Source organism: Sphingomonas sp. CARO-RG-8B-R24-01 (assembly GCF_022662295.1).
In the GTDB taxonomy this organism is placed as follows: domain Bacteria; phylum Pseudomonadota; class Alphaproteobacteria; order Sphingomonadales; family Sphingomonadaceae; genus Sphingomonas.
The window spans coordinates 230,687-286,196 of the sequence record NZ_JAKNQI010000001.1; the positions used below are offsets into that span (position 1 = coordinate 230,687).

At 66.8% G+C, this 55,510-nt stretch carries 58 protein-coding genes and 2 tRNA genes (2 of these 60 cut by a window edge); 36 read left to right on the top strand and 24 right to left on the bottom strand.

Going from position 1 to position 55,510, the window contains the following annotated elements:
* Positions 1–91: the beginning of an SDR family oxidoreductase gene (locus L8G49_RS00950; RefSeq protein ID WP_242181868.1), read on the bottom strand. 713 nt of this gene lie to the left of the window's left edge; the window shows 91 of its 804 coding nt (coding positions 1–91); the start codon lies at positions 89–91; its stop codon lies off the left edge, out of view.
* 110 nt (positions 92–201) lie between these two features.
* Between L8G49_RS00950 and L8G49_RS00955 the strand changes: the two genes are divergently transcribed.
* Positions 202–1,104 (top strand): alpha/beta hydrolase, encoded by a 903-nt coding sequence (locus L8G49_RS00955; protein WP_242137109.1) that lies wholly within the window; start codon positions 202–204, stop codon positions 1,102–1,104.
* Positions 1,105–1,107: 3 nt separating this feature from the next.
* Here the strand turns inward: L8G49_RS00955 and L8G49_RS00960 are convergent, their stop codons facing one another.
* On the bottom strand, positions 1,108–2,235 hold the full coding sequence (locus L8G49_RS00960; protein ID WP_242181870.1) for a Gfo/Idh/MocA family oxidoreductase: 1,128 nt from the start codon (positions 2,233–2,235) through the stop codon (positions 1,108–1,110).
* 128 nt (positions 2,236–2,363) lie between these two features.
* On the opposite strand from L8G49_RS00960, the gene L8G49_RS00965 reads away from it, so the two are divergent.
* Positions 2,364–4,172, top strand: a complete 1,809-nt coding sequence (locus L8G49_RS00965) for a glycoside hydrolase family 15 protein (RefSeq protein WP_242181872.1) — start codon at positions 2,364–2,366, stop codon at positions 4,170–4,172.
* A gap of 41 nt (positions 4,173–4,213) precedes the next feature.
* Here L8G49_RS00965 and L8G49_RS00970 read toward each other — a convergent pair whose 3' ends face one another.
* From L8G49_RS00970 to L8G49_RS00990, 5 genes are read right to left on the bottom strand one after another with little or no spacing between them, the layout of a single operon-like run.
* Positions 4,214–5,263 (bottom strand): glycosyltransferase family 4 protein, encoded by a 1,050-nt coding sequence (locus tag L8G49_RS00970; RefSeq protein WP_242181874.1) that lies wholly within the window; start codon positions 5,261–5,263, stop codon positions 4,214–4,216.
* Complete coding sequence (locus L8G49_RS00975) at positions 5,250–5,837, bottom strand: class I SAM-dependent methyltransferase (protein WP_242181876.1); 588 nt, start codon at positions 5,835–5,837, stop codon at positions 5,250–5,252. Before L8G49_RS00975 ends, L8G49_RS00970 begins: the two co-directional genes overlap by 14 nt.
* Positions 5,834–6,490: a PIG-L family deacetylase gene (locus L8G49_RS00980; RefSeq protein ID WP_242181878.1), complete on the bottom strand. Its 657-nt coding sequence runs from the start codon at positions 6,488–6,490 to the stop codon at positions 5,834–5,836. Before L8G49_RS00980 ends, L8G49_RS00975 begins: the two co-directional genes overlap by 4 nt.
* The gene (locus L8G49_RS00985; RefSeq protein WP_242181880.1) at positions 6,487–7,509 is read right to left on the bottom strand and encodes an acyl-CoA dehydrogenase; all 1,023 of its coding nucleotides are present in this window, start codon (positions 7,507–7,509) and stop codon (positions 6,487–6,489) included. The genes L8G49_RS00980 and L8G49_RS00985 overlap by 4 nt, the downstream gene beginning before the upstream one ends.
* Positions 7,506–8,552, bottom strand: coding sequence for a glycosyltransferase (locus L8G49_RS00990; RefSeq protein WP_347272040.1), 1,047 nt, complete (start codon positions 8,550–8,552; stop codon positions 7,506–7,508). Before L8G49_RS00990 ends, L8G49_RS00985 begins: the two co-directional genes overlap by 4 nt.
* 268 nt (positions 8,553–8,820) lie before the next feature.
* Between L8G49_RS00990 and L8G49_RS00995 the strand changes: the two genes are divergently transcribed.
* From L8G49_RS00995 to L8G49_RS01020, 6 genes are read left to right on the top strand one after another with little or no spacing between them, the layout of a single operon-like run.
* A complete protein-coding gene (locus L8G49_RS00995) occupies positions 8,821–9,273 on the top strand; it encodes a MarR family transcriptional regulator (RefSeq protein ID WP_242181884.1) in 453 nt (150 codons plus the stop codon).
* Complete coding sequence (locus L8G49_RS01000; protein ID WP_242181885.1) at positions 9,270–11,324, top strand: FUSC family protein; 2,055 nt, start codon at positions 9,270–9,272, stop codon at positions 11,322–11,324. Before L8G49_RS00995 ends, L8G49_RS01000 begins: the two co-directional genes overlap by 4 nt.
* On the top strand, positions 11,321–11,527 hold the full coding sequence (locus L8G49_RS01005) for a DUF1656 domain-containing protein (RefSeq protein ID WP_242181887.1): 207 nt from the start codon (positions 11,321–11,323) through the stop codon (positions 11,525–11,527). Before L8G49_RS01000 ends, L8G49_RS01005 begins: the two co-directional genes overlap by 4 nt.
* Entirely contained in the window at positions 11,524–12,429 is a 906-nt protein-coding gene (locus L8G49_RS01010) for an efflux RND transporter periplasmic adaptor subunit (protein WP_242181889.1), read from the top strand. The genes L8G49_RS01005 and L8G49_RS01010 overlap by 4 nt, the downstream gene beginning before the upstream one ends.
* Positions 12,426–13,847: an efflux transporter outer membrane subunit gene (locus tag L8G49_RS01015; protein WP_242181891.1), complete on the top strand. Its 1,422-nt coding sequence runs from the start codon at positions 12,426–12,428 to the stop codon at positions 13,845–13,847. Before L8G49_RS01010 ends, L8G49_RS01015 begins: the two co-directional genes overlap by 4 nt.
* On the top strand, positions 13,844–15,346 hold the full coding sequence (locus L8G49_RS01020) for an MFS transporter (RefSeq protein ID WP_242181893.1): 1,503 nt from the start codon (positions 13,844–13,846) through the stop codon (positions 15,344–15,346). The genes L8G49_RS01015 and L8G49_RS01020 overlap by 4 nt, the downstream gene beginning before the upstream one ends.
* A 16-nt stretch (positions 15,347–15,362) precedes the next feature.
* Here L8G49_RS01020 and fghA read toward each other — a convergent pair whose 3' ends face one another.
* Positions 15,363–16,211 (bottom strand): S-formylglutathione hydrolase, encoded by an 849-nt coding sequence (gene fghA / locus L8G49_RS01025; RefSeq protein WP_242181895.1) that lies wholly within the window; start codon positions 16,209–16,211, stop codon positions 15,363–15,365.
* Positions 16,211–17,320 carry an S-(hydroxymethyl)glutathione dehydrogenase/class III alcohol dehydrogenase gene (locus L8G49_RS01030; protein ID WP_242181897.1) on the bottom strand — a complete coding sequence of 370 codons (1,110 nt, stop codon included), beginning with the start codon at positions 17,318–17,320 and terminating at the stop codon, positions 16,211–16,213. Before L8G49_RS01030 ends, fghA begins: the two co-directional genes overlap by 1 nt.
* 483 nt (positions 17,321–17,803) lie before the next feature.
* Between L8G49_RS01030 and L8G49_RS01035 the strand changes: the two genes are divergently transcribed.
* The 3 genes from L8G49_RS01035 to L8G49_RS01045 all read left to right on the top strand — a co-directional run bounded on the left by L8G49_RS01035 (position 17,804) and on the right by L8G49_RS01045 (position 22,934).
* A complete protein-coding gene (locus tag L8G49_RS01035) occupies positions 17,804–19,558 on the top strand; it encodes an ABC transporter permease subunit (protein ID WP_242181899.1) in 1,755 nt (584 codons plus the stop codon).
* A gap of 34 nt (positions 19,559–19,592) precedes the next feature.
* Entirely contained in the window at positions 19,593–20,912 is a 1,320-nt protein-coding gene (locus tag L8G49_RS01040) for a nitrate/sulfonate/bicarbonate ABC transporter ATP-binding protein (RefSeq protein ID WP_242181901.1), read from the top strand.
* Between the two features lie 369 nt (positions 20,913–21,281).
* Entirely contained in the window at positions 21,282–22,934 is a 1,653-nt protein-coding gene (locus L8G49_RS01045) for a hypothetical protein (RefSeq protein WP_242181903.1), read from the top strand.
* 254 nt (positions 22,935–23,188) lie between these two features.
* On the opposite strand, the gene L8G49_RS01050 is transcribed toward L8G49_RS01045, so the two are convergent.
* Both L8G49_RS01050 and L8G49_RS01055 read right to left on the bottom strand, forming a co-directional pair.
* A tRNA-Ala gene (locus L8G49_RS01050) sits at positions 23,189–23,264 on the bottom strand.
* A 159-nt stretch (positions 23,265–23,423) separates the two neighbouring features.
* Positions 23,424–23,741, bottom strand: coding sequence for an FYDLN acid domain-containing protein (locus L8G49_RS01055; RefSeq protein ID WP_242137867.1), 318 nt, complete (start codon positions 23,739–23,741; stop codon positions 23,424–23,426).
* 108 nt (positions 23,742–23,849) lie between these two features.
* Here L8G49_RS01055 and aroA point away from each other — a divergent pair, with 108 nt between their 5' ends.
* From aroA to L8G49_RS01100, 9 genes are all read left to right on the top strand, one after another.
* On the top strand, positions 23,850–25,187 hold the full coding sequence (gene aroA / locus L8G49_RS01060; RefSeq protein ID WP_242181905.1) for a 3-phosphoshikimate 1-carboxyvinyltransferase: 1,338 nt from the start codon (positions 23,850–23,852) through the stop codon (positions 25,185–25,187).
* Positions 25,184–25,441, top strand: a complete 258-nt coding sequence (locus L8G49_RS01065; RefSeq protein WP_242137128.1) for a hypothetical protein — start codon at positions 25,184–25,186, stop codon at positions 25,439–25,441. The genes aroA and L8G49_RS01065 overlap by 4 nt, the downstream gene beginning before the upstream one ends.
* Entirely contained in the window at positions 25,438–26,061 is a 624-nt protein-coding gene (cmk, locus tag L8G49_RS01070) for a (d)CMP kinase (RefSeq protein ID WP_242181907.1), read from the top strand. Before L8G49_RS01065 ends, cmk begins: the two co-directional genes overlap by 4 nt.
* A gap of 463 nt (positions 26,062–26,524) precedes the next feature.
* Entirely contained in the window at positions 26,525–28,252 is a 1,728-nt protein-coding gene (rpsA, locus tag L8G49_RS01075; RefSeq protein WP_242137130.1) for a 30S ribosomal protein S1, read from the top strand.
* A 155-nt stretch (positions 28,253–28,407) separates the two neighbouring features.
* Positions 28,408–28,689, top strand: a complete 282-nt coding sequence (gene ihfB, locus L8G49_RS01080) for an integration host factor subunit beta (RefSeq protein ID WP_242137131.1) — start codon at positions 28,408–28,410, stop codon at positions 28,687–28,689.
* An 81-nt stretch (positions 28,690–28,770) separates the two neighbouring features.
* Positions 28,771–28,853: transfer RNA gene (locus tag L8G49_RS01085), tRNA-Leu, on the top strand.
* Between the two features lie 23 nt (positions 28,854–28,876).
* A complete protein-coding gene (locus tag L8G49_RS01090) occupies positions 28,877–29,323 on the top strand; it encodes a hypothetical protein (RefSeq protein WP_242181909.1) in 447 nt (148 codons plus the stop codon).
* 27 nt (positions 29,324–29,350) lie between these two features.
* On the top strand, positions 29,351–29,620 hold the full coding sequence (locus L8G49_RS01095; RefSeq protein WP_242181910.1) for a hypothetical protein: 270 nt from the start codon (positions 29,351–29,353) through the stop codon (positions 29,618–29,620).
* Positions 29,621–29,944: 324 nt separating this feature from the next.
* Complete coding sequence (locus tag L8G49_RS01100) at positions 29,945–30,595, top strand: PEPxxWA-CTERM sorting domain-containing protein (protein ID WP_242181912.1); 651 nt, start codon at positions 29,945–29,947, stop codon at positions 30,593–30,595.
* Positions 30,596–30,695: 100 nt separating this feature from the next.
* Here the strand turns inward: L8G49_RS01100 and L8G49_RS01105 are convergent, their stop codons facing one another.
* A complete protein-coding gene (locus tag L8G49_RS01105) occupies positions 30,696–30,980 on the bottom strand; it encodes a hypothetical protein (RefSeq protein WP_242181914.1) in 285 nt (94 codons plus the stop codon).
* Between the two features lie 239 nt (positions 30,981–31,219).
* Between L8G49_RS01105 and L8G49_RS01110 the strand changes: the two genes are divergently transcribed.
* Together L8G49_RS01110 and L8G49_RS01115 are read left to right on the top strand one after the other, a co-directional pair.
* Positions 31,220–32,698 carry an ABC transporter substrate-binding protein gene (locus tag L8G49_RS01110; protein ID WP_242181916.1) on the top strand — a complete coding sequence of 493 codons (1,479 nt, stop codon included), beginning with the start codon at positions 31,220–31,222 and terminating at the stop codon, positions 32,696–32,698.
* Positions 32,699–32,724: 26 nt separating this feature from the next.
* Complete coding sequence (locus L8G49_RS01115; protein WP_242137137.1) at positions 32,725–33,138, top strand: DUF4112 domain-containing protein; 414 nt, start codon at positions 32,725–32,727, stop codon at positions 33,136–33,138.
* A gap of 23 nt (positions 33,139–33,161) precedes the next feature.
* Here L8G49_RS01115 and L8G49_RS01120 read toward each other — a convergent pair whose 3' ends face one another.
* From L8G49_RS01120 to nadC, 3 genes are all read right to left on the bottom strand, one after another.
* On the bottom strand, positions 33,162–33,869 hold the full coding sequence (locus tag L8G49_RS01120; RefSeq protein ID WP_242181918.1) for a ribonuclease T: 708 nt from the start codon (positions 33,867–33,869) through the stop codon (positions 33,162–33,164).
* On the bottom strand, positions 33,866–34,291 hold the full coding sequence (locus tag L8G49_RS01125) for a hypothetical protein (RefSeq protein ID WP_242137139.1): 426 nt from the start codon (positions 34,289–34,291) through the stop codon (positions 33,866–33,868). Before L8G49_RS01125 ends, L8G49_RS01120 begins: the two co-directional genes overlap by 4 nt.
* A gap of 76 nt (positions 34,292–34,367) precedes the next feature.
* Positions 34,368–35,231 carry a carboxylating nicotinate-nucleotide diphosphorylase gene (nadC, locus tag L8G49_RS01130; protein WP_242181920.1) on the bottom strand — a complete coding sequence of 288 codons (864 nt, stop codon included), beginning with the start codon at positions 35,229–35,231 and terminating at the stop codon, positions 34,368–34,370.
* 520 nt (positions 35,232–35,751) lie between these two features.
* Between nadC and L8G49_RS01135 the strand changes: the two genes are divergently transcribed.
* Positions 35,752–36,480 carry a Crp/Fnr family transcriptional regulator gene (locus L8G49_RS01135; protein ID WP_242181922.1) on the top strand — a complete coding sequence of 243 codons (729 nt, stop codon included), beginning with the start codon at positions 35,752–35,754 and terminating at the stop codon, positions 36,478–36,480.
* 13 nt (positions 36,481–36,493) lie between these two features.
* Here L8G49_RS01135 and L8G49_RS01140 read toward each other — a convergent pair whose 3' ends face one another.
* The 7 genes from L8G49_RS01140 to L8G49_RS01170 all read right to left on the bottom strand — a co-directional run bounded on the left by L8G49_RS01140 (position 36,494) and on the right by L8G49_RS01170 (position 42,649).
* On the bottom strand, positions 36,494–36,730 hold the full coding sequence (locus L8G49_RS01140; protein ID WP_242181924.1) for a hypothetical protein: 237 nt from the start codon (positions 36,728–36,730) through the stop codon (positions 36,494–36,496).
* Positions 36,731–36,774: 44 nt separating this feature from the next.
* Positions 36,775–37,785, bottom strand: coding sequence for a quinolinate synthase NadA (gene nadA, locus L8G49_RS01145; RefSeq protein ID WP_242181926.1), 1,011 nt, complete (start codon positions 37,783–37,785; stop codon positions 36,775–36,777).
* Between the two features lie 52 nt (positions 37,786–37,837).
* A complete protein-coding gene (locus L8G49_RS01150; protein WP_242181928.1) occupies positions 37,838–38,563 on the bottom strand; it encodes a hypothetical protein in 726 nt (241 codons plus the stop codon).
* Between the two features lie 345 nt (positions 38,564–38,908).
* On the bottom strand, positions 38,909–39,592 hold the full coding sequence (locus tag L8G49_RS01155) for a DUF4230 domain-containing protein (RefSeq protein ID WP_242181930.1): 684 nt from the start codon (positions 39,590–39,592) through the stop codon (positions 38,909–38,911).
* Positions 39,589–40,446: an MBL fold metallo-hydrolase gene (locus L8G49_RS01160; protein WP_242181932.1), complete on the bottom strand. Its 858-nt coding sequence runs from the start codon at positions 40,444–40,446 to the stop codon at positions 39,589–39,591. The genes L8G49_RS01155 and L8G49_RS01160 overlap by 4 nt, the downstream gene beginning before the upstream one ends.
* 95 nt (positions 40,447–40,541) lie before the next feature.
* The gene (locus L8G49_RS01165; RefSeq protein ID WP_242181933.1) at positions 40,542–42,284 is read right to left on the bottom strand and encodes a M56 family metallopeptidase; all 1,743 of its coding nucleotides are present in this window, start codon (positions 42,282–42,284) and stop codon (positions 40,542–40,544) included.
* Positions 42,281–42,649 carry a BlaI/MecI/CopY family transcriptional regulator gene (locus L8G49_RS01170; RefSeq protein WP_242181935.1) on the bottom strand — a complete coding sequence of 123 codons (369 nt, stop codon included), beginning with the start codon at positions 42,647–42,649 and terminating at the stop codon, positions 42,281–42,283. The genes L8G49_RS01165 and L8G49_RS01170 overlap by 4 nt, the downstream gene beginning before the upstream one ends.
* Before the next feature lie 118 nt (positions 42,650–42,767).
* Here L8G49_RS01170 and L8G49_RS01175 point away from each other — a divergent pair, with 118 nt between their 5' ends.
* The 9 genes from L8G49_RS01175 (at position 42,768) to L8G49_RS01215 (ending at position 50,874) form a co-directional block, all read left to right on the top strand.
* Positions 42,768–43,679, top strand: a complete 912-nt coding sequence (locus tag L8G49_RS01175) for an SMP-30/gluconolactonase/LRE family protein (protein ID WP_242181937.1) — start codon at positions 42,768–42,770, stop codon at positions 43,677–43,679.
* A gap of 24 nt (positions 43,680–43,703) precedes the next feature.
* Entirely contained in the window at positions 43,704–44,396 is a 693-nt protein-coding gene (locus L8G49_RS01180) for a VIT family protein (protein ID WP_242137150.1), read from the top strand.
* A gap of 71 nt (positions 44,397–44,467) precedes the next feature.
* Positions 44,468–45,169 (top strand): CoA transferase subunit A, encoded by a 702-nt coding sequence (locus L8G49_RS01185; RefSeq protein ID WP_242181939.1) that lies wholly within the window; start codon positions 44,468–44,470, stop codon positions 45,167–45,169.
* Positions 45,170–45,384: 215 nt separating this feature from the next.
* Positions 45,385–46,083, top strand: a complete 699-nt coding sequence (locus tag L8G49_RS01190) for an HAD family acid phosphatase (protein WP_242181941.1) — start codon at positions 45,385–45,387, stop codon at positions 46,081–46,083.
* The gene (locus tag L8G49_RS01195; protein ID WP_242137153.1) at positions 46,083–46,718 is read left to right on the top strand and encodes a CoA transferase subunit B; all 636 of its coding nucleotides are present in this window, start codon (positions 46,083–46,085) and stop codon (positions 46,716–46,718) included. The genes L8G49_RS01190 and L8G49_RS01195 overlap by 1 nt, the downstream gene beginning before the upstream one ends.
* Positions 46,715–47,614 carry an alpha/beta hydrolase gene (locus L8G49_RS01200; protein ID WP_242181943.1) on the top strand — a complete coding sequence of 300 codons (900 nt, stop codon included), beginning with the start codon at positions 46,715–46,717 and terminating at the stop codon, positions 47,612–47,614. The genes L8G49_RS01195 and L8G49_RS01200 overlap by 4 nt, the downstream gene beginning before the upstream one ends.
* A gap of 48 nt (positions 47,615–47,662) precedes the next feature.
* Complete coding sequence (gene leuC / locus L8G49_RS01205) at positions 47,663–49,114, top strand: 3-isopropylmalate dehydratase large subunit (protein WP_242181945.1); 1,452 nt, start codon at positions 47,663–47,665, stop codon at positions 49,112–49,114.
* Positions 49,115–49,277: 163 nt separating this feature from the next.
* A complete protein-coding gene (gene leuD / locus L8G49_RS01210; protein WP_242181947.1) occupies positions 49,278–49,907 on the top strand; it encodes a 3-isopropylmalate dehydratase small subunit in 630 nt (209 codons plus the stop codon).
* A complete protein-coding gene (locus L8G49_RS01215) occupies positions 49,870–50,874 on the top strand; it encodes an NADPH:quinone oxidoreductase family protein (protein WP_242181949.1) in 1,005 nt (334 codons plus the stop codon). The genes leuD and L8G49_RS01215 overlap by 38 nt, the downstream gene beginning before the upstream one ends.
* A gap of 120 nt (positions 50,875–50,994) precedes the next feature.
* Here the strand turns inward: L8G49_RS01215 and L8G49_RS01220 are convergent, their stop codons facing one another.
* Entirely contained in the window at positions 50,995–52,440 is a 1,446-nt protein-coding gene (locus tag L8G49_RS01220) for an Nramp family divalent metal transporter (RefSeq protein ID WP_242181952.1), read from the bottom strand.
* A gap of 145 nt (positions 52,441–52,585) precedes the next feature.
* Between L8G49_RS01220 and L8G49_RS01225 the strand changes: the two genes are divergently transcribed.
* The 4 genes from L8G49_RS01225 to L8G49_RS01240 all read left to right on the top strand — a co-directional run bounded on the left by L8G49_RS01225 (position 52,586) and on the right by L8G49_RS01240 (position 55,364).
* Positions 52,586–52,909, top strand: a complete 324-nt coding sequence (locus tag L8G49_RS01225) for a DUF1476 domain-containing protein (protein WP_242137159.1) — start codon at positions 52,586–52,588, stop codon at positions 52,907–52,909.
* Positions 52,909–53,148, top strand: a complete 240-nt coding sequence (locus L8G49_RS01230) for a BolA/IbaG family iron-sulfur metabolism protein (RefSeq protein WP_242137160.1) — start codon at positions 52,909–52,911, stop codon at positions 53,146–53,148. Before L8G49_RS01225 ends, L8G49_RS01230 begins: the two co-directional genes overlap by 1 nt.
* Before the next feature lie 5 nt (positions 53,149–53,153).
* Positions 53,154–53,486, top strand: a complete 333-nt coding sequence (gene grxD, locus L8G49_RS01235; protein WP_242137161.1) for a Grx4 family monothiol glutaredoxin — start codon at positions 53,154–53,156, stop codon at positions 53,484–53,486.
* A gap of 240 nt (positions 53,487–53,726) precedes the next feature.
* Positions 53,727–55,364 carry a thiamine pyrophosphate-binding protein gene (locus tag L8G49_RS01240; RefSeq protein ID WP_242137162.1) on the top strand — a complete coding sequence of 546 codons (1,638 nt, stop codon included), beginning with the start codon at positions 53,727–53,729 and terminating at the stop codon, positions 55,362–55,364.
* 55 nt (positions 55,365–55,419) lie between these two features.
* Here L8G49_RS01240 and L8G49_RS01245 read toward each other — a convergent pair whose 3' ends face one another.
* Positions 55,420–55,510, bottom strand: partial view of a CsbD family protein gene (locus L8G49_RS01245; RefSeq protein ID WP_242137163.1) — the 3' portion only. The gene runs 80 nt beyond the window's last position; the window shows 91 of its 171 coding nt (coding positions 81–171); its start codon lies off the right edge, out of view; its stop codon occupies positions 55,420–55,422.

Genomic DNA, 55,510 nt, shown 5'->3' on the forward strand with positions numbered 1-55,510 from the left:
CTTCGGCCAGCAGCAGTCGTGCCGTTTCCTTGCCCATGCCCGAATCCGCCCCGCTGATCAGCGCAATCCGTCCCTTGATACCCAAATCCATGTCGTCGATCCTCGTCAGATGGTCCGACGCAAGAAGCGGTGGCACCCCGCGCGGGTTCCGCATCCCTCGACGAGTCCGTGCGTTGCCCGACGGAAAGCAGGAGAAAGACGATGGACGACCAGGCCAGGCAGGTGCTCGACCGGCTCGCCGCATTGGCACCGGATGGCGACCCGGCGGCGGACGACGCGGCGTGGCTCGCCGCGTTTCGTTACCAGACCGCGTTGCTGCGGGACTTTGGCGGCGTTTCCGAGCCGCTGCTCTCGGTAGGCCTGCGCAGTCTCGGTGGCGTGGGGGCGCGCATCTTCCGGCCGAGCGACGACGATGACGCAATCCTGTTCCACCTGCATGGCGGCGGAGGCATCGCAGGCACGCTCGATGGACACGACCCCGCGTTGCGCCTGCTGGCCGCCCGCACAGGCTGGACCGTCGTCGCGCCCGACTATCGGCTTGCACCCGAACATCGCTTCCCGGCGCAACTGGAGGACAGTTATTCCGCCCTGATCGCGCTGCACGCCGAACGACCGGCACGTCGCATCGTCCTGTCGGGTGACAGTATCGGCGCGACGCTCGCGACTGCGCTGGCGATGCTGGTGCGCGACCGTGGCGGTCCGGCGCTGGCGGGGCAGCTGCTGCTCTATCCCAACACCGATCTGCGGCGCGGCGCCGACTATCCCTCGCGCCGCAGCGAGGACGGCAATATCATCGGGCTCGAGGATCTCGAGCGGCAAATCGACCTGTACGTGGCGGACGACGCCGCCCGGTCAGATGCCCGAGCGTCGCCGCTCCTCTCGGATCAGCTGGACACCCTTCCCCCCACGCTGATCCTTACCTGCGAGCGGGACCCGTTGCGCGACGAAGGCGAAGCCTATGCCCGTCGCCTGCGCGCAGCGGGGGTGACGGTCGAGCATCACCGGGTTCCCGGGATGATCCATGCGTTCCTGCAAATGGCCGGCATGGTGTCCGCGACCACACAGTGGCTTGCGGTCGCCAAGCGTTGGCTTGGCGACCGCTGAGCCTTACTGGGTCGGGCTGGACGCGTTCACGTCCTTGGGGGGCGTAACAGCGCCGAGCGTCTGGACCTGTGCCTTGGTATCGATCCGGCGTAGCCGCTCGAACGGAGCAAGTTCCTCACGCTGACCACTCTTCAGGGCGCGGACGATACCCTCGATCACGCGCAGGTCGGCCACGCCTTCCTCGGCATCCGGCTCGGGCTCGCGATCGTTGAGGATGCAATCCGAGAAATAGCGCATCTCGCCGCCGAACTGGTCGGTGGTCTTGAACGTCTCCTCCGTCGTCTCGTCGCCGATCCGTCGGGTCTGCGCGATCCCCATGCCAAAGCCGTAAGCCGGGCTCATATGGATGCTACCCTTGGTGCCAGCGATGATCAGGCTGTCGATGTTGTTGGTGTAATAGGACACCGTGAACTGCGCGAGCCGATCCCCTGGCATCCGCAGCGTGACGGCGACGGTATCGTCGAAATCGGCACAGCCCGACTGGGCATGGCGCGTCCCGATGGCGGCTTCGACGGCGACCGGCTCGGCCCCGAACAGGTAGCGGATCGCGTTGATGGGATAGGGTGCCATGTCGAACAGCGGACCGGCCTCGATCCCGCTGGAGGCGCGGTGGTTGGCGGGGTCGACCATCTGCCCGAAGAAGGAGGTGAAGGCGACCAGGTCTCCCAATTCGCCCGCGCGGATGCGATCGATCGCATCCAGCGTCCCCGGCTCGAAATGCAGGCGATACGCCACCATCAGCTTGGCCGACGATGCCGCCGCCGCGGCGCGGATCTTTTCCGACAGCGCGACCGAAATCTCGAGCGGCTTTTCGCTCAGGACATGGATGCCGGCCTCCAGCGCCGGGATCGCGAACTCGGCGTGGCGCCAGTTGGGCGTGCCGAGATAGACCGCATCGATCGTGCCCGAAGCGAGCACCGTGTCGAACTGTTCGTAGGAATAGGTGTCGGCCACCCCGTATATCTCGCCCAGCTTGCGCGCCTTCTCCGGGTCGCCGGTGACGATCGCCACCAGCTCCGAATTGCCGGTATGCTTGATGCCTGGCATCATCGCAGACTGGGTGATGTCGCCCGCGCCGACGACGGCGTAGCGGACCTTCTTGGTGAGCCCGAGGGCCGATGCGATGCTCATGGTATCTCCGGATCGTGAGGTGCGGATGCGCAACGCGCGGGGTTCGCGTGGTTTCCACGGAGATTTGCCCGCATCTGCGAGTTGAGCGATCCGAAGCGCGGCCGGCATGGGTGCGCAGGAGCCGTATCGTGACCGCACTCAACGCCCTTACCGCCGCCCGCGACGACGGCGGCTTCCTTCCGTTGCACGCTTATGGTGCGCTCGGTGATGGCCGCGCGGTCGTGCTCAGCGGCAGCGACGGGTCGATCGACTGGTGGTGCGTGCCCAACATGGATTCGCCCCCGCTGTTCGACCGTCTGCTCGATGCGGACACCGGCGGGCGGTTCGTCCTCGCCCCCGTCGATCCATTCACGGTGGAACGGCGGTATCTTCCCGACAGCAATGTGCTCGAGACGATCTTCGCGACCGAAACCGGCCGCGTTCGGATGGTGGAATCGCTCAACAGCGGATCGGCGGGGCGCCTGCCGTGGGCGGAGCTGGCGCGGCGGCTGGAAGGGATCGCGGGCAGCATGCGCTTCGCGATCGACCTGGGGTTCGGCCGGCGCGCGGATACGGTCAGCCCGTATTTCGCCCGCGCCGGGCAGCATCACGTCTTCCACGTCGGCAGCGTGCTCGGCCTGTTCCTAAAGAGCGACAGCGTGACGATCGACCAGCAGGACGATGGCGGGATCCATGCCAGCGTCACGCTCGACGCGACGGACCGCGCGACGATCGCGATCGTCGCCGGCGCCGACGAGCCGCTGGTCGTTCCCGACATCGCCGAGATCGATGCACGAATCGACCTGTCCGACGCGGAATGGCGCAGCTGGTGCGACCGCATTTCCTATACCGGCGCGCGGCGCGAGCTGGTGCTACGCCATGCCCTCGCGCTCAAGCTGCTGCTATATTCGCCCACCGGGGCGATCGTGGCGGCGGCGACGACATCGCTGCCCGAACGCATCGGCGGAGACAAGAATTGGGACTATCGCTACGCCTGGATCCGCGACGCCGGCTATACGATCAAGGCGTTCCTGCGAATCGGCGCGCAGGCCGAGGCGAAGGCCGGCTTCACCTGGCTGCTCAAGCGCCTCGGCGACGGATTGCCGCGAGTCTGCTACACGCTTGACGGCGATCCGGTCGACGCACCGCGCTCCATCCCGATCGACGGCTACCAGGGGTCGCAGCCGGTACAGGTCGGCAACGCCGCGGGCGCGCAGCATCAGCACGGCATCTACGGCGACATTTTCGAAACGGCCGAGCGCTTTATCGCGTGCGGCAACATCCTGGACAGCCGCAGCGCCGAAACCCTGTCGCACTTGGCCGACCAGTGCGCCGACCGCTGGCGCGAGCCGGACGCCGGCATCTGGGAACTGCCCGACCTGCGCCACTACACCATGTCGAAGATCAGCTGCTGGCAGGCGCTGGCGCGCGCGGTGGAGCTGGCGGATGGTGGTCACCTGCCGACCACCTGTCGCGACCGCTGGGCCCGCGAGCGCGACCGCATCGAAGCCTGGATCGGCGAACACTGCTGGTCGGAAAGCCGTGGCACTTATCTGTTCTATCCCGGCAGCGACCGGCTCGATGCGTCGCTGGCGCTCGCGGTGCGGTTCCGCTTCGACGGGCGCGACCGGCTGAGGCGCACGCTCGACGCGATCGACTCCGAGCTGGCGGCGGGTGCCTTCCATTATCGCTATTCCGGGGCGGACGCAGAGGAAGGCTGCTTCCTCGCCTGCACGTTCTGGATGGTCGAGGCCCGTGCCATGCTCGGCGAGCGAGCGCGCGCCGCCGTCCAGTTCGACGCCGCGCTTGCCGGTCTGGAAAGCGGCGTCGGGATCGCACCCGAGATGGTCGACGCGACGAACGGACAGTGGCTCGGCAACATGCCGCAGGGGCTGACCCATCTCGCGATCCTGCAGACCGCAGCGACGCTGGATCTGGGGGCCGATACCCACGCCTGAGGACCGCGGCGTGAGGTTGCCCGCCGCGGCCCCGACCGACATCAGCGTCGGGCCAGGACGCGTGCGTACAGCCGGTGATAGTCCGCCGCCATGCGATCCGCCGAGAAGCGCGTCTGGACATCGGCGCGGCAGACGGCCCGGTCGATCTGTCCGATCCGGTCGATCGCGCTGCACGCCTGCTCCGCGGTATCGACGACGAAGCCGGTTTCGCCATCCCTGACGATGTCCGCCATCGACCCGCGCCGGAAGGCAATGACCGGCGTTCCGCACGCCAGCGCCTCGACCACCGACAGACCGAATGGCTCCTCGAAATCGATCAGATGCAACAGCGCCATCGCGGAGCCGAGCGCCGCCAGCCGCGCCTGCCCGCCGAGTGGCCCGAGGTAACGCACCGTCACCCCGTCGATGTGCGGGCGCACCTGTTCCTCGAAATAGCGCTGATCCTGGACGATCCCCGCGATGTTCAGCGGAATGTTCGCGGCGCGCGCGACCGCGATGGCGACCGCCGTGCCCTTGTCGGGGTGGATGCGCCCGAAGAACAGCAGTTCGCGCACCGGCGCCGTCCCGAACGGGAAAGCGCCGATGTCGATCCCGTGGGGAATCGTCGCGGCATAGCGCAACTGCGGGCTGCGATCGGTCGCGCTGATCGCGACATAGTCCACGTCGTGCTGATATTCGCGCAACATCGGCAGGATCCGCTCCGACGGCATCCCGTGGACGGTGGTGACGATCGGCGTGCGGATCAGCCGGCTGAACGCCAGCGGCACGAAATCGGCCTGGTTGTGGATGATGTCGAACGCGGCGGCCCGTTCCATGACGTGGGCGACGTGCCGCATCTCCCATACCTTGGCGTCGACCGCGGGATCGTCATTATACGGCCGCGGTACGACCCCGGCGAGCGTGCCCGACGTCGCGCTGTCGCAGGTGGCGAACAACGTCACGTCGATCCCGCGCGCGACCAGCGCCTCGGTCAGGACGCTCGTCGCCAATTCCCAGGGGCCATAATGATGCGGCGGGGTGCGCCACGCGATCGGCGCCAGCATCGCGACCCGGATCGGCCGATGCGGGTCCGGACGTTCAGCGCCGGACATAGGATTGCACCCGCCAGCGGCCCGTACGGCCGTCGCCCGCCGTGCGCCAGGCAGCACCGGATGCGGCGAGAAAGCGGCCGTGGATCCGCGCCGCATACTGGACGAAATCGGGATAGTCCACGCGATGATGCGCAAGGACCAGCCGCCCTCCGGGCCGCAGCCTCGCCACCACGTCGCGCGCGACCCGCGCCATGTCGCGCGGCGACAGGTAATATAGCACTTCGGCAATCACCACGGCATCATATTGCCCGCCCGGGAAACCGCCGGGCAGAACGAGCCGCCGCACCCGCACGTGCCGCCGCCCCGGCACGGCCGCACGGAGGGCGCGATCCACCAGGTCGACCCCGCTCTGCGTCCCCTCGGTCGCATCGAGCCGCAACGCACGACGTGCCAGCGCGACGCTGTTCGATCCGTTGCCCGCCGCGAGTTCGAGCACGCGACCGATCGGCCCCGGCCCGAGCCCGTGCAGGATCGCGCCGCGCTTGTGCGCCTCGTCACGATCGGTGAAGGTGCTCCAGGGGTCCGCGTGATCGGCAAATTTTCGTTCAAACCCGGCAAGATCGATCGGCTTCAACGGGGTACCTCCCGGTAGCGTTCGAGCGGATGGGCGAACGCCGCCAGTTCCGCTCGCGAAATCGTGAAGCCGCCCGGATCGTCGTCGATCATTCCGAACTGGCTGGCATAGCGCAGGATCGCGCCGCGCTTTGCCGCCGCGACGGGGCCAAGGCGCAGGTAATGCGTCGCCGAACGCGCCCGCGCCTGGCGGTTGGGCCAGACGAGATAGTCGAGCCGTCGCGCCACCGGGCACGCCGCCGCGCCGGTCGCGACCACGCGGTGATCGGGATGATCGTCATCCTGCGCCGGCATCACGAGCAGGTCATAGCGGCGCGCCTGCGCCAGTGCCCGGGCGATCGCCCGGTGCGCATGGTCGGCAGCCGTGGCCAGTCCCCCATCGGGCAGGCCGAGGAACCGCACGTCGCCCGCCGCAATCCCGATTCCCGCGAGCACCGCCCGCGTTTCGCGCCGACGCCGCGCCACCAGCCGGTCGCGCGGCCAAGTGGCGCTGTTGGGGTGCGATCCGGCGCCGTCGGTGACGACCACGACCCGCACCCGCGCGCCGCACCGCTTGAGCAGCCGCATCAGGCCGAAGGCGCCGATGGCCTCGTCATCGGGATGGGGCGCAACGATCAGCGCGCTGCGAACCTTGTCGATCACGAGCGGTTTCACAGGTCGGGCATCAGCACGGCGCTGGCGGCGGCCTTGCCGACGCGCATCCGTTGCGCATCGGGGGCTGGCTGACGCAGATAGACCATCAGGTCGGTCATCGCCGCCGCAAGCGGATGATCGACGAACATGCCCGACACTCCGACCGCCTGCTGCGCGAGCGTGATCGCGCGCTCGGCGGCGGCGGCCACCGCCAGCCGCGCGGCCGCGACGCGCTCGGAATAGCCCGCATCGGGCCAGGACAGCGCGACGGTCCGTACCGCATCGGCCGCCGCCGACGCCGCGCCATAAAGGTCCGCGAGCCGCCCGAGCTGATGCGGATCCTCGCTCCGCGCGGTCGCCTGGAGATGATCGCGCACATGATCGAACAGCGCCGCGACGCCGCCGGCATGACACGCGACGAAGCGGAGCGCCCCGCCGCTGAAATAGGGTTCGCGCGCATAATCGCCCGGTGCGCCGATCGTGCGGAACGTGTCGGATCCGGCGTCATCCCAGCGCACCATATGCGTCTGCGATCGCTCCATCCCGATGACATTCCACCAGGCGCGATCGATCGATGGCGCCGAAGCGGCAAGATCGATCAGCAGAAGCCGGTTCCCCTCCGGCGTGTCCGCCCCGGCCAGGGCATAGTCGACGATCCCGGCCCCCGAGGCGAAGCTCTTGCCACCGTGGAGCCGTCCATCCACCACGCGCAACGGATCGTCTGGGATGGCGGCGTTCCACACGCCGAACACGCGTCCCTGCCCCGCCAGCGCCATCACGGCATCCACGCCGGCGCGATCGTCGTAGCGCTGGAGGATCTGCAGCGCATCGACATGCCCTTCGAACAGCCGGGCAAGCGGCAAGTCGCGACGCGCGATGCGGTACAACTGGCGCAACAGGGCGAGCATCTCGGCCGCGTCGCGCGGATCGCCCGGTACCGGCAACAGCCGATACACCGCGCCCAGCCGTTCCGCCATCTGCGCACCCGTCGGGCGCGGTTCCGCGAGCAGCCGGTCGAGCGGGTCGGGAACCGCGTTCATGCCGCCATACGCGCAGGACGGGACAGCAACGCCGCCAGCGCCAGCTCGGCCGTGTCGAGATCGACCAGTCGCTCGCCCCCCGGGACATCGGGGACGACCCGGATCGCGAAGGCCTCGGCATTGGCAGCCTCGGCGGCGATGGCGCGGATGTCCGCCTCGGGTCGCTGCAGGACGACAGCCAACGAGGGTGCAGCGGTGTCTAGCGTCCCCCAGACGGCGCGCGCACGCGCATGTCGGGCGTAGCGCCAGGCGACATCCTCGGGATGCGCCATGCGCGCCGCCTGTCCCCCGGTGCGGTCGAGATCGCGGAGATGGTCGGCCAGCCCCCCGAGCGCACGGCCGGTGCGGCGCGTCGATGTTTCCACCCGGACCCGGTCGTCGCGGCGGACGCGTAGCCCATGCCGATAAGCCAGATCGATTAGCCGCGCATCCTCGCCCGCCGCCACCGCCGCGAACCCGCCGAGCGCAGCATAGGTCCGTACCGTACATCCGAGGCTCGCGGCGCTGGTGTAATGATGCGGCGCACCCTCCCATGGCACCGGGTCGAGCAACCGGCGGAGCCGGGCAAGCCCGTCATAATAGGCCTCGATCCGGTCCTGCACCGGGCTGGCCGCCCCACCGCTGCGGACGATCCTACCCGTGACGATGTCGGACAGATCCAGCGCCGCCAGGTTCGTCGCCAGCCAATCCGCCGCCGGCACGGAATCCGCATCGGTCGACAGCAGTACCCCGGCCTCGCCGACCAGTTCCACCCCGAGCGCCATCGCCGCCGCCCGCGCCCGACCGGCATTGGGCGTTCCGGCATGCGCCGCGGAGCGAGTCACGATCTCGAACGGTACCGTATCGCGATACCCTGCGATCACCGTCTCACTGTCGTCGGTACAGGCGTCGAGCAGCAGGCAGAGGACAAACGGCGGCGCATTCGTCTGCCGGGCCAGTGCATCGAGCAACGCGGGCAGCAATGCGGCTTCGTTGCGCGCCGGAATGCATACGGCAATCGCCGCTGACCGCCTTGTCCCCGTCGATCGGTCGAGCGGCGGCACTGGTGCATGATGGTTTTGGATTACGCGGCTCACTTCCCGAGGTGTCATCGTGGCTACCATCTCGCTTTCATGAACGAAACGCCGATCGACCTTAAAAGGATCAATCGCTCCGTCTGGAAGAGAACGGCGAACCGTACGATCGGCAGATCGGACTGTCCGCGCCCGAAAAACCCCCGGCGCACGGCAAAACCATCCCCAGGCCGGTTTTTTTGGACGCGACGCAGATTCCGCATTGCAGCATTGATCGCGGACATTACTTAGCACGCTAATGATATCGCCACGCCCTTCGCTCGAGGCGTCCTACGCCCGGACCCTTCTCCCGCTTGCCCGCATGTGGCGGCAAGCGGCGGATCGCGCGCTGAGTGGCATGGGACTATCCGCGTCGATCGGCTGGGCGCTGATCCAGGTCGGTCGTCTTGGCGACGACGTCCGGCAGACCGACCTGGCAAACGAACTCGACGTCACGCAGGCGTCGCTGGTCCGGTCGATCGACCAGATGGTCGCTGCCGATTTGGTCGAGCGGCACCGCGATCCGGTCGATGCGAGGGTCAGCCGGATCCGCCTGACCGACCATGGACGCGCGCTCGCCACCACCATCGAGACGAAACTGGAAACCCTGCGTCATGCGATGCTCGACGGCGTGAGCGACGCCGACCTCGCAACGGCGCTGCGCGTCGCCGAGCGAGTCGGCGCGCGCTTTCTGAAGGATCGGGAGCGATGATCCTCGACCGGTTCGGCAGCCGGAACGCGTTGTTCGCGGTAAAATGCTTCGTCGCGGCGATGCTGGCGTATTACATCGCGCTCAAGATCGGACTGACCCGCCCCTATTGGGCCGTCACCACCTCGTACATCGTCGCGCAACCGCTGGCGGGCGCGGTGCTGTCCAAGGCGGTGTTCCGCGTTGCCGGAACCGTGCTCGGGGCGATCGCCGCGGTCGTGCTCGTCCCCAATCTCGTCAATGCGCCCGAACTTCTGTCGCTCGGGTTGGCCTTGTGGCTGGGGCTGTGCCTCTACATCTCGTTGCTCGACCGGACACCGCGCGCCTATCTCTTCCTGCTGGCGGGTTACACCGCGAGCATCATCGGCTTCCCATCGGTCAATGCGCCGGACGCGATCTTCACGACCGCCGCGCTGCGCGTCCAGGAAATCACGATCGGCATCCTGTGCGGCAGCTTGGTGCATGGCCTCATCTTCCCGCAGACGGTGACGGCGACGTTGCTGGCGCGGATCGACGCGATCCTCGCCGATGCGGAGCGCTGGTCGCGCGATTCGCTTGCCGGTGCGTCCGATGCCGCGCTCGACCGCGATCGGCGTCGCCTTGCGCTCGACATCAACGACCTGCATCAGCTGTCGATCCATCTGCCGTTCGATACCGCGCGGCTGTTGCCGCGCGTCCGCACGCTGCGTGCACTGCAAGCGGAACTATCGATGCTGCTGCCGCTCGCCAGTGCGGTCGACGATCGGATCGTCGAGCTCAAGCGCGGTGCCGACGCCCCCCGCCCCGAGGCGCTCGCGCTGATCGAGGACGTGCGCCTGTGGCTGGGTGATCCGCTGCCGGTGGCGGAACGGGGCGCCACCGCGGACCGGCTGATCGCGCGCGCAAGCGCGCTCGAACCGCCCGCCGACGCCACCGTGATCTGGCGCGACGCGCTCCGGCTCAGCCTGCTCGCGCGGCTGGCCGAGCTGATCGACGCGCATCGCAATGCGCGTGACCTGCGCGACCAGATGCGCTCGCCCTCGCGCGCGCCCGTGACCCCTGCGGTCGCCCGCCTGCTCGCGCGTTCCGCCAGGCGACCGCTGCACCGCGACCGGGGGATCGCCCTGCGCGCCGCTGCCGGAACGACCGCCACGATCCTGCTCGGTTGCATCTTCTGGATCGGCACCGGCTGGGCCGATGGGGCGGGCGCGGTGCTGATCGCGGGCGTCTGCTGCGCGCTGTTCGGCAACAGCGACGATCCGGCACCCGCGATCATGGCGTTTTTCTACGGAACGGTCATCGGGCTGGTCCTTGCGGCGGTCTATGCCTTCGCGATCCTGCCGCGCGTGACCGACTTCGTGACGCTCGCCGCGGTGCTCGCGCCCCCGATGCTGATCGGCGGGATGTTCCTCGCGCGCCCCTCGACCCTGCTGATCACGCTCGGGGCCTTGCTGGGCGGGCTCAACACGGTGGGATTGAACGACCGGTTCGGGGGAAGTTTCGATGCGTTCCTCAACGGCGGCATTGCGCAGCTGGTCGGCACGCTGTTCGCGGTGGTGACGGTCGGTCTGTTCCAGACGATCGGCGCGGATACCAGCGCACGCCGGCTGATCCGCGCCGGATGGCGCGAACTGGCGCTGCGCAGCGATGCGCCGGGCCGGCCGGACGCCGCCGGATGGGTCGCGCGTATGCTCGACCGGATCGGCCTGCTCGCGCCGCGCCTCGCGCTGCAGGGCGAAGACCCGGGCAAGCCGTTGCTCGACGCACTGACCGACCTGCGGGTCGGCGTCTCGATCGGCGAGCTGCGCCAGTTGCGCATCGACGGGTCGACCACGGAAGCCGGGCTGATCACTCCGGTGCTGCAAGGAGTCGGGGCGCATTACCGGGCGCTGCGGCCGGATCAGCCCGCGCCGCCCCAGCCCGATCTGCTGGCAGGGATCGATCGCGCGATGCGCGGGTTCCGCACCAGTACGCCCGGGCGTCACCGCTCCGGTATTCTCGCGCTGACGTCGCTCCGGCGCAACCTGTTCCCCGGGGCGCCGGCCTATCAACCGGAGGCGGGAGCGGCGGCATGATCGGCGAAATCTCCATCGGGGGGGTCTACCTCCCCTCCATTCTCCTGCTCGCGATCGCGGCGGTGCTGCTGACCGGCCTCGCGTCGCGGTTGCTCTCCTTCGCCGGAGCCTACCGCGTGGTGACGTACCGCCCGCTCGTCGACCTCGCCCTGTTCGTCCTCATCCTCGGGCTGCTCGCCCTGCTCACCGGACCTTCCGCATGACATCCGCCCGTTTCAAATCATTGCTCGCCCCGCTTGGTCGATCCGCCGCCACCCTGATCATCGTCGCGCTCGCGGTGCTGGTCGCCTTCTGGCTGTGGCGCCGCTACGAAACCGATCCCTGGACGCGCGACGGTCGCATTCGCGCGGATATCGTCCGCGTCACGCCCGATGTCGCGGGCCTGGTGACGCAGGTCGCGGTCCACGACAATCAGGCGGTGAAGCCGGGCGACATCCTGTTCGTGGTCGATCGCCCGCGCTTCCAGCTGACGCTCGCGCAATCCGATGCGTCGATCGCGAGCGCGCGCGCCACCCTGCTCCAGGCGCGGCGCGAGGCGCAACGCGACCTTGCGCTGGGCGATCTGGTCGCCAAGGAAACGCACGAGCAGAACGTCGCGCGGGTCGCCACCGCGTCCGCTTCGCTCGCGCAGGCGCAGAGCGCGCGGTCGACCGCGGCGCTCAACCTGGCGCGGACGACCGTGCGCGCGACGGTGCACGGGATCGTGACAAACCTCGATCTCCACCCCGGCGACTATATTGCGGCGGGCGCACAGGCGATGGCGCTGGTGGACACCGATTCCCTCCGCGTCGAAGGGTATTTCGAGGAGACCAAGCTCGGCGGTATCCATTTGGGCGATCCTGTCATCGTGCATCTGATGGGCGAACCACAGGCGCTGCACGGCCGCGTCGACAGTATCGCGGCCGGGATCAACGACAGCGAACGCACCAACACCAGCAACCTGCTGCCCAACGTCAATCCGACCTTCAGCTGGGTCCGGCTGGCGCAACGGATCCCGGTACGGGTCAAGCTGGGTCAGGTCCCCGCCGGCGTTTCGCTGATCGTGGGGCGCACCGCGACGGTGACGGTGGAACACAAGGCTGGCCATCCGGTGGTGGCGGCATGACGCGCTTCCGGACCGCGCCACGCAGGACGCTGCCCGCGCTGGTCGCGCTGGCGCTCGCCGGATGCACCACCGCCGGACCGAATTACGCGCTTCCGGAGGCCGCCGTGGTCAATCGCCCGTCGGCGCAGAACCGCTTCGACAGCGGGCATGAAAAGGTCTTCGCCGAGGTGCCGCTGCCCGATCACTGGTGGCAGCTTTACGGCGACACCCGGCTCGACGCATTCGTCACCGAAGCGCTCGCCGCCAATACCGACCTGCGCGCGGCCGACGCGAACCTGCGCCGCGCGGATGCGGTGGTCGCGGAGGTCGCTGCGGGGCGCACCCTGTCGACGCTGCTCGGGGGCGGCACCTCGCTCGATCGGCCCTATACGACCGGCGGCACGCTGCCCGGGACGCTCGACTACAACCTCGGGATCTCGCTCGCCTATCCGCTCGATCTGTCGGGGCGGATCCGGCGCGGGATCGAGGCAGCACAGGGCGATGCCGAAGCGGTCGCCGCCGCGCGCGACAACGTCCGCGTGACCGTCGCCGCCGAGACCGCGCGCAGCTACGCCGCCGCCTGCACCGCCAACATGGTGCTCGCCGCCAACAACCGGATCCTCGCACTGCAACGCCAGACGCTCGACGTGACGCTGCGGCTGCAACGCGGCGGTCGCGGCACCGCGTTCGACGTCACCCGCGCGCGCTCGGCGGTCGAGCAGAGCGCGGCGCTGATCCCGACGCAGATCGCCACCCGCACCGCGGCGCTCTACCGGCTCGCGACGTTGATGGGGCGCACGCCCGCGGATTACCCGCGCGACGTCGCGACCTGCGCGCGCCCGCCCGCACTCACCCGTCCGCTGCCGATCGGCGACGGTGCGGCGCTGATCCGCCGCCGCCCCGATATCCGCGCCGCCGAACGCACGCTCGCCGCCGCCACCGCGCGGATCGGCGTGGCGACCGCCAACCTGTATCCGCAGGTGAGCCTGAGCGGCTCGGCGGGCTTCACCGGGCCGGTGTCGGCTTTGGGGTCGGGCAATGCCTTCCACCTCGGGCTGGGGCCGCTGATCAGCTGGAGCTTCCCCAATCGCCCGGTCGTCCGTGCGCAGATTGCGCAGGCGGGCGCGTCCGCCGACCAGGCGCTGGCGCAGTTCGATTCGACGACTCTGGAGGCGCTGCGCCAGACCGAGACGGCGCTGTCGGCCTACGCGCGCGAGGCCGATCGCAACGCGGCACTGTCGCGCGCGCAGGCGAGTGCGGCGACCGCGGCGGACCAGGCGGGGCGGCTCTACCGCTTCGGGCGGACCGATTTCCTGTCGCTGCTGACCGCACAGGCCGCGCTGACCACCGCGCAAGCCAATCTCGCCGCCTCCGACGCGCTGCTGGTCGATCGCCAGGTCGACGTGTTCAAGGCGCTCGGCGGGGGGTGGCAGGCATGAGGCTGCGCCGTCGCGGGCTCGCCGCGATCAACAGCGAGATCCGCGACGGCATCCTCCCCGCCGCGGGCACGATCGCGCAGGTCGCGAAGGAGCCGGGCACCGTCCCGCACACGCCGCGCAACTACCGCGTCACCGCGCTGATCATCGCCTGCGCCTTGTTCATGGAACAGATGGACGCGACCGTGCTGGCGACGGCCTTGCCGACGATGGCGCGCGACTTCGGCGTGCCGGCGACCAACATGGGGTCGGCGCTCACCTCCTATCTGCTGGCGCTCGCGATCTTCATCCCGGCGAGCGGACGGCTGGCCGACCGGTTCGGCTCTCGCACGGTGTTCCGCGCCGCGATCCTGATCTTCGTCGGCGGATCGATGCTGTGCGGTTTCGCCACCAGCCTGCCGTTCATGATGGGCGCGCGCTTCCTGCAGGGTCTGGGCGGCGCGATGATGATCCCGATCGGGCGGCTCGTCCTGCTGCGGAGCGTCGCCAAAGAGGACATGGTCCAGGCGATGTCGTGGCTGATCATGCCCGCGCTGATCGGCCCGATCCTCGGGCCGCCGGTAGGGGGCGCGATCGTCACCTATCTCGACTGGCGCTGGATCTTCTATCTCAACGTGCCGATCGGGTTGCTCGGCGTGGTGCTGGTGACCCGCTACATCGGCGAGGTGCGGGCGGACCGTCCGGCGCGGTTCGACGTCCCGGGCTTCCTGCTGTCGGGCGTGTCGCTCGGGTGCCTGTTGTTCGGGTTCGAGATGACCAGCCGCACGGGCGAATTCTCGGCGGCGCTGACGCTGATCGCGATCGGGCTCGTCTCCGGCGTCCTCTACGTCCGCCACGCCAAGCGGCGCGCCGATCCGATCCTCGACCTGTCGCTGATGCGGATCCCGTCGTTTCGCCTGTCGGTAATCGGCGGGTCGCTGACGCGGATCACGCAGGGCGCGCAGCCGTTCCTGCTGCCGATGATGCTCCAGCTTGGGTTCGGCATGACCGCCGCGGCGAGCGGGGCGATCACCGTGGCGGGGGCGATCGGGTCGCTTGGAATGAAGGGTCTGGCGCCGCGCCTGCTGCGCCGGTTCGGGTTCCGCAACAGCCTGATCGTCGGCGGCATCTGCGCGAGTGCCGGTTATGCGGTGTGCGGCTTATTTCGTCCCGACTGGCCGATCCCGGTGATCTTCGGCGTGCTGATGCTGTCGGGTTTCTTCATGTCGTTCCAGTTCTCGGCGTACAATACGATCGCCTATGACGAGATCCCTTCCACGCGGATGAGCAGCGCGACGAGTTTCTACGCGACCTTCCAGCAATTGATGCTGTCGCTCGGCATCTGCGTCGGCGCGGCTTCGCTCCATGTCGGGATGCTGGGGTCCGGGCATGTGAACCCCGCGCTCCGCGACTTCACGCTCGCGTTCTTCGTGGTGACCGCCGTCTCGGCCTCCGCGACGATCTGGAACCGTCGGTTCGCAGCCGACGCGGGGGCCGAGCTGAGCGGCCACCGCGCGGGCTAGCGCCGGTCGGCCCCCTCTATCCGCGCAACCGCCGCGCGTGCCAAGCGACGTGATCCGCCATGAAGGTGGAGATGCAATAATAGCTGTGATCATAGCCCGGCTGCATCCGCAGCGTGAGGTCGATCCCGGCATCGCCACAGGCCGTTGCGAGCAATTCGGGGCGGAGTTGTTCCGTAAGGAACGGGTCCGCGTCCCCCTGGTCGACCAGCAGCGCCGGCACCCGCGCGCCGTCCTCGATCAACGCGACCGCATCATGCGCGCGCCACGCCGCCCGGTCCCCGCCCAGATACCCGCCGAGCGCCTTCTGCCCCCACGGCACCTGCGACGGCGCGACGATCGGCGCGAACGCCGACACGCCCGCGAAGCGATCCGGGAAGGTCAGCCCGATCGTCAGCGCGCCGTGGCCGCCCATCGAATGCCCCATGATCCCCTGCCGCGTCATATCCGCCGCGAACGTCTCGCCGATCAGCGCAGGAAGTTCCTCGGTGACATAGCTCCACATCCGATAATGTTCGGCGAACGGCGCCTCGGTCGCATCGACATAAAACCCCGCGCCCAGCCCGAAGTCATACGCCCCGTCCGGGTCATCCGCCACGCCATCCCCGCGCGGACTGGTGTCGGGCGCGACGAGGATCACGCGATGCTCTGCGCAGGCCGCGCGGAATTCGCCCTTCTCGGTCACGTTCGCCTGCGTGCAGGTCAGCCCCGAGAGGAACCACAGCACCGGCAGCGTCTCGCCCTCGGCATGCTCCGGCACGAACACCGAGAAGGTCATCTCGGTCCCCGTCGCGGCCGAGGCGTGGCTGTAGACGCCCTGCACCCCGCCATGCGCCCTGACCTCGGAAACGGTCTTCACCGTCGCCATCAGAACAGCACCACGCTGCGGATGCTCTCGCCCGAATGCATCAGGTCGAAGCCCTTGTTGATCTCGTCGAGCGTCAGGACGTGCGTGATCATCGGGTCGATCTCGATCATCCCGTTCATGTACCAGTCGACGATCTTGGGAACGTCGGTCCGCCCCTTCGCGCCGCCGAACGCAGTCCCGCGCCAGTTGCGCCCGGTGACGAGCTGGAACGGGCGCGTGCTGATTTCCTTGCCCGCTTCCGCGACGCCGATGACGATCGAGGTGCCCCAGCCGCGATGGCACGCCTCGAGCGCCTGACGCATCACGGTCGTGTTGCCGGTGCAATCGAACGTATAGTCCGCGCCGCCATCGGTCAGCGCAACAAGATGCGTGACGAGGTCGCCGCTGACGTCCTTGGGGTTGACGAAATCGGTCATGCCGAAGCGCCGGCCCCATTCCTCGCGGTCCGGGTTGATATCGACGCCAACGATCTTCGCCGCGCCCGCTAGCCGCGCGCCCTGCAGCACGTTGAGCCCGATCCCGCCGAGCCCGAACACGATCACCGTGTCGCCGACCTCGACCTTGGCGGTGTTGACCACCGCACCGACGCCCGTCGTCACGCCGCAACCGATGTAGCAGCTCGTCTTGAACGGCGCGTCCTCACGGATCTTCGCGACCGCGATCTCGGGCAGGACGGTGAAGTTGGAAAAGGTCGAGCAGCCCATGTAGTGGTAGATCGGCTGGCCCTTGTACGAGAAGCGCGTCGTGCCGTCGGGCATCAGCCCTTTCCCTTGCGTCGCGCGGATCGCGGTGCACAGGTTGGTCTTGCCGCTGAGGCACGACTTACACTGGCGGCATTCGGGGGTGTAGAGCGGGATGACATGGTCGCCCGGCTTGACCGAGGTGACGCCCGGCCCGACCTCGCGGACGATCCCGGCGCCCTCATGCCCCAGCACGCTCGGGAACAGCCCCTCGCTGTCGAGTCCGTCGAGCGTGTAGGCGTCGGTATGGCAGATGCCCGTCGCCATGATCTCGACCAGCACTTCGCCCGCCTTGGGCCCTTCCAGGTCGAGTTCGACGATCTCGAGCGGCTTCTTCGCTTCGAAGGCTACGGCGGCGCGGGTCTTCATGGCATACTCCGGTGTCTTGGCGTGCCGCTTATAGGGGAGCGGGGCGTGCCATAAAGCGCGGAGTTGGGTTGGGGTTGCAACATCCCGTGCTGCGCTGCCCGATCCGTTATTAGATCTTCTTCCCCGGCGAAGGCCGGGGCCCAGCAGCGAGCCATCGGCAATTCGCGTGCTGCGTTCTATTACAGCGACCTCTACTTCTGGGCCCCGGCCTTCGCCGGGGAAGCAGAAAAAGAAACAGAAACAGAAGCAGAAGCAAAAACGGAAGCGTAAGCGGCAAACAGCTCAAACATTTGACAACCCTCCGCCCCCATCCCTATCGGCGCAGGACGGCCGAATCGCCGAAGATCAGGGCTCGAAACAGCAAATGCCAAGCGACAGTAGTCGAATGTACGCGCCGTCGGAGGCGCTCGGCCGGGCCTGATCCGATCAGTCTCGCCCCGGGCGTCGTCGACGGCGTCCGAACGAGGTGAGACCATGCGTGAAATGCCCCAGATTGCCCGGGCCAACACCGCTTGGATCGGCCGTCCGTTTTCGCGCTACTGGCGCGCGACGACGCCGAGCTGGGCCGATGCGATTGCGTTCCTGTTGCTGGCAGCGCTTGCGGTGCTCGTCGCCAAGGGCGCGGCGGGGGTCGCGCAGCCGCTGTCCGAGCTTAATATCGATCCCGTCGCGCTCGATCCGTGGAACCTGCCCGGCTATGCGTTGCGCACCACGCTCCGCATGTTCGCAGCGCTGGGTGCCTCGCTGCTGTTCACCTTCGTCGTCGCGACGCTGGCGGCCAAGAGCAAGCGCGCCGAGATGATCATCGTCCCCGCGCTCGATATCCTGCAATCGGTGCCGATCCTCGGGTTCCTGACCTTTACCGTCACCTTCTTCATGGGGCTGTTCCCGGGGCAGCAATTGGGCGTCGAACTCGCGGCGATCTTCGCGATCTTCACCAGCCAGGCATGGAACATGGCGTTCAGCTTCTACCAGTCGCTGCGCTCGGTCCCGAGCGATCTGGCGGAGGTGTCGCAAGGCTTCGCATTGTCGCCATGGCGCCGGTTCCTGCGGCTCGAGCTGCCGTTCGCGACGCCGTCGCTGGTGTGGAACGCGATGATGTCGATGTCGGGCGGCTGGTTCTTCGTCGTCGCGTCCGAGGCGATCAGCGTCGGCAACACGCGGATCATGCTGCCGGGGATCGGATCGTGGCTCGCACTCGCGATCGACCGGCAGGATTTCCGCGCGGTCGGCTGGGCGGTGGGCGCGATGGCGGTGGTGATCCTGCTGTACGACCAGCTCGTCTTCCGCCCGGTCGTCGCCTGGGCGGACCGCTTCCGCTTCGAACAGACCGCGTCGCAGGATGCCCCGAGCAGCTGGGCGTATGACGTCTTCCGCAAGGCGCGGTTGCTGCCGGTGCTGTTCGCCCCGCTGACGGGACTCGCGCGCCTGCTCAGCGCGCTCGACCGCGCGCCGACGCGCGCACAGCGCAGCGTCCGCGCCACCCCGCGCAGTCCGGTCGGGCAAGCGGTGTGGATCGCGGTCGTCACGGTCACGCTCGCCGCCGCGGCGTGGCTCGTGCTCGGCTATGTCGCGCGCCATCTCGCATGGCAGGATGCGCTCACCGCGTTCGGGCTCGGGATGATCACGATGCTCCGCGTGCTCGTGCTGATCGCGCTCGCCAGCCTGGTGTGGGTGCCGATCGGCGTGTGGATCGGCTTGCGTCCGCGCTGGGCCGAGCGGCTGCAGCCGGTCGCGCAATTCCTCGCCGCCTTCCCCGCCAACGTGCTGTTCCCGTTCGCGGTCATCGCGATCGTCCACTGGCACCTGAACGTCGACGTCTGGCTGTCGCCGCTGATGGTGCTCGGCACGCAGTGGTACATCCTGTTCAACGTCATCGCGGGCGCGAGCGCGATCCCCAACGATCTGCGTGAAGCGGCGGGGATGTTCGGCGTGCGGCGCTGGCAATGGTGGCGGCAGCTCGGCATCCCCGGGATCTTCCCGTATTATGTCACCGGCGCGCTGACCGCGTCGGGCGGATCGTGGAACGCGAGCATCGTCGCGGAGGCGGTCTCCTGGGGGAGCGAACGGCTCGAGGCGCACGGTCTCGGCAGCTATATCGCCAAGGCGACCACCGCGGGGGACTTCCCGCGCGTGACGCTCGGCATCGCGGTGATGTCGGTCTTCGTGATCGGCTTCAACCGGCTGCTGTGGCGCCCGCTCTACGCTTACGCCGACCGCCGCCTGCGCCTCGCCTGAGCCTATCTCCCGCGTACCCAAGGAGCCTACGATCATGGCCACCCTCGCCTCGCTTGCCCCCGCCCGCCCGCTCGTCGCAATCGAGCATCTGACGCACCGCTACGGCAAGGGCGGAACGAGCGGCGCGCTGCTCGTGCTCGACGATGTCGCGCTGACGCTGGTCGAGAACGAGGTCGTCGGGCTGCTCGGCCGCTCGGGCTCGGGCAAATCGACGCTGCTGCGGTCTATCGCGGGGCTGATCCAGCCCGACGAGGGCACGATCGCTTTCGTCCCCGACGAAGCGGGCGAGGCCCCGAGCGTCAGCATGGTGTTCCAGACCTTCGCCCTCTTCCCGTGGCTGACGGTGCTTCAGAACGTCGAGCTCGGGCTCGAGGCGCAGCGCGTGCCCGCCGAGGAACGCCGCACTCGCGCGCTCGCGGCGATCGATCTGATCGGGCTCGACGGGTTCGAGAACGCCTATCCCAAGGAATTGTCGGGCGGGATGCGCCAGCGCGTCGGCCTCGCGCGCGCGATCGTCGTCAACCCGTCGCTGTTGCTGATGGACGAGCCCTTCTCCGCGCTCGACGTGCTGACCGCGGAGACGCTCCGCACCGACCTGCTCGACCTGTGGGCGGAGGGGCGGATGCCGATCAAGTCGATCCTGATCGTCACCCACAATATCGAGGAAGCGGTGCTGATGTGCGACCGCATCCTCGTCTTCTCGTCCAATCCGGGCCGCGTCGCCGCCGAGATCACGGTCGACCTGCCGCAACCGCGCGACCGGCTCGATCCCGCATTCCGCGCGCTGGTCGACGATATCTACGCCCGCATGACCGCACGGCCCGCCCCCGAACCCGCGCACGACGGCGTGTTCCCCGGCAGCGGGATCCAGATGGTCCTGCCGCGCGTGTCGACCAACGCGCTGGCGGGGCTGATGGAAGAGGTCGACGCCGCCCCGTTCGACGGCCGCGCGGCGCTGCCCGACCTCGCCGACCAGCTCCAGCTCGAGATCGACGAACTGTTCCCGATGGCGGAAACGCTGCAGCTGCTTCGCTTCGCCGACCTGCAGGGGGCGGACATCCAGCTGACTCCCGCCGCCCGCCGCTATGTCGAGGCGGACGTCGACGACCGCAAGGCGATGTTCGCCCGCGCCTTGCTCGCGCACGTGCCGCTCGCGCAGCACATCCGCCGCATCCTCGATGAACGCGCGGGGCATGTCGCGCCCGCACGCCGGTTCCGCGACGAGCTCGAGGATCACATGTCGCCCGATTACGCCGACGAGACGCTGCGTACGGTCACGCACTGGGGCCGCTATGCCGAGGTCTTCGCCTATGACGAGGACGACGACCGCTTCTCGCTGGACGACGCGGTGTGATCGACCGCGCGCTTGGGCAGTGCGGGGCGCGCGCATAACTGGGGGCGCCGGAAGGACGGGGGGGCCGGGCCGCGAATCACGGTGTCACCACCGTGCTGTGCCTCCCGGCCGAGCCCGTCCGCCAAATGAGCCATATACGCGTCTGATCGACGGTGAAACGTGGTGCATCCATGCTCAGCCGTTTCTCTATCGCTTTGCCGAAGTGTGTCGAAACGCCTAAAAGGACGACGCCACCAGCAGTATAACTGCCTGGCACCCTCACGCATCATTAACCGTCCAAGCAATACCACTCTGCCGGAGCTTTCCGGCCGTGTCGGTTGCTTGCGGGTCATCCTCCAGTTCGCCTTCTGCAGCAAGGAATCAGCCTCGGTGTCGAGCAACAAGATCGAAGTACGCCCCCCTGCCGCTTCGTCGGCCGCAGTCCTGCGCAAGAGGATCCTCGTCACCACGATATTGGCCGCGACCGTCATCGGCGGGGCGTTCGCCGCGACCAACGCCGGGTCGGGTGGCGGCAGGACGTTCGCTGCCCCTGCGATCATCTTTCGGTCGGCGCAGCCCACGTCGCCAGTCCCGGCCCCGACGACCGCGCCGATCGCACCCGCAACGACCGCATCGCTCTCGCTCGGGATCAACGTTGCCGGCAGCAGTTACTTCAGCACCGAGCGGACGTTCGCCAACCTCGCCTTCGCCACCGGAGCGTGGCGCAACCCGGCCGCTGCCTGGGCCGACGTTCCCAAGGACAAGCTGACGCCGGGCGGCACCCCGTTGATCAACGCGGCGCTGATACTCAACGTCCCGCAGACCGTCTGGGCGGGCAAGGCCACCCCGATCAAGTGCACATGGACCGGCAGCGGCACCCTGCACGTCGACGGGGACGCCCGGTTGCCCGCAGGCAATCATTCCGTGACCTTCACCTGGCCCGGCCGCACCGGAACGGCGCTGCCGACCATCATCCTGTACGTCGACTCCGTGAATGCGTCGGATCCCCTCGCCAACCTCGATTGCCGCGAGCCCAATCTCACGACCAACGGGGCGTTCGACCAGCGGATCGTCGATGACCTGAAACCGTACAGCATCCTCCGGTTCCTGGACTGGTCGACCGCCAACGCCAATCCCGCGAGCGTAACCTGGGCGACGCGCTCGACCCCGGCGCGGCTCGTTCAGGACGGCACGGACGGCTTCGCTCTCGAGCACATGGTCGATCTCGCCAATGCGGCGGGCGCGGACCCGTGGTTCACCATCCCGTGGAACGCCGACGAGACCTACGTCCGCATGATGGCGAAGCTGGTCCACGATCGGCTGGCGAAAGGGCACCGCGCTTATTTCGAGCTGTCGAACGAAACGTGGAACTACGGGTTTCCGGTTGCGACCCAGCTGCTGAACGAAGGGATTGCCGAAGCGCTCTCGGGCGACAAATATACCAACGGTCCGCTGCGCTACGCCGAAAAGTCGATCTGGTTTCACAAGCTGCTCACCAGCGCGTTCCAGGACGACCCGGCCCGGCTGGTGCGGGTCTTGAACATGCAGAACGGCAATGGGTGGTCGATCGACCAGGCAATGGGGTTCCGCGACACGCCGCAATGGGTCGATGCGATCGCGACGGCGCCGTATTTCGGGCACGACCTGCTGCGCACCGTGGATTCCGGCGTCACCGACTTGCCGACGCTGTTCGCCGCCCTCGAGACGATGCGCGTCACCGCGATCGACCATGCCGTCGCAGACAAGGCAAGCGCGGCAAAGTGGAAGAAGCGGTATCTCGCCTATGAAGGCGGCCAGCACATCGTTCCGCTCGCGGCCAACGCCGCCGTCGGCGCGCAGATGGAGCGCAGCCCGCTAATGCACGACATGTACCAACGCTATCTCGCGGATTGGAAGACGAAGATCGGCGACACCCTGACGCTGTATTCGGCAACCGGTTCGATCAGCCAATATGGGTCGTGGGGCATTCGCGAATATGCCGGCCAGCCGCTCGCCGACTCGCCCAAGCGCCGGGCGGTGCTGGAAGCGGCGACCGCGAAATAACACTCGGCGCGCCTGCGCCGCCCGATGTGAGCGCGTGGAAGCCGTCTCCGTTCCGCCGTGGGTCGTCGCCCATGGCGGACCGGGGGCGGCAGCAGGAACGGTTGGGTCGCAGGCGCCGAAGCGGCACCAATCAGCCTGAATGGTGGGTACCCGTCGATGCGCTCAGCGCGGTCGCTGACCGAAGATCGCGCGGCGAAGCACTGGATCGGGGCGGCAACGCCTGAGATGGACAATCAACCGCCGACGGAAACGAATGGTGGAGCCGAGGGGGATCGAACCCCTGACCTTTCGCATGCCATGCGAACGCTCTCCCAGCTGAGCTACGGCCCCATCGTTTTGCGAAGACCCTGGGCGGGTCTGCGGCGGGAAGGCGTCGCCCCTACCGAGGCCCGACGCGGTTGGCAAGCGCGGAACACCGCCTGGCCAGATTTTTCGTCGAATTTTTCGCGTCGGCCCGCGCGCACTGTGCACGCGGGCCGACGCGAGCGATCAATGCTCGTCGTCTTCGGTCGGCGCTTCCACGCCGAGATCGTCGTCGCCACCCAGGTCGACTTCGTCGTCCGGCGAGGGCTCTTCGTCTTCACCGGTGTCGATATCCTCGTCGTCGCCGGCGAGATCGTCATCCTTCTTGGCGGTTTCGGGCTTGGCCTGCTCGAACGGAAGCGGCTGCTTCGACTTCAGGATGGGCTCCGGCTCCCAATGCGCACCGCAATTGATGCACGTGACGGGATCGTCCTTGCCCAGATCGTAGAAACGGGTGGCGCATTTCGGACACGTACGCTTCGTGCCCCATTCCGGCTGTATCATGGGCCGATTGACCTTCTTCAAAATTGAATTTGAGAGCTTGCAACGCGAACGTCGCAAAGTGGGGCGCGCCTTGCCATAGCGCAAGCGCACTGTCAAAGCGCAGGGCCGATGCAGCACCCCGCCCCCTCCCCGCTCGAAATCCTTCCGTCCGGTCCGTTGTCGGGGCGCGTCCGCGTCCCCGGGGACAAATCGATCAGCCATCGCTCGCTGATGTTCTCCGCGCTGGCGGTCGGCACCAGTCGTGTCGAGGGCCTGCTCGAGGGCGAGGACGTGCTCGCCACGGCCGCGGCGCTCCGCGCGATGGGCGCGACGATCGTGCGCGGCGACGATGGCGTGTGGACGATCGACGGTGTCGGGGTCGGCGGGTTGCTGCAACCCGCGAGCGCGATCGAGATGGGCAATTCGGGAACGTCGACGCGCCTGCTGATGGGTCTCGTCGCGAGCCACCCGATCACCGTGACCTTCACCGGCGACGCCTCGCTGTCCAGGCGCCCGATGGGCCGAGTCATCACGCCGCTTTCGCAGATGGGCGCGGACTTCACCGCGAGCCCCGGCGGACGATTACCGCTGATGTTGCGCGGAATCTGCCCGGCGATCCCGATCACTTATACCCTGCCCGTCGCATCGGCGCAGGTGAAGTCGGCGGTGCTGCTCGCGGGGCTCAACACGCCCGGGATCACCCGCGTGATCGAACCCGTCGCGACGCGCGACCATAGCGAGCGGATGCTGCGCGGGTTCGGCGCCGACGTGACGGTCGAGGATTCGCCCGCTGGCAAGATCATTGCGATCCGCGGCGAAGCCGAGCTCAAGCCCCAGCATATTGTCGTGCCGGGCGATCCCTCTTCCGCCGCGTTTCTGGTCGTCGCCGCGACGCTCGTCCCCGGATCCGACATCGTCGTGGAAAATGTCGGCCTCAACCCGACCCGCGCCGGCCTGTTCACCGCGCTCAGGATGATGGGCGCGAGCATCGAGGAATGCGACGCCCGCGACGTCGGCGGCGAGCCGGTCGCCGACCTGCGCGTGCGCTATGCCCCGCTGTCGGGTATCGAGGTCCCGCCCGATCTCGCACCGAGCATGATCGACGAATATCCCGTGCTGTTCGTCGCCGCCGCCTTCGCGAGCGGCACGACGGTCGCCCGCAGCGCGGAGGAACTCCGGGTCAAGGAATCGGACCGGATCGCCGCGATGGCGGCAGCGCTCGGCGCGATCGGTGCGCGGGTCGAAGAGGTCGAGGACGGCATGATCGTCCACGGCAGCGGCGGCGATCCGCTTCCCGGCGGCGCGATGATCGCGACGCTGCTCGACCATCGGATCGCGATGAGCCTGGCGGTTGCCGCGCTCGCCTGCGACAAGCCCGTGACGCTCGACGACCTGTCGCCCGTCGCCACCAGCTACCCCGCGTTCTTTGTACAGATCGCGCAACTTCAGGGTGCCACAGACCAATGACTGCTTCGACCGCCGACCTGATCGGCTTCGTCGGCGCGCTGACGATCCTGAGCGGCTATGCCTATCAGACGTTGCGCAACGCCGCGCCCGACCTGCTCTCGACCCTGCTCAACTTCGCGGGTGCGTCGCTGCTCGCACTGTCGCTGACCGTGAACTACAATCTGCCCGCGCTGGCGCTCGAACTCGCCTGGGCGGCGATTGCGGCGTTCGGGCTGGTGCGGATGATGATGACACGCTCGGGAGCGCGCGCATGATCATCGCCGTCGATGGACCCGCCGCCTCCGGCAAGGGCACGATCGCGCGCGCGCTGTCGCAGCATTTCGCGCTGCCATATCTCGACACCGGCCTGCTGTACCGCGCGGTCGCGGCAAACGTCACAAGGCTCGAGCTCGATCCGGCAATCGAGGCCGACGCGGTCGCCGCCTGCGACTTCGACGATTCCTTGCTGGAGGATCCCCTGCTGCGCAGCGATGAGATCGGGTCGCGCGCGTCCGTCGTCTCGGCGCACCCGTTGGTCCGCGCCGCGCTGTTCCATCGGCAGAAGCGCTTCGCCTATCAGGAGGGCGGCGCGGTGCTCGACGGGCGCGATATCGGGACGGTCATCGCGCCCGACGCGAACGCGAAGCTGTTCGTCCGGGCGACGCCCAATATCCGCGCGAAACGCCGCCACGCCGAATTGCGCGAGCGCGGATCGACGTTGAGCCTCGACCGCGTTCTGGCGGACATTCGCGCGCGCGACCTCCGCGATTCGACGCGCTCGACCGCGCCGCTGGTCCCGGCGCACGATGCGGCCCTGCTCGACACGAGTTTCCTCTCGATCGAAGCCTCGGTGCAACGCGCCATCGCCATCGTCGACGCACGGATCGCCCGCTAAACGCCTCGCAAGCGCGCCTCCCCCAATGCGCACTTCCCCGGCGCAGGCCGGGGCCCAGTAGCGAAGGTCGGCGTTATCGGAGCGCGGCGCCCGCCATGATCCTCCCTCGACTGGGCCCCGGCCTTCGCCGGGGTGACGGAAGTTTCGCGACGGTCGCTCGCCAGCACGGGTCGACGCTGGCTTCGTCTGGCCGCGTCCTACCCCTGAACCCGCCGCTCGTACCTACTCCCCGCCTTGCTTTTGACCGGAACTTCGGCTAACGCGCGCTGTCCGATTGGCAGGCATTCCTGGTCAGGGAGGCGCGGAGATTCATCCTCCTGCGCCTTTTTCGCGTTTTGCGATAAACCTTTCCTGTGCCCGTTCGACGGATGTCGCGTCCGGCATTCGGTCGCCGCGGCAATATTGGCCAAGACCGCCGGAGACAACCGGCTGGCCGGAACATGATTTAGGAACGCAACACTTTATGGCCACTCAGCCAAACCCGACCCGCGACGATTTCGCCGCCCTTCTCGAAATGACCCTCGGCGGTGCCGACAGTTTCGAAGGCCGCGTCGTCAAGGGCACCGTCACCGGAATTGAAAACGACCTCGCCGTCATCGACGTCGGCCTGAAGTCGGAAGGCCGCGTGCCGCTTCGCGAATTCGCGATGCCCGGCCAGAAGGCGGACCTCAAGGTCGGTGACGAAGTCGAAGTGTTCGTCGACCGCGTCGAGAACGTCCATGGCGAAGCGATGCTGTCGCGCGACCGCGCACGCCGCGAAGCCGCATGGGACACGCTCGAAACCGAATTCGCCAAGTCGGCTCGCGTCGAGGGCGTCATCTTCGGCCGCGTCAAGGGCGGCTTCACGGTCGACCTCAACGGCGCCGTGGCCTTCCTGCCGGGTTCGCAGGTCGACATCCGCCCCGTGCGCGACGTCACCCCGCTGATGGACATCCCGCAGCCCTTCCAGATCCTCAAGATGGACCGCAAGCGCGGCAACATCGTCGTGTCGCGTCGCGCGATCCTCGAAGAGACCCGCGCCGAGCAGCGTTCGGGCCTCATCCTGTCGCTCGCCGAGGGCCAGATCATCGACGGCGTCGTCAAGAACATCACCGATTACGGTGCGTTCGTTGACCTGGGCGGCATCGACGGCCTGCTCCACGTCACCGATCTCAGCTACAAGCGCGTCGGCCATCCTTCGGAAGTTCTCAACATCGGCGATACCGTCCGTGTTCAGATCATCCGCATCAACAAGGACACGCAGCGCATCTCGCTCGGCATGAAGCAGCTCGAGAGCGATCCGTGGGAAGGTGCAGCCGCGAAGTACCCGGTTGGCGCCAAGCTCACCGGCCGCGTCACGAACATCACCGAATATGGTGCGTTCGTCGAGCTGGAGCCGGGCATCGAGGGCCTGGTCCACGTGTCCGAAATGTCCTGGACCAAGAAGAACGTCCACCCGGGCAAGATCGTCTCGACCTCGCAGGAAGTCGACGTCGTGGTCATCGAGGTCGATCCCGACAAGCGTCGTATCTCGCTGGGTCTCAAGCAGGCGATCAGCAATCCGTGGGAAGCCTTCGCTGAATCGCATCCGATCGGTTCGACCGTCGAAGGCGAAGTCAAGAACGCGACCGAATTCGGTCTGTTCATCGGCCTCGACAACGACGTCGACGGCATGGTCCACATGTCGGACATCGCCTGGGGCGTGTCGGGCGAGGACGCGCTCAACCTGCATCGCAAGGGCGAGGTCGTTCAGGCGATCGTGCTCGACATCGATGCCGAGAAGGAGCGCATCTCGCTGGGCATGAAGCAGCTCGAGCGTGGCGCCCCGGCGGCAGGTGCGGTTGCAGCGGGCGGCAACGCGTCGTCGGGCCTCAACAAGAACGCGATCGTCACCGTCACGGTGCTCGAAGTGCGTGATGCAGGGCTGGAAGTGCAGGTCGGTGACGACGGCGCGACGGGCTTCATCAAGCGGACCGATCTCGGCCGCGATCGTGACGAGCAGCGTCCGGAGCGTTTCCAGGTCGCACAGAAGTTCGACGCGATGGTGACTGGTTTCGACCGTTCGAAGAAGCCGACCTTCTCGATCAAGGCGATGCAGATCTCCGAAGAGAAGCAGGCTGTCGCACAATATGGTTCGTCGGACTCGGGCGCATCGCTCGGCGACATCTTGGGCGCAGCGCTCAAGGCACAGAACAGCGACGCAAAGAAGTAAGACTAATGGGGGATCGTTCGAAGGAACGATCCCCTATTAACTTTTGACGGCGTGATTTGCCTTTATGCTTGGGTTGAGTTGCGGTAAATCAATACCGGGACGGCCTAAGTCCATTCCAGGTTGGTATGGCCCGTCAGGGGTGGGGAAGTAACGCGATGATCCGATCCGAACTCGTTGAAATGCTGGCAAGCGAAAACCCCGACTTGTCCGCCCGTGATGTCGAAGCCCTGGTTTCGACCTTTTTTGAAGAAATTACTAAGCGGTTAGCCATTGGTGGCCGCGTCGAGCTGCGTGGCTTCGGCGCCTTCTCGACCCGTCCGCGCGACGCGCGTACCGGTCGCAATCCCCGCACTGGCGAATTGGTGGCGGTCGACGCGAAGCGCGTCCCCTATTTCAAGCCGGGCAAGGAAATGCGGCAGCGGCTCAACGTCGCCTGAGCATTTTCCCGACAAGGTCGCGCGTCTCCACGCCATCGCGCGCTTGACGCAGCGCGCGACTTGCGCTTGGCATCGAACGGCGCGGACGTGGCGAAATCGGTAGACGCAGGAGACTTAAAATCTCCCTCTTCGGAATGCGGGTTCGAGTCCCGCCGTCCGCACCAAATTCCCGATCAGGCGCAGGACGATGGTCGATCCCGCCCATCACTCCCGGTTGCAGCGGGAACCCCGGTCGGGTGCCACGATCGCCGCCCTGCACCCGCCAATCGGCCGGTCCGGCGCGTGCACCAAAAAAATGTCCCTTTTTTTTTTGCGTTGCCCCCGCAGTTTAGGCATCCGCAGACGATCCGTTTCTGCCTATAGCGAAACCATGGGTGAGATCGAACGGCAGGTTCCAGCAGGATTAATCGAACAATGGGCGGTCCATCTGCGCCGTCAGCGGTCGCGCGCCGCCGACACGATATGGCTGCTCGATAACGGCTTCACGATCCACGACGGCCGGGACGGCGTGCCGACCGCGGACGCCACCGCGCGCGTCCGGCGCGAGCAGCAGGAGGTCGTTGCCGAGGTGAGCGCGTTGCTCGATCAATATGACGCGATCAACCTGCGCGGTGCGCGCCTGCAGGACGCCTAGCGTCCACGATGGCCGCGCGGTGGATTGATGGCTGGACAGCGTTCGGCGCGTGAGGAATACCGCCGCCGGGGGCGTTTAACCGAAAGCACGCAAATGATGAAGACCTTCGCAGCCGCAATTCTGGTCACCGTGGCCGCCGCAAGCGCAATGCCGGCCGAAGCCCGGGTTTGCCGCAACAGCCATGGCCGCGTTTTCAAATGCCACAAGGTCGTCGCGCCGCGCATCAATCTCAAGGCGCACCACCCGGTGAAGGTCGAGCGTTGCCGTGGCCACAAGGGCAAGTTCAACAACTGCTGATCAACCTGGGCGGCGCCCCACCGCGCCGCCCATCGATCCCGGGGGCATTGCCCCCCAGCGCACCGGCGTTGTTCGACCGCCCGACAGCCGGGCGACGACGCTCTCCCATCAGGAACATGCGAGCAATCGGCTCCAACCCCCTGAAAAGTATGGCAGCATTGCGAAAGTCCGCAGCGACCGTACCTGTGACGCCACGCGCAATCATCCTAAAGCAGTGTCACCCGAAATTACAGGATCCGCGGCATATTTCGCCTAACCCGTTGGAATCCTTATCTGGCATAATTTATGCTGTTCACAGGTCGTCCCATGAAGGAGGGGACCTGTATGAGCGTAAAACCGTACCTCGCGTCTCTCGCATTGGCGTCGAGCATGCTGGCTGGTCCAGCGAATGCCGCCGTCACCATGTCGTTCAACTCGACCGGCAGTTCGCCGACCACCGGCTTCACCGTCATCGACACGTTCACCACGCTGGCGGGACTGGCGATCACGGGTTCGGTGCAGATCAAGACACCGCCGGCTGACCCTTCGGGCGCTCCACCGGCAAACTCTTCGCCGAGCGGCACATCGTATCTGTCGGTTCTGGCCGGTGGCGCCGCCACCTATACGTTCGCCAGCCCGGTCAATGGCGTCCAGTTCGACTGGGGGTCGGTCGATACCTACAATACGCTGACCTTGCGGGGGAGCTTCGGGACGATGACGATCGTTCCCGGCACGACTCCCAACCCGACCTTCCCGTCGACCAACGGAAACCAGGGTTTCACCGGCAGCGGCCTGTTCACCGCGCTCGGCAACGGCGACACGTTCACCAGCATAACCTTCGGATCGAGTTCGAACTCGTTCGAGGTCGACAACCTCGCCGTGCGCTCCGCGGTCCCCGAGCCGGCCAGCTGGGCGATGATGCTTGCAGGCTTCGGCCTCGTGGGCTTCGGCCTGCGCCACCGCACGGCACGGGTGCGCCGCCTGACCTACGCCTGAGCGACGGGAACGGAAAAACCAAAGGCCGTCGGCTGAACCAGCCGGCGGCCCCTTTTCGTTCCTACAGGTCGGATCACCCGGCGACGCTCCCCCGGGCCCCTTATTCAGCGAGCGCGGCGTCGATCATATCGTTCCAGTCGCTCCAGAGATTGACCCGTTCGGCCATCAACGCGGTACGCATCGACGGGCCGTCCGGCCCTTCCAGATTCCAGTGCGACGGCGCGGGCCGGACGGTCTCGAGCATCGCTTCGGTCGGGCCGCGCAGGGCATGAAGCACCGTTCGCGCATGGGCCAGATCGGCCGCGCGCAACGGCGCATTATTCCCACATTCGGGTTCGACCTGTCCGCCGGTCTTGCACAAGATGCGTGCGATACGCTCAACCATACTCACGGGCATACTCACGGGCATACTCACAGGCCGTCTCCAGATCGGCGAACACGTCAAGATACAGCCTCCGGCTAGCCTCGACCACGGCCCAATGGCGCTGCTGCGCTACGCAATTATGACGATTCGCCGATCAATCGTGTCTCGTATTGTGCCGACATGGCGGGATCGGCCGGTCACGGCCGCCCGAAAGCGAGTCCCCGGTAGCGCCCCCCCGGTAGCGGTGGCACAGTGGCGCGATGTCGTTACCGCGTTTCCTGTCCGTCGCACCCTGCGTCTCATCGCTCGTTCTGGCGCTGGGGCTGGCCGCCTGCTCGGCGAAACCCGATAGCGGGCCGGTCGTCGTCAGCGCGATCGGCGAAGCTCCGGCACTGGCCGACGCCGCGAAGGGCCCCCTCGACCCGGCGGCACGGGTTCTGCTGGACGCGACCGCGCAGGGCCTCGTCCGGTTCGACGCGAGCGGTCAGATCGAGCCCGGGATCGCGGAACGCTGGAGCGTGATCGATAACGGCACCAGCTACATCTTCCGCCTGCGCGAGGGCGAATGGCCGGACGGGCGTACGGTGACAGCGGCGGAAGTGGTAAAGCTGCTCCGCCACCAGCTGGCGTCGACCTCGCGCAACGTGCTCGCCCCGTTTCTCACCGCAATCGACGAAATCGTCGAGATGACCCCGGAGGTGATCGAAATTCGCCTCAAGCGGCCCCGCCCCGATCTGCTCAAGCTGTTTGCCCAGCCCGAACTGGCGGTGTTCCGCATCGCGCCCCCGGGCGGCAGCGGACCGTACCGGATCGTCGCGCAACGCGGAGACGTGGTGCGGCTCCGCCCCGCCTTCGACCCCTCGCGCGCGGCGGACGACGATTCGGCGGAACCGCCCGCCGATGCGACGGTCAAACTGATCGGCGAGCGTGCGGCAAAGGCGATTGCACGGTTCGAGGCACAATTGTCGACAGCAGTATTGGGCGGGAGCTTTACCGACTGGCCGATCGTGCTCGAAACGCGGATCGCGCCGATTAACCGGCGCTTCGATCCGGCGGCGGGTCTGTTCGGAATGGCGATCACGCGCCGCGAGGGCGTGCTGTCCGACCCCGCCAATCGCGCCGCGATCGCGCGCAGCATCGATCGCGCCGGCTTTACCTCGGCGATATCGCCCGAATGGGCATCGACCACCCAGTTGCTGCCAGACCAACTCGATTCCGCCGCAGCCCCTGCCCTCGCCGCCTGGACCCAGCCGCTCGCACCGGGCGAGCCCACGCCCCGCGCGAGGATCGATGCCTGGCGCGCGGCCAATCCCGGTGACATCCATCTGAAAGTGGCGCTGCCCGCCGGGCCGGGCGCGACGATCCTCTATGGCTATGTCGCCGGCGCATTGCTGTCGCTGGGGATTGTCCCGGAACGCGTTGCTGCGGATGCGCCCGCGGACCTGCGGCTGATCGACGAGGTCGCGCCCTATGACAGCGCGCGCTGGTACGTCGCGCGCGCGTGCCAGCCCTGCAGCGGAGCGGCGCTGCTCGCGATCGAGGCGGCCCGCGACGCCGACTCTCCGCGCCTGCGGTCGCAGCAGATCGCGGCCGCGGACGCGGCCCTGGCGAGCGACGTCGCCTTCATTCCGCTGGCGCGACCGCTGCGGTGGTCGCTGGTGTCGATCCAGCTGAAGGCATGGACCGCAAACCCACGCGCATGGCACCCGTTGAATCATCTGCGTAGCGACACCAATTGAGAGACATGGTGCAGAACACGACACGGATGAGCCCCCCGCCCTTCGGCGAAATGGCATCACGCTTGGCAAGCAAGGATCCGGCTGCCGTGCGGCAGCGGATCGAGGCGATGGAGCATCTCCTCGAGGGGCTGTTCACCATCCCGCTGCTCAACCGCAAGGTCGGGCTCGACGTGCTGCTCGACATCCTCCCGATCGGCGGCGACGTCATCGGCGCGGCGATGGGCAGCTGGATGGTGTGGGAAGCGCGCAATCTCGGCATGTCGAAAATGCAGATGGCGCGGATGTTCGGCAACGTCGGGATCGACTTTGCGCTTGGCATCATTCCGTTCGTCGGGGCGGTGCCCGACCTGTTGTTCCGCTCCAACTCGCGCAACCTGAAAATCATCAAGCGGCATCTCGACAAGCATCACCCGGCGCTGGCGGTCGTGGACCAGGCCTGAGCGCCGGTGTGGTCAGGCGCGGCTCAACTCTTGCCGCGCCAGATCTTGATCGCCGTCGTGTCCGGGACACCGCCGGAATTGGCATGGCAGCGCGTATAGGCAAAGCGCTTGTCGAGACACAGCCAAAGTTCGTCGAGCCAGCCGCGCTTGTTGACGGTGATGCGGATCGCTTCTGCCGGCAAGCCAGGATTTTGCCCGGCAATGGCGTGGGCGAGCTGTCCTGCGTTCAGGGGCGTACGCGAGAGCGTGCGCACGTCGGGGAACCGCAGTTTCCCGTACAGCCCGGTGGACCGCGCGAAATAGGCGTCCGGCGTGATCCCCATGCAGGTGCCGTGCTTGGCCCACTCATGCTGCATCAACTGGGGCGCCGGGGTGGAACAGACCGAGCGCTTGATCACCGCGTCCGACAGGAGCGGCGTGGCGGCGCAATATTGCGGCCAGTCCTTCCCGATCCCGTCCGGCCATAGCCCGTGCAGCGTAAAGCCGAAGCGGTTCCCGCTGCGGCATTCGAAGCGCGCTTGCGGATCGCGGGCATTGCCGTGGCAATATTCGGGCGCCCAGGTCAGCGCGAGCGTATAGCCGCCGATCGGCAGGATCCGACGTGGCTGGCTCGCCGATGGCAGGTCGGGATGGGGCCGCGGCAATTGCGCGGGAATGCTGCACTGATCGCTCTGCGCGAAGGCAGCGCCCGGTGCCCCGAACAGCGCGAGCGCGTATAGCACGGCCTTCATGCGACCGGCTCCCCGAACCAGGCGCGCGCATCCGGCTGGAACAATTTCCACGCCGCGATGCCGTTGAGCACCAGCGCCACGACCGCCAGAACGCCGCCGAGACCGGGCTGGATCGTGCCCATCGCGGCGCCGCTCAATACGCCGACCAGGCTCAGAGCGAAGAATGCGGCGATGATCCATTTGGCGACGACGGAGCGTTTGCGCGCGGTAAAGAACCACAAGGTCGCCGAAATCGCGATCCCGATCGCGGTGCCGAACAACAGCATGTTGCTGCCGAAGGACGGGCCGAACCGCGCGGCGGCCGGGTTCTCCGACAGCCGTTGGATCGATGCATTGAAGGACAAGGCGGTGTTGACCAGCCCGACCGCGACCGCGCCGAGATAGCAGCGTTCGAACCAGATGATCGAAATAGGACGTTCCATGAGTCGCTTCCCCCAAAGCATAGTCCGTGAAGCTTAGCGGCGAACCCGCGCAGCGCAACGGCGCTGGCCGAGTGCCTTACGACGTCGGCGTGAAATCCAGGCCAAGATCCGCCGCCGGTGCCGACTGGGTCAGCCGCCCGACGCTGACATAACGGACCCCGGTCTCTGCGATCGCGCGGATCGTGTCGAGGCGGACCCCGCCCGAAGCCTCGGTCGGGACGCGGCCGTCGACCCGCGCCACGGCCGTGCGCAGCGTCGCGACGTCCATGTTGTCGAGCAGCAGATGCGTCGCGCCGGCCTGCAACGCCGGATCGATCTGGTCGATCGAATCGACCTCGACGATGATCTGCGCGATTCCCGCCGCCACCGCGCGCGACACGGCCGCGCCGATGCCGCCCGCCACCGCCACGTGATTGTCCTTGATCATCGCGGCATCCCACAACCCCATGCGATGGTTGGTCGCACCGCCCATCCGCGTGGCATATTTCTCCAGCCGGCGGAGGCCGGGGATAGTCTTGCGCGTATCGAGCAGGGTCGCCCCCGTCCCCGCGATCGCATCGACATAGGTGCGCGTCAGCGTCGCCACGCCCGACAGATGTTGCACCAGGTTCAGCGCGGAGCGTTCCGCGGTCAGCATCGCGCGGGCCTTGCCCGCCAGGCGCAGGACATCGCTACCGGCCGCGATGCGGTCTCCGTCCGCCGCGAGGCGCTCGATTTGCACGTCCGGGTCGAGCGCGCGAAAGAAGGCCTCCGCGATCGGCAACCCGGCGACGACGATCGCTTCGCGGCTGTCCATCACTCCGGTGAAACGCGCGTCGGCCGGGATCACCGCCTGCGACGTGATATCTCCGATCGCACCGAGATCCTCCGCGAGGGTTGCGGCAACGAACGCATCGAGATCGAAGGCGTCGAGGGTGAACGGTGCATGCGGATCGGTCATGCCCCGCTCTAGCCGAGCCGACCGTTGGGCGCAGCCGGAAATGTGATCAGGACCGATCACGAATGGCACCGCGTCGCCAAAGCCCAACCCCGGAACCGATCCACCTCGCTTGCTGGGGATTGCAAAGGTGCTGTCGCGTAGGACGATGCCGGTCCCGACATCCGCGGCAATCACCTGTCGCGCTATAGTAATAGGCCGCAAATTCAGCGAGTTGTTGTCGTCAGATGCGAGGCCATCGGGATCGAGTAAAAGATGGCCTGCCTGACGCAGGTGGAAATAGTAGCAAGACACCCGCCGCTCCGGACGCACTGGAGGAGCACACATCGGACCGGATCGGAGGATAGATCGAGGTTGCAATAGAAAGTGAGGATGGCAGAGCTTATCATTTGTTACATATTAATTTGACAAATGATCATAACATATTTCTCCACATGTGTTAGAGCAGCGCCATCTCCGGGCAGCTACAAGGGCGCCGGGGACAGAGAGACACGACATGCTCCCGCCCTTTAGCGGGAAGCCGATGCAAGCCACTCCAATTCACGACACCATTATTGCCAGTCTCGCGCGCCGCGGCACGCTCGACCAGGACGATCATGCCGCCATTCGGCGGCTTACCCTGACCCAACGCCAGATCGAACCGTCCACCTATCTCGTCCGCGAAGGCGAAAAGCCGACCCGTTGCGCCTTCGTCCTGTCCGGCTTCACCTATCGCCAGAAACTGACCAGCAATGGTGCACGGCAGATCGTGTCGCTGCAGATCCCGGGGGAGTTCATCGATCTGCAGAATCTCTGGCTCGACGAATCCGACCATAATGTGCAGGCGCTGACACGCGCGCAGATCGCCGACGTCGATATCGCGGCGCTCCGCACGACCGTGACCGAACGTCCCGCGATCGCCGCGGCGATGTGGCTGGAATCGCTGATCGACGCGTCGATCTTCCGTGAATGGATCGTCAACATCGGCCGCCGCGACGCGCATACGCGGGTCGGCCACCTGTTGTGCGAGTTTTCGCTCCGGCTCGAGGCCGCGGGGGTCGCGACGACCCGGGCGTACAACCTGCCGATGACGCAGGAACAGCTCGGCGATACCGTTGGCCTGACCCCGGTGCACGTCAACCGCGTGCTGAAAGCGCTCGCCCAGCGCGGCCTGATCGAACGCGACCGCCGCCAGATCCGCATCGTCGACTGGACCGGGCTACGCGACGCGAGCGACTTCAACCCGCGCTACCTGCATCTGAAGCAGGTCTAACGCGCGCGCCGGATCATGGAGCCGCGACGGTTCCCGTCACCTTCAGCGTCATGACCCGGTGTTCGCGACCGTCCTCGACCTGGATCTCGAAACGGATGTCGGTCCTGCCGGCGCGGAAATCCGACGTCAGGATCCCGCCGGCCGCGTCGGACGCATGGTCCCGCGCCCGGTCGACCGTGGCCATCTCCAAGCCGGTATCGTCCCGCGTGAACGAGTCCTGGCTCTGCAAGTCAAAGAAGTATCGCGGCATTTTCACAGAGTGCCGAACTCGGCGATCCGCTGCATTATACTGCGTTAGTCACCCGAAACCCGCAGCGGGCCGAGGTCGCCCATGCCCACCGTCCCGCTCGCCATGGCCAACATGGCGTCGAGGCTCTTCTTCGCACGAAGCCTCAGATCTTCTTCGATTTCGATCCGTGGGCTGAGGTCGCGCAGCGCGACGTAGAGCTTCTCCATCGTGTTGAGCGCCATGTACGGACAGATGTTGCAATTGCAGTTTCCGTCCGCCCCCGGCGCCCCGATGAAGCGCTTGCCCGGCGCCGCTTTCTCCATCTGGTGGATGATGTGCGGCTCAGTAGCGACGATCAGCGTATCACCGGGCATCGAGTCGGCGAAGGCGAGGATCCCGCTGGTCGATCCGACATAGTCGGCATGGTCGAGAATATAGGGCGGGCATTCGGGATGCGCCGCGATCGGTGCGCCGGGGTGCTGCAGTTGCAGCTTGAGCAATTCGGTCTCGCTGAACGCCTCATGCACGATGCACACGCCCGGCCACAGCAGCATCTCCCGCCCGGTCTTGCGCGCGAGATACCCGCCGAGATTCTTGTCCGGCCCGAAGATGATCTTCTGGTCGAGCGGGATCTGGCTGAGGATCTTCTCCGCCGACGAGGAGGTGACGATGACGTCGCTGAGCGCCTTCACCTCGGTCGAACAGTTGATGTAGGTGAGCGCGATATGATCCGGATGCCCGGCGCGGAAGGCGGCGAACTGGTCGGGCGGGCAGCTGTCTTCCAGGCTGCACCCGGCATCCATGTCGGGCAGCACGACGATCTTGTCGGGGCTGAGGATCTTGGCGGTCTCGGCCATGAAGCGAACGCCGCAGAAGGCGATGACGTCGGCATCGGTCGCCGCGGCCTTCTTCGAAAGGTCGAGACTGTCCCCGACGAAATCGGCTAGATCCTGAATTTCGGGCTTCTGGTAATAATGCGCCAGGATCACGGCGTTGCGATCCTTGCGCAACCGATCGATCTCCGCGCGCAGGTCGAGCCCCGTCAGCGTCCCGCCAATACCACCGCGTGCGTCCATGACCATCCTCCCGCCTCAACTGCGGTCCACATGGCCCCGCGGGCGGCGGTGATCAACCCATCAGTGTCTTGGTCAGCGAAAGCAGCGGCGGCGAGAAAGCCAGCGGCCGCATCAGCGCAATCGCCGCGGTGATCGCGCCGAAGCCCCAGAGATAGGCCGGGTGGACCCGCCCCCGGGTCAATACGTCAAAGGCCATCGCCACCGCGACATAGACCGCCATCACCAGCCAGATCGACCACAGGATCCAGGTGCCCATCAACGGCAGCGGCAACAGCCGCCCCACCCCCGGCGTCATCACGACGACCGCCCCGCACAGCATCAACCGGCGATGCCAGTCGGGCTGCGCGCGCATCGCGACCGCGGTCCAGGTGAGCCCGGCGAACAGCAGATCGACCGTCCAGTCCATCACGATGAAGACGTTGGGCTCGAAAAAGAACGGGATACGGTGCGTGATCGCGGACAGCGTGGTGACCGAAAACCCGACCGCCACCATCCAGCCGAGATAGGCGCTGGCGATCCATCCAAGCTGCCGATGGAGTGCCATCGTTCCCCGGAACACCAGGAAGTTCTGGGTGAGATACAACGTCAGCCAGCCCATCGCGGTCACGCCGTGGAGATGCACCCACCAGGGCGACGCGAGCGTCGATCGTCCCATCGCGAACTGCAGCGCGAACCCCGACACCGTCGTAACCACGATCGCGATCGCCAGGGCGAAGAAGAACGCCCGCTCGCGATCGACTCCGGCCCCTGCCCCTGCCCGTTGCGCCTGCGTAGCCACCCGCGATCCCCCGCCGAATCTCGATACGCAGGCGTTATCATATTTCGGGTAGCGAAACCAGAGCGTGACGCGTTCGCGCCGCCGCCAAAGTGGCCCCCGCCCCCTCCGCCCCTACCCGTCATCTGCCGTTTTCCCGCAGAAGCGGGAATCCAGGGCCAAGCAGAACGACGGCACATACCTCTCGCGACTCCTGGACTCCCGCCTTCGCGGGAGAACACCTCCTGTCTCGCAGAGGCCATTCGAAGCCGCGGATCCATCATCTTGCATGTGCGCAAGACACCCCGGCGACAGCCAGTATGGATCCCCGCTGCAAGAGCACGAACCATGGTTCGCAACCGTCGCGGGCTACCCGCGGTTACCCAGCACCTCGGCGATCGAGCGCGTGGTGTCCCACAATTCGCTGGCGTCGTGCGCCTCGTCCGCAAAACGCACCTTTACCGTCGCGTCGAGCCCGGCGGCGCGCAGCGGCAGCGCGAAGCTGCGTTCGACTGCGCGGCGGGTCGCGTCGCGCGCCAGCTTCATCGGCACCGGCTCGTGCGCCTGGCGGATCAGCTCGCGCTGTCCCGCCGCCCGGTTCGCCGCCTGCAGCTTGGCATCCGCATCGCTGATCGCCGAGAGCAAGCCGCCCTCGCCATATTCGCGGATCTGCGTCAGGTCGATCTGTGGCGGCGAGACCTCGATCGGCGGCAGCACGACGCCCAGCGTGCGGGTCTTCGCATCCCAGGTGACGTCGCGCGCGGTCAGCTTCGCCATGTCGACGCGATAGTCGACCGTGCCGGGCATGATCAGCGTCTTCTTGCTGGTCAGGCCATATTGCGATTGCGTCGAGGTCGATACCGCGACGAAGCGCGCGGCAAAGGCGGACAGCCGGTTCTGCTCGCGCAGCCCCTGTAACGATCCGCTAGCGATCGTCACTGGGTCCGGTCCCGCCAGCTTGTGCTCGACCAGCGCGCCGATGCCCCAGAACAGCGCCAGGATGAACAGCGCGATCAGCGCGAGCGCGCCGGCGAATTTCCCCAGGAACTTCATGCCGCCACGCTCCACATATCGCCATCGGCGCGCACCTGCCCGCGCTGGCGCAGGTCGATCAGATGCGCGAGCACCGAACGCTCGGCCGCCGGGAACAGTCGCGGGTCGATGCCGACATACATCCGCCCGACCATCGCCGGGATCGTCTCGGGGGCGACGCGCAGCATCCGCAGGATCTGCCCCTCGCGCTGCTTGCGATGCCCGAGCATGCCGCGCACCAGCCGCTGCGGATTTTCGACCGGGTCGCCGTGGCCCGGATAATAGACCCGGTCGTCACGCCCCATCAGTTTTTCGAGGCTCGCCATATAGGCGGCCATGTCGCCATCCGGCGGAGAGACGATGCTGGTCGACCAGCCCATGACATGGTCGCCCGAGAACAGCGCCTTGCTCTCCGGCAGCGCGAAGGCGAGATGGTTGGAGGTATGCCCCGGCGTGGCGATCGCGGTCAGCGTCCACCCGTCGCCGACGACACTGTCGCCTTCGCCCAGCACGCGATCGGGTGCGTAATCGGAGTCGAATGCCGCATCCGCGCGCGGCCCGAGGTCGTCGAGCACCAGCGGCGCGCAGCCCACGATCGGCGCGCCGGTGATCGCCGCGAGCGGGCGGCTGGCGGGGCTGTGGTCGCGGTGCGTGTGGGTCACGACGATCGCGGTGACCGGGCGTCCGGCGATCGCCGCGACCAGCGCGTCGATGTGCGCGGCATCGTCGGGACCCGGATCGATCACCGCCAGATCGTGCGTGCCGACCAGATGCACCTGCGTGCCGGTGTAGGTAAAGGGGGACGGATTTGGGGCGAGCAACCGGGCGACGAGGGGCTCGCGCTGTTCGGCCACGCCGGTCTGTTGCTCGCTCATCGCGCCGAGATGGCGGCAGACGCCGCGCGGCGCAAGTCCGCGCGGTGTCCCCGCCCTGCCGTCACTGCCCCGCCGTCACCGCCCCGCCGTCACCGTCAGGGCAAGCGGCTGAGATTGGCCTCGAGTTCGGCGATCGCGGTATCGATTCCGTCGAGCGTGTGGCGGCGCGCATCGGCGGGCATGTCGCGGTTGGCCATCATTCGTGCCCGCGTCGCGCGCAGCCCGACCAGTGCATGGGCATAGGCGTCGTGCTGCATGCGGGCGCCGTTTGCGGCAAGCTGCGCGCCGCGCGCCGCCGCCGCCGCACCGCGCGCGGACGCCGCGGCGATCCGGTCGGTGCACAGCGTGATCCGCCGCCGTCCGTCGTGCTCGTCCTCGATCGTCATCCGGGTGCCCGCGCCGCAGGCAAGCGAGCGCATCTCCGGCACGGCCGGCGTGCGCGGCGGGATCGGCAGCGACGTTGCCATGCCGTCCTCGCCGATCATCGTCGCCTGCCCGTTCGATCCGAGCTTCACATAGCGTCCGTGGCGAACGATCCGCTTGCCGTCCCGGTCGGTCGTGACGAGATAGGTTCCTGCACCGTCCGCCAACACCTCGGGGGGGAGCGGTGGCGACGGCGGCGCTGCCGGGGCGGGCGGCGCGGCGTCGAGCGGCTCCGTGGGCGCTGTCGGAGCGATCGGAGCGATCGGCGCTTGCGGAGTCTCGGGCGCCGCACCGGAGGTCGTCTGGCGCGGCATCGCAGGTGTGACGGCCAGGGCGTCGACGGCACGGTTTTGCGCCATCCCTTCGGTTGCGAGCGCGGCCGGAACCGCCGGAGCCGCCGGGACGACCAGCGCGGCAATATCCACGCCGGTCGCATGCTTGACGCCCGAGCGCATCCGTTCCGCCGCCGCACTGCCCGAAGCGGTCAGCGCGAGACCGCCGAGCGTCAGCGCCGCGATCGCCACGCCGCCGCTCGCCAGCCGCAGCCGTGACGTCCGCCGCGTCGTGAGCATCCGCAGACGTCCCTTCAGATCGTCGACCGTGTTGAGATGGCAGGTCGCGGCGACCGAACCGTACAGCGCGGGATGCGCCGCCTTGACGATCGCACAGGCATAGGTGTGCCGCCGCATCGGGTTCATTCCCGCCAGGACGCGTGCATCGTTGGCGATTTCCTGGTCGGCCCGGAATGCGCGGAACGCGCGCCACGCGATCGGGTTGAACCAGTGGAGCGCGAGCACGCCGAGCGCGATCCAGTTCGCGATGAGGTCGCCGCGTTCGTGATGGCCCATCTCGTGCGCCAGCGCGAGATCGCGTTCCTCGGGATCGTAACGTTCGGCGAAATCGCGGGGAAAGGCGACGTAGCGCCGCACGACGCCGAACGCGAGCGGGCCGCTCGCCGCGCCGCTTTCGATGACGCTGACTCCGTCCAGCTCGGCCCGCTGGCCGACGCTCGCCAGCAGGCGCGCGCAGAAGCGACGGTGCGACAGCGCATGCCAGGCAAAGAAACCGGCTGCCCCAATCACCCACGGCACGCCGAGCAGCGGCAGGATCCAGGCATGGACGTGGGCGGCTTCCGCCCGGACGACGGGCGCCGCCAGCAGCATCGTCACCGGCTCGGCGGCGCGCAGGACGTCCGCGACCGCCGCCTGATGGAGGGCTGTCTTGGTTGCCACATGCCATCCGCCGGGCAGCGGCGGCAGTGCGAGCCGCAATACCGGCAGCGCCCACAGCGCATAGGCGACATGCGCGCCGAACGCGCGCCGTACCGGGCCGCGCAACAGCAGCACCAGCACCATCAGGACGCTCGACGCGATCAGCGCCTCGACTGCCCAGCTTGCTCCGACCGGCCCGATCATCCCTTCAGTCCTTTCAGCAGTGCCTCGATTTCTTCGATATCCTGTGCGGTCAGTTCGTCGCGCTCGGCGAGATGCGCGACCAGCGGCGTCAGCTTGCCGCCGAACAGCCGGTCGATCAGTCGTTTCGATTCGCCTGCGACATAATCTGTACGCGCGACCAGCGGGCGGTACAAATACCGGCGACCGTCTTCCTCATGCGCGATGATGTTCTTGGCCAGCAGGCGACCGAGCAACGTCTTGACCGTATTGGCACTCCAGTCGCGCGTCGCCGGAATCCGCTCGACCACGTCTTGCGCGGTCAGTGGGCTTTCGTACCACAGCACCTCCATCACGGCATGTTCGGCATCACTGATCTTCTCGGTCATTCGAGTCGCCTCCGTACTGACTACATCCGTAATCGTAATGTTTACGTCTGTAGTCAATCCCATACTTGTCGCTGCCGCCAGACGCGATAAGCTCCGCGTCAAAACCGAGGAGTAGGCGATGTTTGCCACGATTGCGCAGGGGCTGCGCTTCCCCGAGGGGCCGGTCGCGATGCCCGACGGCAGCGTCGTGCTGGTCCAGATCGCCGCCGGCCGGATCAGCCGGGTGCATCCAGACGGCACCGTCCAGACCGTCGCTGAGCCCGGCGGCGGCCCCAACGGCCTCGCGATCGGCCCCGACGGCAAGCTCTATTGCTGCAACAACGGCGGCTTCGACTATATCGAGCATCCCAGCGGCCTGCTGATCCCGCACGGCCAGGCGGCCGATTACTCGGGCGGCCGGATCGAGCGGATCGACCTGGCGACCGGCGCGGTCGAGATCCTGTACCGCGACGGCGATTTCGGTTGCACGCTGCGCGGCCCGAACGACATCGTGTTCGATGCGCACGGCGGCTTCTGGTTCACCGACCACGGCAAGACCCGTCCGCGGGAGCGCGACGTGACCGGCATTTTCTACGCCAGAGCGGATGGCAGCCACCTCGAGGAGGTCATCTTCCCGAGCGAAAACCCCAACGGCATCGGCCTGTCGCCCGATGGCAAGCGACTCTACGCCGCGGAAACCTACACCTGCCGCCTGATGGCGTTCGACGTGGTCGCGCCCGGCCAGATCGACCCGACGGCCGGCCTCGGCGGTCCGGGACTGCCGCTCTACCGCCCGGCCGGCTACAAATTCTTCGACTCGCTGGGAGTCGAGGCCTGCGGCAACATCTGCGTCGCGACGATCGGCGAGAGCGGCATTTCCGTGATCTCGCCAACGGGCGACCTCATCGATTTCGTGCCGACGCCCGATCCGTTCACCACCAACATCTGCTGGGGCGGCCCGGATCTGCGAACCGCCTACATCACGCTGTCCGGCACGGGGCAGCTCATCCGAATGGACTGGCCACGTCCCGGTCTGGCACTGGCCTATTGAGCCATGCGCGGCTAGGGCGGCGCAATGATCAGACACGGCGAAAAGCATCTCGTTCAGCGCATTGGCTGGCTCCGCGCGGCGGTTCTCGGAGCCAATGACGGCATCCTCTCGACCGCGAGCCTGATCGTTGGCGTCGCGGCGGCGGCACGTGCTCCGTCGGAGGTGGTCCTGACCGGGGTCGCCGGCCTGGTCGCCGGCGCGATGTCGATGGCAGCGGGGGAATATGTCTCGGTCAGTTCGCAAGCCGACACCGAGGCCGCCGAGCGGGTCCGCGAAGCGGCTGAACTGCACGAAGACCCGAAGGCCGAGACGAAGGAGCTCGCGGCGATCTACCGCCAGCGCGGGCTTGATTCGGCGTTGTCGTTGCAGGTCGCCGAGCAGTTGATGGCGCACGATGCGCTCGGCGCGCACATGCGCGACGAACTCGGCATCCACGAAGTGATGGAAGCGCGTCCGGTCCAGGCCGCGCTCGCTTCGGCGGCGAGCTTTGCGACCGGAGCGTTCTTCCCGGTGCTGATGGCCTTCCTGTTCCGCGGCACCGCGCTGATCGAGGCGGTCGTCGCGGCGACGCTGGTGTTGCTGGCGGTGCTGGGCGCGGTCGGCGCGCGCATCGGCGGCGCCCCCTTGTGGCGCGGCGCGCTGCGGGTGCTCTTCTGGGGCGCGCTGGCGATGGCCGTCACGGCGGGCATCGGCCATCTGTTCGGCACACAGGTCTGATCGGCGACGGCGGCTTGACCGGTCGCCTCGCGCCGCCCTAATCGGACCGCAACATCCGAAAGGACCAGCCGATGCGCAAGATCTACCCCAATGCCGCCGCCGCCCTCGACGGCGTGCTCCACGATGGGATGATGATCTGCGCGGGTGGGTTCGGCCTGTGCGGGATCCCCGAACGCCTGATCGACGCGATCCGCCTTGCCGGCACCAAGGACCTGACGATCGCGAGCAACAATGCGGGGATCGACGGCGAAGGCCTCGGCAAGCTGCTGCGCACGCGCCAGGTGCGCAAGATGATCTCGAGCTACGTCGGCGAAAACAAGGAATTCGAGCGGCAATATCTGTCGGGCGAGCTGGAGGTCGAATTCTGCCCCCAGGGTACGCTCGCCGAACGCTGCCGAGCCGGCGGTGCGGGGATCCCCGGATTCTATACCAAGACCGGCGTGGGAACGCTCGTTGCCGAGGGCAAGGAAGTGAAGACGTTCGATGGCGAGGAGTATATTCTCGAACGCGGCATCCACGCGGATCTCTCGATCATCAAGGGCTGGAAGGCGGATGAAAGCGGCAACCTGATTTTCCGCAAGACCGCGCGTAATTTCAACCAGCCGATGGCGACCGCCGGAAAGGTCTGCGTCGCGGAGGTCGAAGAGATCGTGCCGGTTGGAGCGCTCGATCCCGACTGCATCCATTTGCCGGGCGTCTATGTACAACGGCTTATTCTTGGGGCGCCCTACGACAAGAAGATCGAGTTCCGCACGGTGCGCGAGGCTGCGTGAGCGGGGGGACGCGGTTGGGCGTAAGCGGCGCCGGACGCCGGCGATGGCGTGAAGTTCTCTGGGCTTCGGCGTGCGCAGGGATGCTGCTGACGCAAGGATGTGCGACATCCACGCCGCGGCCTTCGATCGATGCCGTTGCGGCTGTCCCGCCCGGGATGCAGTATCTCTACGGGTCGGCAGAAGCGGCGGCCCAGTCGGTCCAGACCTGGCGACAGTTGGCCGGCTTCGTCGCGATGCAGACGGCGACGTCGCCAAGGGAATCGGTTGTCCTGGCGCCGGAGGCAACGCTCGCCGATCCTCGGTGGGTCGCCTGCGGTACAAAGCCGAAGGCCGTCGTATTCGACGTGGACGAAACGGTCCTGCTCAATCTCGGGTTCGAGGCAAACGATGCGATCCATCCCGCGGCCTACGACCAGAAGACGTGGGACGCGTGGGAACGCACCGGCGGCACGAAAGTCGTCGCGCAACCGGGTGCCGTGGATGCGCTCGACACGCTGCGACACCTCGGCGTCACGGTGATCTTCAACACCAACCGTTCCGCTCGCTATGCGGCGGCGACCCAGGGGGCGATCGAAGGCGCCGGATTGGGACCCGCCGTGCATGGGACAACGCTGTATCTGTCCGACGACGATGGCTCGGGCAGCAAGAAAGACGGCCGCCGAGCCGCGATCGCCGCGAAATATTGCGTGCTGGCCATGGGTGGTGACCAGCTCGGCGATTTCAGCGACCTGTTCAACGACGGCCTTGCGCCGTCGGCGCGCCGCGCCACGGCATTGACTGGCCCGATCGGCAAGCGGTTCGGCGCCGGATGGTTCGTATGGCCAAACCCGGTTTATGGAACCGCCGTAAAGGGCGGCATGGACGACGTGTTTCCGAGAGACAAACGCTGGGCACCGCCCGCAGGAGATCGATAATGGCATGGACCCGCGATGAAATGGCAGCCCGCGCCGCGCGCGAACTGCAGGACGGTTTCTACGTCAATCTCGGGATCGGCATCCCGACGCTGGTCGCCAACCATATTCCGCCGGGCGTGGAAGTTACGCTGCAATCCGAAAACGGCATGCTGGGCATCGGCCCCTTTCCGCTCGCCGGCCAGGAGGATGCCGACCTGATCAATGCGGGCAAGCAGACGATCAGCGAACTGCCGCAGAGCGCCTATTTCAGCTCCTCCGACAGTTTCGCGATGATCCGCGGCGGCCACATCGACCTGACCGTGCTGGGCGCGATGGAAGTCGCCGAAAATGGCGACATCGCCAACTGGATGATCCCGGGAAAGATGATCAAGGGCATGGGCGGCGCGATGGATCTGGTCGCGGGGGTCAAGAAGATCATCGTCGTCATGGAGCATACCTCCAAGAACGGCGACCCCAAGTTCATCCCGGCGTGCACCCTGCCGCTGACCGGCAAGAACGTCGTCGACATGATCGTCACCGATCTCGCGGTTTTCCAGCGTCCCGATCACAAAGCGCCGTTCAAGCTGCTGGAGATGGCTCCCGGCATTACCGCGGACGAGATCGCCGCGAAGACGACCGCCCGGTATGTGATGTGAAGCGCTGGCTGCTTGGCACGGCCCTGGCGCTTCTTCTGGTGGTCGCGTCGATCGCGGCCTTTGTCTCGCCGCCGGCTATCCTCAGTCTGCTCGACGCCGTCGCAGGGGGTGGCATCGGCGTAGAGCGCGCGGCCAATGCTGTCGCGTTCGGGACGCACGGCCAGACGCTCGACGTCTGGCGTCCCGTCGCATCCGCCAAACGCCCACGGCCCGTGATCATCTTCTGGTACGGCGGCGGTTGGGTAAAGGGCGATCGCGCCGCCTATGCCTTTGCCGCGCGCGCGTTCGCGAAGGCAGGGTTTATCGTGGTCGTGCCGGATTACCGCAAGGTTCCCGCGATCCGCTTTCCCGCGATGCTGCAGGACGGGGCCCAGGCGGTCCGTTGGACCCGCGACCACGTAGCGACCTTCGGCGGCGATCCCCGGCAGGTCGCGCTGTCGGGGCATTCGGCCGGTGCCTATACGGTCGCGATGCTCGCGCTGGACCAGCGCTGGCTCCGCGCCGAGGGTGTCGATCCGCGGATCGTCCGCGCGGCGGTTCCGTTGTGCGGACCGTATGACTTCTATCCATGGACGTCGGACCGGGCGCGCGAAGCCTTCAAGGGCGTCGTAGATCCGGTGATGACCCAGCCGATCCATTTTGCGCGCAGCGATGCGCCCCCGATGTTGCTGATCACGGGGACTGCCGACACGACGGTCCGTCCGCGCAACGCGATCCATCTGGATGCGGCGCTGCGTGCCCTGGGGGCGCCGGTATCGTTGAAAAACTATCCGGGCCAGACGCATGAGGCGATCGTCATGGCTGTGTCCGTGCCGTTTCGGCGACGATCGACGGTCCTTGCCGATAGCGTCGGTTTCATCACTCGGGTGCTCGAGCGGAACCATTCAGCGCAATAAAACCGCGCCAAAGATTGCATTCGCGCAGCTTTCGGTTAGAGGGCCGCCATGGTTAGCCGTCCCCTCACCCTGTACGAAAAGATCTGGTCCGATCACGTCGTGGAACGCCGCGACGATGGAACATGCCTGATCTACATCGATCGTCACCTCGTGCATGAGGTTACCAGCCCGCAAGCCTTTGCCGGATTGCGCGCCAATGGCCGCTCGGTCCGGCGTCCCGATCTCACTCTGGCCGTACCGGACCACAACCTGCCCACCACCGCGCGTCGCGACCGCGACGGCGCCCGCCTGCCCATCTCCGATCCGGAAAGCGCGGCGCAGCTCGATGCGCTCGAACGTAACACGCGGGACTTCGGAATCGACTATATCGATGCGGTCGCCGCCGCGCAGGGGATCGTCCATGTCGTCGGTCCCGAGCAGGGCTTTACCCTGCCCGGGACGACGCTGGTGTGCGGCGACAGCCACACGTCGGCCCATGGCGCGCTCGGCGCGCTCGCGTTCGGTATCGGAACCAGCGAGGTCGAGCATGTGCTCGCGACGCAGACGCTGCTGCTCAGCCAGTCCAAGACCATGGAGATCCGCGTCGATGGAACGCTAGGATTTGGCATTACCCCCAAGGACGTCATTCTCGCGATCATCGGCGAGATCGGCGCGGCGGGCGGGACCGGCCATGTCCTCGAATATACCGGTTCGATCATTCGCGGCATGTCGATCGAAGGGCGCCTGACCGTCGCCAACATGTCGATCGAAGGCGGTGCGCGCGCCGGCCTCGTCGCGCCGGACGAGACCACATTCGCCTATCTCCAAGGCAAGCCGATGGCGCCCAAGGGCGATGACTGGGACAAGGCGGTTGCCTATTGGCAAACTCTGCCCAGCGACGCGGGTGCGCGCTATGATCGGGTCGTCACGCTGGACGCGACCGATATTGCACCGTTGCTCACCTGGGGCACCAGCCCGGAGGACGTCGTTGCGATCACGGGCCGCGTCCCCGACCCGGACAGCTTTGTCGATCCCGCGAAGCGCGATGCAGCCCGCAAATCGCTCGAGTATATGGGACTGACGGCCGGCACCGCGATGCAGGATGTCGGCATCGACTATGTCTTCATCGGCAGTTGCACCAACAGCCGGATCGAGGATCTGCGGTCCGCCGCGCATGTCGCGAACGGACGGCGCGTCGCCGATGGGGTCCACGCGTTGGTCGTGCCCGGATCGGGACTGGTCAAACGACAGGCGGAAGCCGAGGGGCTTGACCGCATCTTCCTGTCCGCCGGATTTGAATGGCGCGAGCCGGGATGCTCTATGTGTCTGGCAATGAACCCCGATAAAGTACCGGCCGGTCTCCGGTGCGCTTCCACTTCGAATCGGAATTTCGTAGGACGTCAGGGTCCGGGGGCGCGTACGCACCTGGTCTCGCCAGCGATGGCCGCAGCAGCGGCCGTCACCGGACGATTAAGCGACGTACGCGACCTCGTCTCGAAGTCCGGGGGGGACACCATATGAAGCGCGTTCTGGTATTGCTGGTCATGGGTACATTGTTGAGCGGTATCGCGGCCTATGCTGCGAGCGCGCGTACGAACGCGAATGACGCCATCGCGGCCAAAGCGCGGTAACGGCCGGCCGCGTTGGCCGGGCCTCCATTAGTCGTCGGGAATTGGACCAAGTGATGCAGCCGGTTACGCATGTCTCGGGCGCGGCCTATCCGTGGGGCCAGAAGAACGTCGACACTGACGTCATCATTCCGGCGCATTGGCTCAAGACCGTGACGCGCGACGGCCTCGGCAAGGGCGCGTTCGAGACGGTTCGGGCCAAGCCGGACAACATCTTCGACAATCCCCGCTACGCGGGTGCGCCCATCCTGATCGCCGGCGACAATTTCGGCTGTGGATCCAGCCGCGAGCACGCCGCCTGGGCATTAGCCGACATGGGCATCACCGCCGTCATTGCACCCAGCTTCTCCGACATCTTTTCGGGCAATGCGTTCAAGAACGGGATCGTGACGGTGGCGCTGCCGCAGGAACAGATCGATCGCCTGATCGCGGTTGCACAGGATCAGCCGGTGACGGTCGACCTCGAAACGATGACCGTCACTACGCCGTATCAAGACCGCTTCCCGTTCGAACTCGACGCATTCCGTCGGCAATGCCTGATGGAAGGGCTGGACGAGATCGGCCTGACACTGGCAAGAGATACCGCGATTTCGAAATACGAAGCCGGGGTAAACGAACACCGGCCGTGGATGAGCGGAGAACGGGCGGATGCGAGCACTCTTGTCGAAAGCGCCGGGCGGACCTGAAACCCTAACCATCGATACACTGCCCGATCCGGTCGCGGCACCCGGTCAGGTTGTCGTCGCGGTCAAGGCCTGCTCCATCAACTATCCCGATGTCCTGATCATCGAGGACAAATACCAGTTCAAGCCACCCCGCCCCTTCGCCCCGGGCAGCGAAATCGCCGGCGTCGTTGAAAGCGTTGGGGCGGGCGTCACCGAGTGGACGGCGGGAGACCGTGTCATCGCCACGACCGGATCGGGCGGCCTGGTCGAAAAGATCGCCCTTCCCGCGACAAGCCTGTTTGCGCTGCCCGACGGACGCAGCTTCGCCGAGGGGGCGTCGCTATTGCTGACCTATGGCACGACGATCCACGCGCTGCTCGACCGAGGCCATCTGGCAGAGGGACAATCGATGCTCGTGCTCGGCGCGGCGGGCGGGGTCGGGCTTGCCGCGATCGAGCTTGGCAAGGCGTTCGGCGCGCGGGTCGTTGCGGCCGTCTCTTCCGACGAGAAAGCACAAGCCGCGCGGGACGCCGGCGCGGACGAAACGATCGTCTACGCCCGTGCACCGTTCGACAAGGACCAGTCCAAGGCGCTTGCAGAGCAATTCAAGGCTGCCGGCGGCATGGGCGGCTACGACGTCATCTATGATCCAGTCGGCGGTGATTATGCCGAGCCTGCGCTCCGATCGATCGGCTGGGAGGGACGTTACCTGGTAGTGGGCTTTCCGGCGGGCATTCCCAAGCTGCCGCTCAATTTGACGCTTCTGAAAAGCTGCGACGTGTGCGGCGTGTTCTGGGGCGCGTTCGCGGCGCGGGACCCGCAGGCGAATCGGGCGCATATCGATCGCGTGTTCCGACTGTGGAAGGACGGCAAGATCATGCCGCGCGTAACGGAAACCTTCGCCTTCGAAGATGGCGGCAAGGCGATTGCCAAGATGGCCGCACGGGGCGCGATCGGAAAACTGGTGGTGACGGTCGCGGACGAGTAGCAGAGCGGGGAACGCGCCCGGAGCGCAGAACGCCCGGGCCGCCGGCGCATCACGAACGCCCTGGGTCCCGCCCGACGCGGGAACCCAGCCTTGTTGCTTGTCCTTCCGAGCCGCCCGCTACTACCCTGCGGCCTCGACCGGCGGCGTGTAGAAAAACCGCACATACGCCGCGAACCCCAGGATCGCTGCCGCGATGACCGCGACCCAGATCGGTCCGATCGTCTCCCACACGAGATAGACGTTCAGCCCCGCGATGAGCGTGCAGATCGTGTAGCCGACTACTCTTACCCAAGCGGGATTGGCAAACTCGCCCATCCGCGCGCGACTGCTTGTCACCATGATCAGCGGAAAGATTGCGAACGGCAGTTGCATGGACAGCACGACTTGGCTCACCACGAGCAGTCCGACGGTGTCTTTCCCGCCTGTCGCGGAAATGACGATTACCGCCGGGATGATGGCCAGGCCCCGCGTTACCAATCGTCGCAGCCACGGCGCGACGCGGATGCGCAGGAATCCCTCCATCACGATCTGCCCGGCCAGTGTTCCGGTGATCGTGCTGGACTGCCCTGACGCGAGGAGCGCCAGCGCAAAGGCTGTTGCGGCCACCCCGCCCAACGCAGGACGAAGCAGTTGGTGCGCTTCCTGCAACTCGCTCACCACCATGCCGTTGCGCCAGAAGACCGCTGCGGCGAGGATCAGAATTGCCGCGTTCACGAAAAAAGCCATGCCAAGCGCCAGCACCGTATCGATGGTGTTGAAGGTCAGCGCCGCCTTGACGTCGCGCTTGCCGGTCCCGAACGCGCGAGTCTGTACGATCGATGAGTGCAGATACAGGTTGTGCGGCATCACCGTGGCACCAAGGATGCCCAGCGCGATGAGCAACGCCGCGGTGTTCGGAATGACCGGGGTCACCGCGCCCAGCGCAACCGCGCTCCAGTCCGGTTTCGCCAGCACCATCGTATAGGCAAAACACAAGCCGATCGTCGCAACCAGAACGATCACCACCGCCTCGATCTTGCGGAAGCCCCGGTTGATCAGCAGCAACAACAGCAGCACATCAAGACCCGTGAGAACCACCCCCCAAAGCAGCGGTAGCCCCAGCAAAAGGTTGAGCGCGACGGCAGAGCCGACCACCTCGGCCAGGTCACAGGCAATGATCGCCACCTCGCACAACAGCCACAAGGCAATCGCCACCGGTTTGGCATAATAATCGCGGCACGATTGGGCCAGGTCGCGCCCGGTCACGATCCCGAGCCTGGCGCACAACACCTGCAGAAAAATGGCCATCAGGTTGGACGACAATATGACCCACAGCAGCGCATAGCCGAACTGACTCCCGCCAGCGAGGTCTGTGCCCCAGTTGCCGGGATCCATATACCCGACCGAAACGAGAAAGCCCGGGCCGGCGAACCCCAGCCATTGCCGCCAGCGCGACCGCTTGGGGTCGCCCGTCTCCCAGACCTTAACGCTGCGATGCGCCTCCGGCAGGGACCGCCCGGAATCGTCCGGTGTGACGGGGTCGGACAGGCGCTCGAACACTACGCGTCTTGGAGGTGATGAAGCCATACCGTTCCCGCCCTACCCGAACTCGCGCGATTCTCCGACGCGGAATCGTCGTCGAACGGTTGCGACGACGATGCGTTGCACCGGGGCGACGCTGCCCCTATCTCGGTCACATCCTTTCCTACCGTTTTCCGGGGACCAACGGCACATGACCAGCTTCGACGATCGCGAGCGCGCCTTCGAGACCAAATATGCGCGCGACGAGGAAATGGCGTTCCGCATCGTCGCGCGGCGTAACCGCCTGCTAGGCCATTGGGCCGCAACCGAGATGCGACTGACCAAGGAGGAGGCGGATGCTTACGCCACCGCCGTCGTCCAGGCCGATTTCGAGGAAGCCGGTGACGAGGATGTCATTCGCAAGCTAGTCAGCGACCTGACCGCCGCCAACGTCGCCATCGACGAAGCGACGATCCGCCGCACGATCGAGGAAAAGACGGTCGAGGCACGTCGCCAGTTGATGGAGGCTCAATAATGCCCATGTCCGGATCTGAAATCGAGGCGTTGATCGTGGCGGGGATCCCCGACGCGCACGTCGAGATGACCGATCTGGCGGGTGACGGCGACCATTGGGCCGCGCGCGTCACCGCCGAGAGTTTTCGCGGGCAACCGCGGTTGAAGCAACAGCGCGCCGTCTATGCCGCGCTGGGCGAGCGGATGGGCGGCGTGCTCCACGCGCTGCAACTGACCACCGCCGTCCCTGTTCAGGAGTGATGACAATGACCGACGAATCTCAGACCCGTATCGCCGAACTGGTTGGCAAGTCCGATGTGGTGCTGTTCATGAAGGGCAGTCCGCTGTTTCCGCAGTGCGGTTTTTCGAGCCGGGCGATTGCCATCCTTAACCATATTGGCGTCGAGTTCGACAGCGTCGACGTGTTGCAGGACCAGGGGATCCGTCAGGGGATCAAGACCTTCTCGGATTGGCCGACGATCCCGCAGCTTTACGTGAAGGGCGAATTCGTCGGCGGGTCCGACATCATGATGGAAATGTACGAGAGCGGTGAACTTGCTACCCTGCTCGAAGAACAGGGTGTCGCAAAGGCGAACTGAGGCCGGGTCGGGCGGGTCGCGCTCTCAGCGCTGACCCGCCCTGCTGAAGCGTAATCGCTCGGCTGCGTTAAGGGTAGCACAGGCCGTGCCAGATGAATGGAATGGCGCAAATGCCGTCGCTCGGTGGTTAACGGCCGGGCCCGCGCCACGATCAGTGTAAAGTTTTCCGACATTCGCGACGCCGGTGATAATCGTCCCCGCACGCTTTGCGGCTGCGGCAACGCTCGCTACAACCCGGGCATGACGACCCTTCCTCACCGCACCGGCGGCCGAATCCTTGTCGATAACCTGCTTGCGCAGGGCTGCGATCGCATCTTCACCGTGCCCGGCGAGAGCTTCCTTGCGGTGCTCGATGCGCTGCACGATACCCCGCAAATCGACCTCGTCGTATGCCGCCAGGAAGGCGGCGTCGCCTTCATGGCCTGCGCCGATGGCACGCTCACGGGTCGTCCGGGGGTCGCCTTCGTGACCCGTGGGCCCGGCGCGACCAATGCGTCGATCGGCGTTCACGTGGCCATGCAGGATTCGCAGCCGATGGTGCTGTTCATCGGCGACGTCGACCGCGGTACGCGGGATCGCGAAGCATTCCAGGAAATCGATTTTCCCGCGATGTTCGCACCGATCGCAAAATGGGCCGCCAAGATCGACGACGCGCGCCGCATCCCCGAATATGTCGCGCGCGCCTGGAACGTCGCCATGTCGGGACGCCCCGGTCCTGTGGTACTCGCCCTGCCAGAGGACATGCTGCTCGACCTGGTCCAAGCCGTCGATCGCCCGCGGGCCGAACCCGTCGTGCAAGCCTGCGATCCGTTCCAATTGCATGCCCTCGCCGGCCTGCTCGACGCCGCGGAACGGCCACTCGCGATCGTTGGCGGGGCGGGATGGAGCGCGCGCGCCGCCGAGTCTTTTGGCGCCTGGGCCGAACGTGCCGCGCTGCCCGTCGCCGCCGCGTTCCGCCGCCAGGATGCACTGTCCAACGATTGCCCCGTCTGGGCGGGCAATCTCGGCTATGGGCCGAACCCCAAGCTGGCACAGCGGGTCCGCGAGGCTGATCTGTTGCTGATCGTCGGCCCGCGCATGGGCGAAGCGACGACCGACGGCTATGCGCTGATCACGCCGGATCATCCGGGACAGCGACTGGTCCATGTTCACCCCGACCCCACTGAACTCGGCCAGACCTATCGCACCGACCTTGCGATTTGCGCGGATATGGCATCCTTTGGTGATGCCCTGCATTCGATTACCTGTACCCCGCGCGACGCCGCAGTGGCGCACGCGGAGTATCTAGCCTGGTCTACGCCCGCCCCGCGCGATCGCATCGCGCTCGACCTCGGGCCTTGCGTTGCCGAGATGCGTTGTGCCCTGCCGGTGGACGCCATCATCTGTAATGGCGCGGGCAATTATTCGGGCTGGTGGCATCGCTATTGGCGCTATGCCGGGCCGGGCACCCAATTGGCGCCGACCGCCGGTGCCATGGGGTATGGCGTGCCTGCTGCGACCGCCGCCGCCCTGCGACATCCAACGCGCACCGTCGTCGCGCTTGCCGGTGACGGATGCTTCTTGATGAACGGACAGGAACTTGCGACCGCCGTCTCGCATGGCGTCGACCTGCTCGTCGTGGTGATCGACAATGGCGGCTACGGAACGATCCGCATGCATCAGGAGCGCGACTATCCCGGACGCGTCAGTGGTACGCGGTTGCAAAACCCAGACTTTGCGGCGCTTGGGCGCGCCTATGGATGCTGGGCGGAGACGATCGAAACGACCGACCAGTTCGGTCCGGCGCTGGCGCGCGCGAAAGCAGAACGTGGCGTTCGCCTGCTGCACCTCAAGACCGATATGCGAGCGATCACCGCCGGCGCCATGCTCGAGATATAGAAAAAACCGCGCCGGTTGCCCGGCGCGGCTTGTTCAATTTCGGTAACGCAAAAGGTCAGATGTCGTCGCCGAGCGCGCCCTTGACCTTGCCGCCGAGCTGCTGGGCCTTGCCCTTGGCTTCCTGCGCCGCGCCGTCAGCCTTGGTT

Coding starts and splice junctions, on each gene's coding strand:
- L8G49_RS00955 (WP_242137109.1), top strand. CDS start 202: ATGGACGACCAGGCCAGGCAGGTGCTCGACCGGCTCGCCGCATTGGCA.
- L8G49_RS00960 (WP_242181870.1), bottom strand. CDS start 2,235: ATGAGCATCGCATCGGCCCTCGGGCTCACCAAGAAGGTCCGCTACGCC.
- L8G49_RS00970 (WP_242181874.1), bottom strand. CDS start 5,263: ATGTCCGGCGCTGAACGTCCGGACCCGCATCGGCCGATCCGGGTCGCG.
- L8G49_RS00985 (WP_242181880.1), bottom strand. CDS start 7,509: ATGAACGCGGTTCCCGACCCGCTCGACCGGCTGCTCGCGGAACCGCGC.
- L8G49_RS00995 (WP_242181884.1), top strand. CDS start 8,821: ATGATATCGCCACGCCCTTCGCTCGAGGCGTCCTACGCCCGGACCCTT.
- L8G49_RS01000 (WP_242181885.1), top strand. CDS start 9,270: ATGATCCTCGACCGGTTCGGCAGCCGGAACGCGTTGTTCGCGGTAAAA.
- L8G49_RS01005 (WP_242181887.1), top strand. CDS start 11,321: ATGATCGGCGAAATCTCCATCGGGGGGGTCTACCTCCCCTCCATTCTC.
- L8G49_RS01010 (WP_242181889.1), top strand. CDS start 11,524: ATGACATCCGCCCGTTTCAAATCATTGCTCGCCCCGCTTGGTCGATCC.
- L8G49_RS01015 (WP_242181891.1), top strand. CDS start 12,426: ATGACGCGCTTCCGGACCGCGCCACGCAGGACGCTGCCCGCGCTGGTC.
- L8G49_RS01020 (WP_242181893.1), top strand. CDS start 13,844: ATGAGGCTGCGCCGTCGCGGGCTCGCCGCGATCAACAGCGAGATCCGC.
- fghA (WP_242181895.1), bottom strand. CDS start 16,211: ATGGCGACGGTGAAGACCGTTTCCGAGGTCAGGGCGCATGGCGGGGTG.
- L8G49_RS01030 (WP_242181897.1), bottom strand. CDS start 17,320: ATGAAGACCCGCGCCGCCGTAGCCTTCGAAGCGAAGAAGCCGCTCGAG.
- L8G49_RS01035 (WP_242181899.1), top strand. CDS start 17,804: ATGCCCCAGATTGCCCGGGCCAACACCGCTTGGATCGGCCGTCCGTTT.
- L8G49_RS01040 (WP_242181901.1), top strand. CDS start 19,593: ATGGCCACCCTCGCCTCGCTTGCCCCCGCCCGCCCGCTCGTCGCAATC.
- L8G49_RS01055 (WP_242137867.1), bottom strand. CDS start 23,741: ATGATACAGCCGGAATGGGGCACGAAGCGTACGTGTCCGAAATGCGCC.
- aroA (WP_242181905.1), top strand. CDS start 23,850: ATGCAGCACCCCGCCCCCTCCCCGCTCGAAATCCTTCCGTCCGGTCCG.
- L8G49_RS01065 (WP_242137128.1), top strand. CDS start 25,184: ATGACTGCTTCGACCGCCGACCTGATCGGCTTCGTCGGCGCGCTGACG.
- cmk (WP_242181907.1), top strand. CDS start 25,438: ATGATCATCGCCGTCGATGGACCCGCCGCCTCCGGCAAGGGCACGATC.
- rpsA (WP_242137130.1), top strand. CDS start 26,525: ATGGCCACTCAGCCAAACCCGACCCGCGACGATTTCGCCGCCCTTCTC.
- ihfB (WP_242137131.1), top strand. CDS start 28,408: ATGATCCGATCCGAACTCGTTGAAATGCTGGCAAGCGAAAACCCCGAC.
- L8G49_RS01090 (WP_242181909.1), top strand. CDS start 28,877: ATGGTCGATCCCGCCCATCACTCCCGGTTGCAGCGGGAACCCCGGTCG.
- L8G49_RS01095 (WP_242181910.1), top strand. CDS start 29,351: ATGGCTGGACAGCGTTCGGCGCGTGAGGAATACCGCCGCCGGGGGCGT.
- L8G49_RS01100 (WP_242181912.1), top strand. CDS start 29,945: ATGAGCGTAAAACCGTACCTCGCGTCTCTCGCATTGGCGTCGAGCATG.
- L8G49_RS01105 (WP_242181914.1), bottom strand. CDS start 30,980: ATGGTTGAGCGTATCGCACGCATCTTGTGCAAGACCGGCGGACAGGTC.
- L8G49_RS01110 (WP_242181916.1), top strand. CDS start 31,220: ATGTCGTTACCGCGTTTCCTGTCCGTCGCACCCTGCGTCTCATCGCTC.
- L8G49_RS01115 (WP_242137137.1), top strand. CDS start 32,725: ATGAGCCCCCCGCCCTTCGGCGAAATGGCATCACGCTTGGCAAGCAAG.
- L8G49_RS01120 (WP_242181918.1), bottom strand. CDS start 33,869: ATGAAGGCCGTGCTATACGCGCTCGCGCTGTTCGGGGCACCGGGCGCT.
- L8G49_RS01125 (WP_242137139.1), bottom strand. CDS start 34,291: ATGGAACGTCCTATTTCGATCATCTGGTTCGAACGCTGCTATCTCGGC.
- nadC (WP_242181920.1), bottom strand. CDS start 35,231: ATGACCGATCCGCATGCACCGTTCACCCTCGACGCCTTCGATCTCGAT.
- L8G49_RS01135 (WP_242181922.1), top strand. CDS start 35,752: ATGCAAGCCACTCCAATTCACGACACCATTATTGCCAGTCTCGCGCGC.
- L8G49_RS01140 (WP_242181924.1), bottom strand. CDS start 36,730: ATGCCGCGATACTTCTTTGACTTGCAGAGCCAGGACTCGTTCACGCGG.
- nadA (WP_242181926.1), bottom strand. CDS start 37,785: ATGGACGCACGCGGTGGTATTGGCGGGACGCTGACGGGGCTCGACCTG.
- L8G49_RS01155 (WP_242181930.1), bottom strand. CDS start 39,592: ATGAAGTTCCTGGGGAAATTCGCCGGCGCGCTCGCGCTGATCGCGCTG.
- L8G49_RS01160 (WP_242181932.1), bottom strand. CDS start 40,446: ATGAGCGAGCAACAGACCGGCGTGGCCGAACAGCGCGAGCCCCTCGTC.
- L8G49_RS01165 (WP_242181933.1), bottom strand. CDS start 42,284: ATGATCGGGCCGGTCGGAGCAAGCTGGGCAGTCGAGGCGCTGATCGCG.
- L8G49_RS01170 (WP_242181935.1), bottom strand. CDS start 42,649: ATGACCGAGAAGATCAGTGATGCCGAACATGCCGTGATGGAGGTGCTG.
- L8G49_RS01175 (WP_242181937.1), top strand. CDS start 42,768: ATGTTTGCCACGATTGCGCAGGGGCTGCGCTTCCCCGAGGGGCCGGTC.
- L8G49_RS01180 (WP_242137150.1), top strand. CDS start 43,704: ATGATCAGACACGGCGAAAAGCATCTCGTTCAGCGCATTGGCTGGCTC.
- L8G49_RS01185 (WP_242181939.1), top strand. CDS start 44,468: ATGCGCAAGATCTACCCCAATGCCGCCGCCGCCCTCGACGGCGTGCTC.
- L8G49_RS01195 (WP_242137153.1), top strand. CDS start 46,083: ATGGCATGGACCCGCGATGAAATGGCAGCCCGCGCCGCGCGCGAACTG.
- leuC (WP_242181945.1), top strand. CDS start 47,663: ATGGTTAGCCGTCCCCTCACCCTGTACGAAAAGATCTGGTCCGATCAC.
- leuD (WP_242181947.1), top strand. CDS start 49,278: ATGCAGCCGGTTACGCATGTCTCGGGCGCGGCCTATCCGTGGGGCCAG.
- L8G49_RS01215 (WP_242181949.1), top strand. CDS start 49,870: ATGCGAGCACTCTTGTCGAAAGCGCCGGGCGGACCTGAAACCCTAACC.
- L8G49_RS01220 (WP_242181952.1), bottom strand. CDS start 52,440: ATGGCTTCATCACCTCCAAGACGCGTAGTGTTCGAGCGCCTGTCCGAC.
- L8G49_RS01225 (WP_242137159.1), top strand. CDS start 52,586: ATGACCAGCTTCGACGATCGCGAGCGCGCCTTCGAGACCAAATATGCG.
- L8G49_RS01230 (WP_242137160.1), top strand. CDS start 52,909: ATGCCCATGTCCGGATCTGAAATCGAGGCGTTGATCGTGGCGGGGATC.
- grxD (WP_242137161.1), top strand. CDS start 53,154: ATGACCGACGAATCTCAGACCCGTATCGCCGAACTGGTTGGCAAGTCC.
- L8G49_RS01240 (WP_242137162.1), top strand. CDS start 53,727: ATGACGACCCTTCCTCACCGCACCGGCGGCCGAATCCTTGTCGATAAC.